A 53,740-nucleotide genomic window follows, 5' to 3' on the forward strand; every position below is an offset into this window, starting at 1 on the left:
GATGATCTGGTCGAGCCGGGCGCGGAACAGGTCATCGGTGAGCTCGCGATTGGGCGCTCTCGGTCGCATCGTCACCTCTCGTGATCCTCTCAATCGAATCACGGAAAGGCGCCGCCGGGAATCCCCAAACCGCATGCGAAATCGCAAGGTTCCGCAGGCTCAAGCCACCGAATCCTGCAAAACCGAAACCTTGCGAGAGACCGAAATCCGTCGACTATCAGCCGCTTATGCGTTCTTCACAGTCAACATTATAAAATAACATTCGATTAACCAAATTATATTTTATATCCCAATGTATAACTAATGCCATATATGATGAAATCTCCGATGAATGTTGTATCGGGAGGGATAAGAGATGAGACAGAAAACGCAATTCTTCTTTGGCGTCCTTCTCCTGGGCGCCATGCTCGCCGGCTCGGCCTTTGCGGCCGGAAACCAGATGTCGATGCCGCCACGGACCGGCGATACGTGGGCGCCTCAGTTCCTGCAGCTCGCCCAGGACGTCTGCGCCGGGGTTCCGAGCGGAGAGCTTGGCCGCTGCACGCTGGAGAATCCGCCGGAGCATCTCGACAATCTCAATTGCCCGGCCTGTTGCGCGCATCGCAACGCGCTCACCTGGGTCTCGCCGAACAACGCCGTGAACTGCCGCTGACCACCGCGGCCAAGCACGCGGCCGCTGCAGCGCGGCCCGGAGCGGGGGCGGACGCCCCCGCTCTGCGTGCAAGCAAGAAAGGCCGCGCCAGTCGAAACGGTCTTGGGTCTTTGCTTACCGGCAGCCTATTCCGCTGCTGCGCGGCCCCGATAGCCGCGCTCGATCATAAGCTCGGCGAGCAGCTTGGCCGCCGCTTCCGCGATCACCGTTCCCGGCGGGAAGATCGCCGAAGCGCCCGCCTCTTTCAGCGCTTCGTAATCCTGCGGCGGGATCACCCCGCCGACGACGATGATGATGTCGCCGGCCCCGGCCGCGTCGAGCGCCTGCCTCAGCGCCGGCACCAGCGACAAATGCCCGGCGGCGAGCGAGGAAACGCCGACGACGTGCACGTCGTTCTCCACCGCCTGGCGGGCGACTTCCTCCGGCGTGGAAAAGAGCGGGCCGACATCGACGTCGAAGCCGAGATCGGCGAAGGCCGACGCGATCACCTTCTGGCCTCGGTCGTGCCCGTCCTGGCCCATCTTGGCGACGAGGATGCGCGGGCGTCGCCCGTCCGCCTCGGCGAAGGCGGCGCTCATGGCAAGCGCTTCTTCCACCGCCTGGTTCATGGCGCCGACCTCCCGTTTATAGACGCCGGCAAGCGTCTTCACCTCCGCCACATGCCGGCCGAAAGCCTTCTCCATCGCCTCGGAGATCTCGCCCACCGTGGCGCGGGCGCGGGCTGCCTCGATGGAAAGGGCGAGAAGGTTGCCCTCGCCGCTCTCGGCCGCCTTGGTGAGGGCATGCAGCGCCGCCTCCAGCTTCGCCGGGTCGCGTTCTGTCCGAAGACGCTTCAGCTTGGCGATCTGCTCGGCCCTGACGGCGGCGATGTCGACCTTCAGGACCTCGATGTCCTGGTCGTCCTGGCTCGGGTAGATGTTGACGCCGACGACGGCCTGGCGGCCGGAATCGATGCGCGCCTGCGTCTTCGCGGCCGCTTCCTCGATGCGCATCTTCGGCAGGCCCGCCTCGATGGCCTTGGTCATGCCGCCGCGCTCTTCCACTTCCGTGATATGGGCGAGCGCCCGGCGGGCGAGGTCGTCGGTCAGCTTCTCCATCGCATAGGCGCCGCCCCAAGGGTCGATGACCCTCGTGGTGCCCGATTCCAGCGCCAGCACCAGCTGCGTATTGCGCGCGATCCGGGCGGAGAAGTCGGTCGGCAGGGCGAGCGCTTCGTCGAGCGAGTTGGTGTGCAGGCTCTGCGTGCCGCCTTGCGTGGCCGCCATCGCCTCGATGGTGGTGCGCGCCACGTTGTTGAAGACGTCCTGCGCCGTCAGCGACCAGCCGGAGGTCTGGCAATGGGTCCGCAGCGACAGGGAGCGCGGATCGGCCGGCGCAAAATTCTCCTGCATCAGCTTGGCCCAGAGGAGGCGCGCGGCTCTGAGCTTCGCCACCTCCATATAGAAATTCATGCCGATGCCGAAGAAGAAGGAGAGCCGCGGCGCGAAGCGGTCGACGTCGAGCCCCGCTTTCACCCCGGCGCGGACATATTCGATGCCGTCGGCGAGCGTGTAGGCCAGCTCCAGATCCGCCGTCGCCCCGGCTTCCTGGATGTGGTAGCCGGAAATGGAGATGGAGTTGAAGCGCGGCATGTGCTCCGCCGTATAGGCGAAGATGTCGGAGATGATCCTGAGCGAGGGCGCCGGCGGATAGATGTAGGTGTTGCGCACCATGAACTCTTTCAGGATGTCGTTCTGGATGGTGCCTGAAAGATCCTTCTGCGCCGCGCCCTGCTCCTCCGCCGCGACGATGTAGAGCGCCATCACCGGCAGGACGGCGCCGTTCATCGTCATCGACACGCTCATTTCATCGAGCGGAATGCCGGCGAAGAGCTCCTCCATGTCGAGGATGGAATCGATCGCCACCCCCGCCATGCCGACATCGCCGGCGACGCGCAGATGGTCGCTGTCGTAGCCGCGATGCGTGGCAAGGTCGAAGGCGACCGAAAGCCCCTTTTGGCCCGCGGCGAGATTGCGCCGATAAAAGGCGTTCGATTCCTTGGCCGTGGAGAAGCCCGCATATTGGCGGATCGTCCAGGGCTTCTGCACATACATGGTCGGGTAGGGGCCGCGCAGATAGGGCGCGATGCCCGGATAGGTGTCGAGAAAGTCGATGCCGGCGAGCGCTTCCGGTCCCGGCCGCGGCGCAAGGACGATGCCTTCCGGCGCGCTATGGCCTTGGCCGGCCGCGCCGTTCTCGCCGATTGCTGGCCGCTTCCAGTCTTGCTTGGAAAAATCCGGAATGCGGCTCATGCCTTCGCCCCCTCGCCGGCGCTTGTCTCGGCGGTCTCCGTCTCTCGGGCGATCTCTGCCGCGCCGAGCGGCGCCAGCCCGCTCGCCGCCTCCGCGCGCGCCGCCTCAAGGATGGCGATGTCGGGCGCCTTGGGGTTCGGATAGATCGTCGCCCCGACGAAGGGCGTCTCGCCGGCGCGCACCTTGTGAAGCATCGCCTCGCGCATCGCCTCTATCCGCCCCGCCAGCGCCCCGCAGGCAAGGCTTGCCGCCATGCCGCCCTCCTTCTCGATGGCCTGGAACTCCGCCCAGCCCTTCTCGGCGAGGGCATCGGTGAGCGCCTCCACGGCGCCGGAGCCGGCGGCCGGATCGTCGAGATGATGCACGCCGGATTCGGCCATCAACAGATGCTGGATGTTGCGCGCCAGCCGCCGCGCATGCGCCTCGGCGAGGCCGTTCGCCGCCGAGTAGGGCAGGACGGAAACGCTGTCCGCGCCTCCGGCGGCGGCTGCGAAGGCGGCGATGGTGGTGCGGATGAGATTGGTATGGGCGTCTGCCGCCATCATCATCCGCCGGGCCGTCTCGCCATGCAGGCGGAGCGGCGCCTGGCCCCCGCAGAGCTCGCATAGCCGCCGCCATAAGAGCCGCATCGCCCGGAACTTGGCGATCGTGGGAAACTGGTCGTGGCCGGCGGCGAGCGTCACCGAGATGCCGGAAAGCGCCCTTTGCGGCTCCACGCCGTCCGTCTCCAGGGCGCGCAGATAGGCAACGACGGTGGCAAGGACCGCGCCGAGCTCCTGCGCCTCGCTCGCCCCGGCCCCGTGATAGACCCGCCCGTCGGCCGTAAGGAACGGGCCGGCGAAGCCCGCCTCCGCCAGCTCCTTGAAGAGGCCGCCGAGCCCGGCGATATCCGCCTCCTCGCCGAAGCGCGCCGCATGTCCGATCGGGTCGATGCCGAAGGCGATATCGAGCCTGCCCGGCTGAAGGCCCTGCTTCGCCGCCAGCGCCGCCATTGCCCGCGCCGCCGCTCCGGCATCCTCGCCGGGCTCCAGTCGCAGCGAAATGGCTTCAAGCTCGATCTCGCTCAAGGCCGCTTCCAGTCCCGCCTGGCTGGCCGGCAGGCCGAAGCCGGCGCCCGAGGCCGCGCCTTGAAAGACCAGCGCGAGCCCGTTTGCCCCGCCGGCGAGATCGGCGAGCGCCTGCCGGTTCGCCGCTTCGGGGTTCGGGTGGTCGATACGCTGGACGATTTCCCAGGCGCCCGCGCGCGCTGCCAGTACCGGCGCATCCTTCGCCCGCGCATGGAGCGGCGCGATGACGATGCCATCGCGCGTCAAGGTGGTGAGGCTGTCGAACGGCGCCCCCTTCAGCGCCTTTTCGGCGAGCCCTCGCCAGCTCTCCTCGCTGGCGGGCGGGAAGGTGTTAAGGGATGTTCGGTCGGATGCTGCGGTCATCTTGGCTCTCTTGGCCGTTTCTACTCCCCGGCGGGCACGAGCGGCAAGGCCGCCACAGGGCGGCGCCGGTCGTTTGAGCACATGACTTTAGTAGGCCGGGCTCAATAGGTCATCTTCGCGGGCAGCGACTTCGCCGCCTCGATCCAGGCTTCGACGCGCTTTTGGCTGGGCATCAGCCGCACCAGCCGGCGCTTGTCGTTCACCTCCTGCATGCGCTTCGTCAGGTTGGCCGCGTTGCGCCGCTTCAGCTCCTTGACCGTGTCGACGCCGGCCGCCTCCAGGAGCTCCGAGTATTCCTCCGCCACGCCGCGCACGCGCATCAAATCGGCCATATTGGCCCAGCGCAGGATGAGCTTCTCCTCAATCGCGGTTTCCTGGGAGAGCTGGCGGCGGCCCTTCGGCGTACAGGCGCGCTCCAGGAGCTTTTCGGTGGTGCGGATGCGCGCCCTTTTGAGCTTTTCCTGATGCGCAGGGCCGATGCTTTCCATGGCACGGATGGAATAAGACGGCATGCCGCACCTCCCGCCAGCAATCCCCCATTAAGGCGCAAGCCGTTCGGAAATTCCAGCTTCAGACGAATTGCGACAGGCCGGGGATGCTGGCGAGAATGCGCTCCAGCCGCTCCTTGCCCGCCTTTTCCTCGCCGAAGGTCACCACCTCATAGGCGAGGATTTGCACCTGGGCGAGGTCGAGGCCGAGCCCCTGCAACTCGCCGAGGATTTCCATGACGCCGCCGCCCATCAGCCCGCCGAGGCCGCCCAGCGTGGCGGCATCGTCGTCCGCCCGCGGCCGGATGAAGGCCTCCGCCCCGTCGATTTCCTCCATGAGCGCGCGCATATCCTCCGCCGGGCCCTCCTTGGCCAGGAAGGTGAAGACGACCGTAACGGCCTGGCGCACGACATGCTCGTCGGCGCCGAGGCGCCCCGTGATGCGCTGAATGAGCTCTTCCATGCTGTCTTGCTCCCGCCGCCTTACCGTTGTGGCGACGGTCTAGGCGCGGCGACAACGCCCCGCAAGGTATTTTGCGCCAGGCCGGAGCGAAGTTTGCCCGGCCATCGCCCGGCGCTATAAGCTCTGGCGAACACAGGCAAGTGGAGGCGGGCCTTGGGCGTGCTTGCAGACGATCGCATCTTTCTCGGCGCCAGCCGCCACAAGGACGACAGCCTCAACAAGGCCGAATATCTCAATCTTGGCTACGCCAACCGCCATGGCCTCGTGACGGGGGCGACCGGCACCGGCAAGACGGTGAGCCTGCAAATCCTCGCCGAGGGCTTTTCGGCCGCCGGCGTTCCCGTCTTCGCCGCCGACATCAAGGGCGACCTGTCCGGCATCGCGCTTGCCGGCACGGCCGAGGGCAAGGAATTCCTGACGGCGCGCGCCGAGAAGATCGGCTTTGCCGAGGAATACGCCTTTCGCGACAGCCCGACGATCTTCTGGGACCTCTTCGGCGAACAGGGCCACCCCGTGCGCACCACGGTCTCCGAGATAGGCCCGCTCATCCTCTCGCGTCTTCTCGACCTCACCGACGTGCAGGAAGGCGTCCTCAACATCGCCTTCAAGATCGCCGACGAGGAAGGCCTCCTTCTCCTCGACCTGAAGGACCTGCAATCGCTGCTCGCCCATATCGCCGAGCGCTCCAAGGAGATCTCAGGGCAGTACGGCAACGTCTCGCGCGCCTCCGTCGGCGCCATCCAGCGCCAGCTTCTCGTCCTGGAGCAGCAGGGCGGGGAGGAATTCTTCGGCGAACCGGCGCTCGATATCCGCGACCTGATGCGCACCTCGCATGACGGGCGCGGCATCGTCTCCGTGCTCGCGGCCGACAAGCTGATGGCCTCGCCGAGGCTCTACGCCACCTTCCTTCTCTGGCTCCTGTCGGAGCTTTTTGAGGAGCTGCCGGAGGTCGGCGACCCGGACCGCCCGCGCCTCGTCTTCTTCTTCGACGAGGCGCATCTCCTCTTCGACGAGGCTCCGAAGGCGCTGGTCGACAAGGTGGAGCAGGTGGTCAAGCTCATCCGCTCCAAGGGGGTGGGCGTTTATTTCGTCACCCAGAACCCGCTCGACGTGCCCGACAGCGTGCTCTCTCAGCTCGGCAACCGGCTGCAGCATGCGCTGCGCGCCGATACCCCGCGCGAGGCCAAGGCGGTGAAGACGGCGGCCGAGACCTTCCGGCCGAACCCTGAGTTCGAGACCGAAGAGGTGATCACCAATCTCGGCGTCGGCGAGGCGCTGGTTTCAACGCTCGCCGAGAAGGGCGTGCCCTCGATGGTGGAGCGCACGCTGATCCGCCCGCCCTCCGGCCGGCTCGGCCCCATCACCGAGGCGGAGCGCCAGAAGGTCCTCGCGGCAAGCCCCGTTCATGGGCTTTACGATAAGCCGGTAGACCGGCAATCGGCGCATGAGATCCTGAAGGAGCGCGCTGAGGCACGCGCCGCCGCCGAGGAGGAGGCGGAGGCGGCGGCGGACGAGACGGCGGCGCGCCAAAAAGCCGGGAAGACGAGCGCAAGCTCTTCTTCGAGCAACGGCGGCGGCATCGTCGGCAGCATCATCGACGGGCTTTTCGGACGCTCCGGCCGCCGCCAGAGCGTCGTGGAGACGGCGGCCAAGCAGGCCGCCCGCACCTTCGCCGCCGAACTCTCGCGCCGGCTGACGCGCGGCGTGCTGGGCAGCGTCAAGCGGCGGTGAGGGGAGGGGCGCGCGGTCGTTCTCGGCCTTCTCCTGTCGCTGCCCTCCTCTCAATGCGGCTTCCGTGGTCCGGTAACCTGAAGAGGCCTCGATGAGAGCCCTTATTGCCTCGCTCCTCGCCCTGCTCTTTGCCGGCCCGGCCCATGCCACCTCCGGTCCCGGTTGCCTCGTCGTTGTCAACGTCGCCGCCGATGATGCGCTCAACATGCGCGCCGGGCCGTCCGCTTCCTCGCGCATCGTCGATGCGCTCGCGCCCGGCCGTCACGGCATCGTCCATCTTCACGCGCCGTGCGAGCCGGCCTCGCGTCCCTGGCCGCAGCGCTGGTGTCCGGTGACGCATTACAGCGGCGAACGCACCACCAGGGGCTGGGTGAAGGCCCGCTACGTGCGCGACAGCGACTGCCCCTGAGCCGACCAGGCAGCGCGGCTCCGCCGCAAGAACACCTGGCTCGGCCGCCTGAGCCTCAGCCTTCGCCTTCTTTGCCTGGTTCCTGCGCCAGCGCCAGGATATCGGCAAAGAGCGCGTTCCATTGCTCCTGGCTAAGGTCGATCAACCCGAAGGCCTTGAGAAGGAAGGCGCCCTCTCCCGCCAGAAAGGCCACCGCCAGCTTCCTGTCTTCGGCGCGCGCAAGGTCGAGCCCGGCAAGCCGTTCAGTGTACCAGGCGCGGCTGGCCGCCACCTGATCGGGCTTTTCCAGCAACGCCGTCATCATCACGGCCGAGCGCGAATGCTCCGCCGCATCGGCGTTCCGCGTGGCCGCCAGATGGCCGCGGATCACCGCCTGAGGGGAGGGGGCCGGGCCTGCGTATTGTCTCACCTCCTCCTCGAACGCATCGCCCCAGCGCGTGATCATCGCCCGCACGAGGTTTTCCTTCGTGCCGAAGCAATATTGCACCCCGCCTTTGGTGATCCCGGCGGCCTTCGCCACCGCTTCGAAGGTCAGTCCCGAAGCGCCGAGTTCGCCGACGATGACTTCGGCGGCGTCCAGAACCTTGTCGCGGTCTATGCTGCGAGGTCGTCCGGCCATTTTTCCCTTCAATTTCAGTATATCCGTATTTATATGGGTTGTCCGATGCGGCCAAGCTCCGCGTCACGCCGTTTTTTGAGGAATCTCATCCATGTCGCCCGGCAGCCGTTGGCTGATTCTGGCCACTGTCTCGTCTGCGCTGTTTCTCATCGTCATCGACATGACGGTCCTCTACACCGCGCTGCCCAGACTGACCTACGACCTTGCCGCCAATGCGACCGAGAAGCTTTGGATCGTCAACGCCTATCCCTTGGTGGTCGCCGGCCTGTTGCCGGGTCTTGGCACCTTGGGCGACCGGCTGGGGCACAAGCGCATGTTCGTCGCCGGCCTTTCTGTCTTCGGCCTGGCCTCGCTCTGCGCCGCGTTCTCGCCGACGCCCGAGGCGCTGATTGCGGCGCGGGTGCTGCTGGCCGTCGGCGCTGCCATGATGATGCCCGCCACGCTGTCGCTGATCCGGCTGACCTTCACGGACGAAAAGGAACGCGCCTTTGCCATCGGCATCTGGGCGGCGATCGCCTCCGGCGGCGCGGCCATCGGGCCGGTCATTGGCGGTGTTCTGCTTGAGTATTTCTGGTGGGGTTCCGTCTTCCTCATCAACGTCCCGGTCATCGCCCTGGCTCTGGCCGCGAGCGCGGTGCTTCTTGTCAACCGGCCCGGCGACCGAAGCCGGTCTTGGGATCTGCTGGGATCGGTGCAGGTGATGGTCGGCCTCATCGGTCTCGTCTTTGCGGTGAAGGAGATCGCCAAGCGCGACCCCTCCTGGTCCCTGGCGGCATTGAGCCTTGTCGTCGGCCTCCTCGCCATGACGGTTTTCGTGCGTCGCCAGATGAACAGTCGCGCTCCGCTCATCGACTTCTCGCTGTTCGCCATTCCCCGCTTTTCGGCCGGCGTGGCGACGGCGCTGGTCGCCTCGGCGGCGCTCATTGGGGTGGAGCTGGTCTTCAGTCAGCGCCTGCAATTGGTGCTCGGCCATTCGCCGCTCGAAGCGGGGCTGCTCATCCTGCCGATCCCGATCGCCGCCCTGGTGGCCGGCCCGCTCACCGGTCTGGCGCTGCCGGGCCTGGGGGCGGAGAGGGTGCTTTGGGCCTCGCTTCTTCTCACGGGCGCGGCTCTCATTGGCTATCTCGCCAGCTATCGCGGCGAGGACTGGCTTTGGCTCTCGGCGATGTCGGTCATGGGCTTTGGCGTCGGTGCGGCGATGACGGCGGCCTCCAGCGTCATCATGCTGTCGGTCTCCGAGGCGCGTGCCGGAATGGCGGCCTCGGTGGAGGAAGTGTCCTACGAGTTGGGCGGCGCGCTCGGCGTTGCCGTTTTCGGCAGCCTGATGTCGGCGCTCTACACCCGCGCGATGCTCTTGCCTGAAGATGTGGCCGCGCAGGCGCGCGACAGTCTCGACGAGGCGTTGCTTCTGGCCGAGCGGCTGGAGCCTTTGGAGGCCTGGCAACTGGCGAGCCTTGCTCGCCAGGCCTTCGAGCAAGCCTTCGTCGGCGTCATCGGCTTGGCGGCGTTCCTTCTCATCGTCGCCGGCCTCGCCATCCGGCGCAGGACCCGGTTCGCCTGATCGCTCCGGCTTCTTCGGCACAAGCTGCGCCCGCTTCCGGTCGCCGCAAGAGGCCGCCCTCCCGCCTTGCCCTGACGAAAAATCCGCTCTAACCCGCCCGCCATGGAAAAGACGCTTCACACGAGCCGCCCGCCGCGCGCCGACAAGCGGCCGGCAGAGATCACCCGTCACGGCCATACCCGCCAGGATCCCTATGCCTGGCTGCGGGCGGAGAACTGGCAGGAGGTGATGCGCGATCCCTCCAGCCTGGACGCGGATATCCGCGCCTATCTGGAGGCGGAGAACGCCTACTTCTCTGCCGCGATGGAAGACACCGAGGCGCTGCAGGAGCGGCTGTTTGCCGAGATGAAGGGGCGCATCAAGGAGGATGATTCCTCCGTGCCGGCGCCGGACGGCGCCTTCGCCTATGCCATCCGCTATGTGGAGGGCGGTCAGCATCCGCTCTTCGTGCGCAGCCCGCGCGATGGCGGCAAGGAAGAGGTGCTTCTGGACGGCAACGCGCTCGCCGAGGGCCACGCCTACTTCAAGATCGGCGGCGCCGCCCATTCGCCGGACCACCGCCGCCTCGCCTGGTCCTTCGACGACGCCGGCTCCGAATTCTACACCTTGCAGGTCAGGAACCTTGAGAGCGGCGAGGACATCGCCGACCTCATCCCCGATACCAGCGGCGGCGCCATCTGGTCCGCCGACGGCCAGCATCTGTTCTATGTGCGTCTGGACGCCAACCACCGGCCCTCGAAAGTCTTCCGCCATCGCCTCGGCAGCCCCGTTTCGGAGGACGTTCTCGTCTACGAGGAGGCCGATCCCGGTTTCTTCGTCGGCCTCGGCATGACGCGCTCCGAACGCTTCATCGTCATCGACTGCCACACCCACGAGACCTCCGAGACAAGGCTGATCCCGGCCGACCGGCCAGAGGCAGAGCCGGTCCTGGTGGAGCCGCGCCGCGAGGGGCTGGAATATTACGTCGACGAGGCGCATGGCACGCTCTTCATCCGCACCAATGCCGGCGGCGCCAAGGATTTCGCCATCGTGACGGCGCCGGTGGAGGCGCCGGGGCTTTCAAACTGGCGCGAGCTGGTGCCGCACAGGCCGGGCCGTCTCATCCTCGGCCATGCCCTTTTTGCCCGCCATCTGGTGCGCCTGGAGCGCGAGGGCGGCCTGCCGCGCATCGTCGTGCGCCGGCTTGAGGGCGAGGAGCACGAGATCGCCTTCGCCGAGGAGGCCTATGCGCTCGGCATCGACCCCGGCTACGAGTTCGACACCGACACCTTGCGCTTTTCCTATTCCTCGCTGACGACGCCCTCGCGCGTCTTCGATTACGACATGGAAAGCCGCGAGCGGCGCCTGATGAAGGAGCAGGAGGTGCCTTCCGGCCACGATCCCGCCCGCTATGTCGCCCGCCGCGTCATGGCCAGGGCGCCGGACGGGGAGGAGGTGCCGGTCTCCCTGCTCTACCGCAAGGAAACCAGGCTCGACGGCTCCGCGCCCTGCCTTCTCTACGGCTACGGCTCCTACGGCATCGCCATCCCGGCGGGCTTTTCCGTCACCCGCCTGTCGCTCGTCGATCGCGGCTTCGTCTACGCCATCGCCCATATTCGCGGCGGCAAGGACAAGGGCTTTGCCTGGTACGAGACCGGCAAGCGCGAGAAGAAGGTGAACACCTTCACGGATTTCGTGGCGGCGGCCGAGCATCTCCTCGCCGAGGGCTTCACCGCCGAGGGTCGGATCATCGCCCATGGCGGCTCGGCCGGCGGCATGCTCATGGGTGCCGTCGCCAATATGGCGCCGCAGCTTTTCGGCGGCATCATCGCCGACGTGCCCTTCGTCGACGTCCTCAACACCATGCTGGACGACACCCTGCCGCTCACCCCGCCGGAATGGCCCGAATGGGGCAACCCGGTGGAGAGCGAGGCCGACTACCGCACCATCCTCGGCTATTCGCCCTACGACAATGTGCGCCGCCAGGCCTATCCGCCGATCCTCGCCATGGCCGGGCTCACCGATCCGCGCGTCACCTATTGGGAGCCGGCCAAATGGGTGGCGCGGCTGCGCGAGATGAAGGCGGACGACAATCTCCTTCTTCTGCGCACCAACATGGACGCCGGCCATGCCGGCGCCTCCGGCCGCTTCGACGCCCTGAAGGAGGTCGCCATCGAATACGCCTTCGCGCTGAAGGTGATGGGGCTTGCACAGAAGGAGCCCTTGCCCGCCGGCTGAAGGACGCCACAATTGCCTCATGCGGCTTCTTCCGGCACTGGCGCTCATGGCGCTTCTCCTGACGACGCATGCGGCGCGCGCCCAGCCGGTCGAAGTCGATGTGGAGCTGGTTCTCGCCGCCGACGGCTCCGGCTCCATCGACGATGACGAGCTCTTCTTCCAGCGCCGAGGCTACGCCTCGGCCATCGAGAGCGAAGAGTTCTTGAAGGTCATCGAGGCCGGCCTCATCGGCGCCATCGCTATCGCCTATGTGGAATGGGGCGGGCCGGCCTCGCAGCACACCATCGTCGACTGGACGGTGATCGCTGGTGCCGCCGACGCGGCGGCCTTCGCCGCGGCGCTGCGCGCGACGCCTCGCGCCGCCACCGGCTACAATTCCATCTCAGAGGCGATCGCCTATTCCCACGCCAAGATCACCCAGAATGGCTATGAGGGGTTGAAGAAGGTGATCGACGTTTCCGGCGACGGTCCGAATATCGGCGGGCGCCCGCTGGAGTTGGCGCGCCAGGACGCGGTCGCGGCCGGCATCACCATCAACGGCCTCGTCATCAACCGCCCGGGCGGCGTCGTGCGCCGCATCGGCGCCGAGCCCCTCATCGAGCATTATCGTCGTGACGTCATCGGCGGCCCGGCGGCTTTCGTCATGTCGGTGGAGGCGCCGGAGCGTTTCGCCGAGGTCGTGCGCCGCAAGCTGGTCCTGGAAATCGCCACCCGTTGAGGGGCGCGCAGCCGCGCATCTCATTTGCGCCCCGCGCCGTTGCCAAAGGCGCCCGCGCCCTTATGTTCCGCGGAACCGGCCGCCACGCACCCGTGTTGATCCTGCGACCGGAGCCATTTCAGACAGAGGAGACATCTTCATGGCGTTCACACTGCCGGACCTTCCATATTCCTACGACGCCCTCGCCCCGCATATGTCGGCAGAAACGCTGGAATATCATCACGATAAGCACCACAAAGCGTACTGCGACACGATGAACGACATGATCAAGGGCACCGAATACGAGAACATGGACCTTGAGGAGATCGTCAAGAAGAGCCACTCCGACAATCCCAAGCTCTTCAACCAGGCGGGGCAGTTCTACAACCACATCCATTTCTGGAAGTGGATGAAGTCCGGCGGCGGCGGGCGCTCGCTCCCCGGCGGCCTGGCCAGCCAGATCGATTCCGATCTCGGCTCCTTCGACGAGTTCCGCACCAAGTTCATCGATGCCGGCAAGGGCCAGTTCGGCTCCGGTTGGGCCTGGCTCGCCATGAAGGACGGGCGCCTGACGGTGATGAACACGCCGAACGGCGAGAACCCGCTCGTCCACGGCGCGACGCCCCTCCTCGGCGTCGATGTCTGGGAGCATTCCTATTACATCGACTACCGCAACGCCCGGCCGAAATACCTGGAGGCCTTCGTCGACAACCTGGTCAACTGGGATTACGTCGCCGAGCTCTACGAAGCGGCAAAATAGGCTTTCCGGCTCTTCGAGCTTTCAAGCCCCGGCCCTCACGGCCGGGGTTTTTTCGTGTCGGGCAACGTCCTGAAAAATCCCCTAGTAGGCCTTGAAAATCGTATATGCTTTATGTATATACAGAAGCATGGGCCTAAGACTGGCTCATGCTGAGTCTCGTCGACGAAACAGAAGAAACCGATCGAAAGCGCTAAACTCGTTCCTGAATTCTGACTGTCCCAAAAACCTGACGCTCTGAAGGACGCAAAAAGCCCAGTCTGACTGAAGCTTCCTTGAACTAAGCATCCCTCACGCGACAAACCTGAAGTTGAAATCGCAAAACCTGAACAAGCAGAGTAAATGACGAGGATACTCGGCCAAAAAAACTCGCTGCTCAGGAGAGAGCGTCATGGAGTTCGAGTGGAGCGAGACGAAGCGGCAGGAGGTCATCGAGCGTAGAAAGGTCGATATCCTCTATGCCGCGTTCATCTTTGAGGGACCTGTCTTTGTATCTAAAGACGGCCGGAAGGAATATGGCGAAGATCGGTGGATTGCGGTGGGCTTGGTGGAGAACGAGTGCTTCGTCGTGGTTTATACCATCCGTGACGGCACGATCCGCCTCATCACCGCATGGAAAGGTGGTCGCCATGAAAGACGGCGATATCAGGAAAGGCTCGCTCGACAGCCTGCGGGAGATGCGTGGGCGGGGTGAACTGCATCACGACGCCGACGCACCGGAAGGTCCCGAACTGAGCGCGGAGTTTTGGCAAAAGGCTGTGCTCAAGGAACCGGAATCCAAGAAACCCATCAGCCTTCGCGTCGATCGTGATGTGCTGGATTGGTTCAAGTCTCAAGGCGAGGGATATCAGACGCGCATGAACGCTGTCCTGCGCGCCTATATGGAGAGTTTCGCGCAAAGAGATCGCTGAGGCGGGCGGGATATTCCCCAGCTGGCCCCCGGCTCTGCGTGTCGCAGTGCCTGCTCGAAAGGTCCTGCAGCCCGGCACGGGATGCCCTGTCGTCGTGCCCGGGCTCGGCCTCGGCAACCGGCGATGACGAGAGAGCGCGGTGCCGGCCGCCGAGCCCGGTTCCGGCCCTAAGGCGTGATCGCCACCTTCAAGACGCCGTCGCGCTGATTGGCAAAGAGGTCGTAGGCCTCCTCGATGTCGTTGAGCTTGAAGCGGTGGGTCACCAGCGGGCGCGTGTCGAGGCGGTCGGAGGCGATCACCTGCATCAGCCGGCGCATGCGCTCCTTGCCGCCTGGGCAGAGCGTGGTGACGATGGTCTGATCGCCGAGCCCGGCGAGGAAGCCGTCGAGCGGGATCTTGAGGTCGGCGGAATAGACGCCGAGCGAGGAGAGCGTGCCGCCCGGCCGCAGCACCCGCAGCGCCGCCTCGAAGGTCTCCTGCAGCCCCAGCGCCTCGATCGCCACGTCGACGCCGCGCCCGTCGGTGAGACGCAGGATCTCGTCCACCGGATCGACCTTGGTGAAGTCGACGATATGGTCGGCGCCCATCTTCTGGGCGATTTCCATGCGCGCCGGCACGGCTTCGACGCCGATGATGGTGGTGGCGCCCATCAGCCTGGCGCCGGCCGTGGCGCACAGCCCGATCGGGCCCTGCGCGAAGACGGCGACGATATCGCCGATTTTGACCCGCCCGCGCTCGGCCCCGGAAAAGCCCGTCGACATGATGTCCGGGCACATCAGCACCTGTTCGTCGGTAAGCCCGTCGGGGATCGGCGCCAGGTTGGTCATGGCGTCCGGCACCAGGAGGTATTCCGCCTGCGCTCCGTCGATGGTGTTGCCGAAGCGCCAGCCGCCGAGCGGCTTGAAGCCGTGCTTGGTCCCGGCCCCGTCCTGCGAATGGCAGCCGATGAGGCAGGCGGCCGAATGCCCGCTCGGGGTGATCGCCCCGGCGATGACGCGCTGGCCTTCCTCGTAGCCCTCAACGGCCGAGCCGAGCTTCTCGATGATGCCGACTGGCTCGTGGCCGATGGTCAGGCCCCGCTCCACCGGGTACTCGCCCTTCAGGATGTGGATGTCGGTGCCGCAGATCGTCGTCGTGGTGACGCGGATGAGGGCATCCAGAGGTCCGACATCGGGCACCGGCTTCTCGTCGAGAACGATGCGGTTCGGCTCCACGAAGATGGCGGCTTTCATCTTGGGCATGGGTGAGGCTCTCCTTTCGCGCTGCTCGGCCCCTGCCTCCCGTTTATGGGCAAAGGACCGGCTCGGCCTTGCGTCCGAGAAGGTGCGGGCCAGGGCGCCGAGCTTCTTTGACGCCGGTCAAGTGGAGATGACGCGCTGCCGGGAAAACGGCCGTCTCGCGAAAACGTGAAGAGTAGTCGATGCTTGCGGGTAGATGGCGCCTTGCCCGGCGAGCCTGCGGGCGTCGCCGGTCGCTCGCGGGCAAGCGCTACCTCTGCCGGCCGTGCAGACCGGCGGAAGTCGGTCGTTTCGCCCGGGTGGGTCTCGCAATAGCGCCGAACCGAGCCGCACCTATTGGTCCACGCGCCGACACTTCATCAGGCCGGGATTGACCGCCCAGGTCTGCACCTCGCTCAGCCAGCGCCGGCAGAGATATTCGCTCGGAAAGCATGCCTGCGCGCTCACCGGCCGGACCCAATCGTTGAACGGATCCTGGCTGGTGCCGGAATAGGTGCCGCGCCATGGGCCGAACCCGGCCTCGCATGGCCCGCCGCCGCGCGGCGGGGGAGGGGAGTAGACGCCGGCGAGCGCCGCGCCGCCGAGAAATGTCAGCAGGAACGTCGCGCCTATGAGGCTTTTCATCATACGATCTCCAGAAATCTCCAAGTCTCTCACAGCTGCGTGAGAAGCGCCGGACGCAGCGTTCACCGGTAGCTGGAAGGTTGCTCCTCTCTATAATAGCGCCCGTCAGATATACTTGGGAGGTACGCTTCATGTTCCGCAGCTTAACGCTTGCCCTTCTTGTCTCCTCCGCGGTCGCCGCCGGCGTCGCTTACGCCCAGGGCCCGATAGCCGGCGAAGGCGCCATCCAGTCGCGCCAGGCGATCATGAAGTCCTACGGCGCCGCCGCCAAGGTCGGAGGCGGCATGGCCAAGGGCGAAATCCCCTACAATCCCGCCGTCGGCATGTTGGTGCTGGCGACGCTGAATGCCGGCGCCAATTCCGTCGGCCATTTCTTTCCCGAGGATTCGCAGACCGGCGGCGACACCGAGGCGGCGCCGAAAATCTGGCAAGACATGCAAGGCTTCAACGAGAAGATCGACGAGTTGCAGGGCGCCACCGAGATGGCCCTCGCCAGCCAGCCGGCCGACCTTGACACCTTCAAGGCCGCTTTCGGCGATGTCGCGCAGAATTGCAAATCCTGCCACGAAGATTATCGCATCGAGAAGAACTGACCTTGGCGAAGAAGCTCCTCGCGGCGGCCGCCCTCATCGCGGTCGCCGCCGGCGCGCTGTTCTGGCTCTTGACCGCGCCACGCTCGATTTCGACGGCGGCTTTGCCGCAGCATCAACCGGACCTTGAGAACGGCGAGGCGATGTTCCAGCTCGGCGGCTGCGCCAATTGCCACGCCGTGCCCAAGGCGGAGGGCGACGAGCGGTTGAAGCTGGCCGGCGGGCTGGAGCTTGCCACCGATTTCGGCACCTTCCGCGTCCCGAACATCTCGCCCGACGAGGCCACCGGCATCGGCGGCTGGAGCGATGCCGATTTCGTCGGCGCCATGCAGCGCGGCGTCTCGCCGGACGGCGCGCATTACTACCCGGCCTTTCCCTACGCCTCCTATGCGCGCATGCGGGCGGAGGACGTCCTCGACCTGAAAGCCTATCTCGACACGCTGCCGGCCGTCTCCAACGAGGTGGCGGGGCACGACCTCGCTTTTCCCTACAATCTCCGTCGCGGGCTCGGCCTGTGGAAGCGGCTTTATCTTTCCGACGCGCCCGTCGTTTCCCTAACGGCGGACGCTGAGCGGCTTCTGCGCGGCCGCTACCTCGTGGAGGGGGCCGGCCATTGCGGGGAGTGCCACACGCCGCGCGGCACGCTCGGCGCCATGCGGGAGGATGCCTGGCTCGCCGGCGCGCCCAATCCGGAGGGCAAGGGTAGGATCCCTAACATCACCCCGCATGCCGACGGCGTGGAGTCCTGGAGCGAGGCCGATCTCGTTTATTTCTTCGAAAGCGGCTTCACGCCCGAATTCGATTCCGTCGGCGGCTCCATGGTGGCCGTGCAGGAAGAACTGGCGCGGCTTGAAAAGTCGGACCTTGAAGCCATCGCCGCCTATCTGAAGGCCGTGCCGCCGCGCCCGAGCGCCGGCAGATAAGCTCGCGCTACCTGAGCGCCCGCGCCGGCACGCCCGGCCGGCAGCCCATGGTGACGACGGGCCCGTTGGCGAAGCTGACGCCTTCGTTGATGAAGCGCCGGCATTCCCGCTCGGTGCGGAAGCAGCCTTCGGCGTAGAAGGGACGGGTTCCATCGGCATAGATCGGCTTGCGTTTCGCCGACACCCAGCCGAACCATAGCTGTTGCGGCGGATAGCGGCTCGTCAGCACCGCGCAGGTGCCCTTGCCCTTGTCGAAGGAGAAGGGCTCCGCCGCCGGCAAGGGCGTTGCCGGGACGGCGAAAAAGCTGGCGAGCAAGGCGCTCGCAAGAAGACGATGCATCGGGTCAACTCCTGTCTGCCATCAAGGGGCGGGGCCGCCCGGCAGTTCCATCAAGGCTCACGTCACCTCAGCTATGCGCCCATTCCCAATAGAGGGAGCGGGCCTTCATGCCCATCGGGCCGGGCTGCAGGTCGCGCTCTTCCAGGCGGATGACCGGCACCACCTTGGAATAATTGCCGGTGGAGAAGATTTCGTCAGCGGTGAGGAAATCTTCCACCGTCAGGCATTGCTCGCGCACCTCAATCCCCGCCTCGCGCATCAGCGCGATCACCCGCTGGCGGGTGATGCCGTTGAGGAAGGTGCGGTTGGGCGCGGGGGTGAAGACGACGCCATCCCTCGCCATGAAGACGTTGGAGGTCGCCGTCTCGGCGACATTGCCGAGCATGTCGCGCACCAGCGCGTTGTCGAAGCCGCGCGCCTTCGCCTCCAGGATGGCGCGACCGTTATTGGGGTAGAGGCAGCCCGCCTTGGCGTTGGTCGGCATGCATTCGATGGTCGGGCGGCGGAAGGGCGACAGGGTGAGCGAAAAGCCCTTCGGCTCCGGCATCGGCGTCTCGTAGAGGCAGAGGCAAAATCTCGTCGATTCGGCGAGCGCCGGCACCGACATGAAGCCGCCTTGCTCCGCCCAGTACATCGGCCGGATATAGATGGCGGCATCTTTCGGGAATTTCGCCAGCCCCTCCACGGTGAGCGCCATCATCGTCTCCACCTCGACGAGGGCATCGAGCCCGAGCGCCCGCGCCGAGGCGTTGACCCGCTCGCAATGGCGCTTCAGGTCCGGCATCACCCCCTCGAAGGCGCGCGCCCCGTCGAAGACGGAGGAACCGAGCCACATGGCGTGGCTGCGGGGCCCGAGAATCGGCACGTTGCCCTCGTGCCAGTCGCCTTCGAGCCAGGTCCAGGTTCTCGACCAATCCGTCATGATGCCCTCTCAACGGCACCTTCTTAGCTCTCCTGCTGCCCGCAGGCGAGGGGGCGAGACGCTTTGACCGCGCCTCAGCGCAACGGCGGCGTCGGGGCCGGTGGCCTCCACGGCCCGTCCTTGCTAGAGCCTTGGCGCTGAGAAAGAGGCGCAACATGGCTCCTGCGATTTTCGTCTTCGACGCCTACGGCACGCTCTTCGACGTGCATGCGGCGGTGCGCCGCCACGCCGAGGCGGTCGGTCCCGACGCCGAGCGGCTTTCCGCCCATTGGCGGGCCAAGCAGCTGGAATATTCCTGGGTGCGCTCCATGATGGGGCGCTACCTGGATTTCTGGACGCTGACGGAACAGGCGCTCGAACACGCCTTCCTCAGCTTCCCCACGGCCGATTCCTCCATGAAGCCGACGCTTCTGGAGGCCTATCGCACGCTCGACTGCTACCCGGAGGTGCCCAGAGCGCTGAAGCAGTTGAAGGCGGAGGGCAAGGCGCTCGCCATCCTCTCCAACGGTTCGCCGGGCATGCTCGCCTCCGCCGTCTCCGCCGCCGGTCTTGACGGTCTTTTCGACGAGGTCCTGTCGGTCGACGAGCTCAGGGCCTACAAGACCGACGAGCGCGTCTACGAGCTCGTCGCCACGCGCTTTCGCGTCTATCCGGAGGCCGTCTCCTTCCAATCCTCCAACCGCTGGGACATCGCCGGGGCGACGGCCTTCGGTTTCCGCACCGTGTGGATCAACCGCGCCGGCGCCGCCGACGAATATCACGACCTGCCGCCGGTGGCCGAGCTTCCCGACCTTGCCGGCCTGACGCGGCTTTGAGCGCTCTCCGATCGCGCTCGTGCCGGTATCAATGCGGCACGGCGCGAGAGAAGAGATTGATGATGAAGACGCCGGAGACGATGAGACTGAGGCCGACAAGCGCCGGCAGGTCCAGCTTCTGGCCGTACCAGAGCCAGGCGACGAGGGTGATGAGGACGATGCCGGCTCCCGACCAGATGGCGTAGACGACGCCGGTGGGCATCACCCGCAAGGTCAGCGACAGGAGCCAGAAGGCGATGGCGTAGCCGACGATGGTGAGAAGGGTGGGCGATAGGCGCGTCAGCCCGTCGGAACGGGCCAGCGCCGTCGTCGCCACGACCTCCGCCACGATGGCGGCGCCGAGGATGAACCAAATCGTCGTCGGAGCCATAGACGTCCTTTCCCTGCGATGCGTGTAACGACGCTTGCCTGCCGCCGTGGGCGATGGCCCTTCAGCGTTCGCCGGCGCTGATCCATTTCTCCACGCGCGGCGGCTGGTAGGCGATGAAGCGGTCCAGAAGCTTTTCGGGCGTGGCTTCCACCATCAGCATCTGCCGGTGCTCTGCGCGCATGAACGCCTCCGCCGCCTGATGGTCCAGGAAGGCGGCGAGACGGTCGTAGAAGCCGGCGACGTTGAGAAGGCCGACGGGCTTGGCGTGATGGCCGAGCTGGCCCCAGGTCCACACCTCGAAGAGCTCCTCCAGCGTGCCGGCGCCGCCGGGCAGGGCGATGAAGCCGGCCGCAAGGTCGCTCATCGTCGCCTTGCGCGCATGCATGGAATCCACTTCCACGAAGCGCGTCAGCCCCTCATGCGCGACTTCCTTGTCGATGAGCGCCCGCGGCATCACCCCGACGACCTCGCCGCCCGCCGCAAGCGCGGCATCGGCGAGAATGCCCATCAGCCCCACCTTCGCCCCGCCATAGACGAGGGTGACGCCGCGCCCCGCCAGTTCGCGCGCCAGGGCTCGCGCTGCGAGAGCGTAGTCGGGGCGGGCCCCCTCGTTGGAGCCGCAGAAGACGCAAATCGCCTGCATGGATGCTCGCCGCGCCCCGCCTATTCGCCGAGCGCCGTCAGGATGCGCGCCCAGGAACGGGCGCCGCCGTGAAAGCTCTTCAGGTTGTATTTCTCGTTCGGCGAATGGATGCGGTCGTCGTCGAGGGCGAAGCCGACGAGAACGGTGTCCATGCCGAGGATGCGCCGGAAGAGGGCGACGATGGGGATGGAGCCGCCCATGCCGATGAGCTTGGCCTCCTTGCCCCATTCATCCGAGAGCGCCTTGAGCGACTTCTTCACGAAGGCGCTGTCGCCGGGCTGGGTGATGGCCCTCTCGCCGCCATGGCTCTTGAAGGTGACCGTGCAATCGCCCGGAATGCGCGCCTTGACGAAGGCGTGGAAGGCCTCGCGGATCTTTTCGGGATCCTGCTCGCCGACGAGGCGGAAGGAGATTTTCGCCGAGGCCTTGGAAGGGATGACCGTCTTGCCGCCCTCGCCGGTATAGCCGCCGATGATGCCGTTGACCTCCGCCGTCGGGCGCGACCAGATCTGCTCCAGCGTGGAGTAGCCCTTCTCGCCCGCCGGGATCGACAGCCCCGCCTCGCCGAGGAAGGCCTTCTCGCTGAAGCCGAGGCTTTCCCAGGCCGCCTTCTCCTCGGCCGTCAGCTCCGGCACGCCCTCGTAGAAACCGGGGATCTGAATGCGCCCGTCCTCGTCCCTGAGATCGGCGAGCACCTTGGCCAGAACGTGGATCGGATTGCGCGCCGCGCTGCCGTAATGGCCCGAATGCAAATCGTGCGAGGGCCCTTCGATGAAGAGCTCCTCGTAGACAAGCCCGCGCAAGCGTGTGCTGATGGCCGGCGTCTCGGCGTCCCACATGGAGGTGTCGCAGACAAAGGCGACATCGGCCTTCAGCTCCTCCGCATTGGCGTTGAGGAAGGGCACCAGCGAGGGGCTGGCCGATTCCTCCTCGCCTTCCAGAAGCACGGTGATGTTGACCGGCAGGCCGCCTTCCTCCGCCATCAGGGCGCGCGCGGCCTCAAAGAAGGTCATGAACTGACCCTTGTCGTCGGAGGAGCCGCGACCGAGGATGCGCTTTTTTCCATCCTCGCCCGCCACCCTGGGCTCGAAGGGCGGATGCTCCCAAAGCTCCACCGGGTCGACCGGCTGCACGTCGTAATGGCCGTAGAAGAGGATATGCGGCTTGTCCGCCCCGGCCGCCTTGTAATGGCCGACCACCATCGGATGGCCGGTGGTGGGGCGCACGGAGGCCTCAAAGCCGATCTCGGCAAGCTGCGCGGCGCAGTATTCGGCCGCCTTCTGGCACTCCTGCGCATAGGCCGGATCGGCGGAGATGGAGGGGATGCGGATCAGCTGGAACAGGCGCTCCAGCGCCTCGCCGGAGACGGCTTCATCGATGCGGGCGAGCGTATGGTCGAGCATGTCGGGCCTTCCGATGGGGCGCGTGGCCGCGCCGGATGTCGAAGGCGTGTTAGCGGATGGAGGGGCTCTGAGGGAAGTGGGAGCGATCTGGATTTCGTGGCGGCGCCGACTTTTGCGGCCTGCGTCCCGGCTTCGCCCTGCAGCGAGCCGTCGCCGCGCTTGGCCGCTCGTGCCCGGATGTCTCGCGATGCCGCGCCACCGGCCCGCCCCCGATATCACCGGGGACGGGCTGGGAGCGTTGGCATGATCAGTAGCAGACCTTGCGCGGGCGCCAGACATAGCGGCCCTTATAGGGGTGCCACACGCGCACCTTGCGCACCTCGCAATAGCCATAGGTGGGATGGCCGTAAGTGGGGCCATGGCCGTGGGCGATGGCCGCGCCCACGCCGAGCGCCGTGGCGCCTGCGATGATGCCGAGCGCAAGACCCTTGCTGCCGCCGGCCTCAGCGGGCGTGGTGGTGGCGGAAACGGACGCGGCGGCGAGCGTGGCGACGGCGAGCCCGGTGATGGCGAACTTCTTCAGCATGGCTATCTCCTTGACGTTCGGGCGAAGCGATGACCGCCCTTGCTGGATAGGTGTTACAACACCCGCCAAAGGTTCACCGTGCTCCGCGTCACGTGCCGGAGGCGTGCGCTTTTCCCGCGCTCGGGGGCATGAGGCCCGCGCAACGAAAGAGCCCCCGGCGGCGGGCCGGGGGCTCTTTCGACGGGCTGATTCTGCGGATGGGATCAGTAGCAGAATTCGCGGCTGCGCCAGACATAGCGGCCCCGGCGCGGGCTCCAGACGCGAACATTGCGGATCTCGCAGTAACCGTAGACCGGATGGCCGTAATAGGGGCGATGCGAGTTGGCGATGGCCGCGCCCACGCCGAGCGCCGTGGCGCCGGCGATGATGCCGAGAGCGACGCCGCGCCCGCCGGCTTCGGCGGAGGTGGTGGAGGCGGTGACGGAGGCGGTCGCGATGGCGGCGACGGCGAGCCCGGTGACAGCGATCTTCTTCAGCATGACGTTCCCCTCTTTAGGTTCGGGCGAGAGGCTTTCTCGCTCTCGATGGTCAAGGGATAGACCATCGCCCCGAGGGAGGATGTGCGCTCCGTCACAGCCCGGCGCGGCGCCTACTTCTCCTTGAAGTCGAGGGCGGCGCCGTTCATGCAGTAGCGCTGGCCGGTCGGTTGGGGACCGTCGGGGAAGACATGGCCGAGATGGCCGCCGCATGTGGCGCAGCGGATCTCCGTGCGGCGCATGAAGAAGGAACGGTCCTCGTGCGCCTCCACCGCCTCTGCCGAGATCGGCTGAAAAAAGCTCGGCCAGCCGGTGCCCGAATCGAACTTCGTGTCGGAGGCGAAAAGCGGCACCCCGCAGCCGGCGCAGTGATACAGCCCGTCGCGTTTCTCAAGATGAAGCGGCGAGGTGAAGGCACGCTCCGTCCCGTGCTCGCGCAACACCTTGTACTGTTCCGGCGAAAGCGTCTCGCGCCACTCCGCTTCGGTCTTGTCGGTCTTGTCCATGTCGGCAGCTTTCTGATCCATAAAGCGCATAGCTAGCCTTGTGGGGCGCCCCGGCAAGTCCCAGCTAGGGGAGCGGTAAAGCTCACTGCTATGCCGCCGCTTGCCCCGAAATGCTTCGCCCGCTATCGGTCTGACTTTCCCGCTTTAGCCGACCCGACATATGCCCTCAGAGCAATTCGACTGGACCTTCGCCGCAATGGCCGCCCCGTTTCTGGCGGCTCTGATCGCTCCTTTCGCAAAGCGCGTGCTCGGCGCCAATGCGGGATGGCTGCTGGCACTCGCGCCGGCGGCGATGTTCCTGCATTTTCTCACCTTGCTCGTTCCGGTCGCAGACGGCCAGGTGCTGACGAACGGGCTTTCCTGGGCGCCGCAATTTGGCGTCGAGTTTTCCTATCGCCTTGACGGGCTCAGCCTTCTCTTTGCGCTTCTGATCAGCGGCATCGGCGCGCTGATCGTCGTCTATTCCGGCGCTTATCTCAAAGGTCACGAGCATCAGGGGCGCTTCTTTTCCTTCATCCTCCTGTTCATGGGGGCGATGCTCGGCCTGGTGCTGGCCGACGATCTCATCACCCTGTTCATCTATTGGGAACTGACCTCCATCACCTCCTTCCTGCTGATCGGCTTCGACCATGCGCGCGAGGCCTCGCGCCGGGCGGCCCTGCAGGCGCTGGTGGTGACGGCGGGGGGCGGATTGTGCCTGCTCGCCGGCTTTTTGATGATGATCGGGCTGCTCGGCGTCGGCTCCATGTCGGAGGCGATCGCCCTTGGCGAGAGCTTTGCGGCCGACCCGCTCTATCTGCCGATCCTCATTCTCATTCTTCTCGGCGCCTTCACCAAATCGGCCCAGTTTCCGTTCCATTCCTGGCTGGCCAACGCCATGGAGGCGCCCACCCCCGTCTCCGCCTATCTGCATTCCGCCACCATGGTGAAGGCGGGCGTCTATCTGTTGCTGCGCGTCCATCCCTTCATGGGCGGCACGGAGGCCTGGACGACGATCCTGCCGGTCTTCGGCGGCGTGACGCTCATGGCCGGCACGTTCCTTGCGCTGCGCCAGACCGATCTGAAGCTCATTCTCGCCTATACGACGATTGCCTCGCTCGGCCTTCTGGTCATGCTGGCCGGCACCAGCGTCGATACCGCCATTCTCGGCGCGCTCACCTATCTTCTCGCCCATTCGCTCTTCAAGGGCGGCCTGTTCATGGTTGCCGGCACCGTCGACCACGAAGCCGGCAGCCGCGATATCCGCCATCTCGGCGGGCTGGCCCGCGTCATGCCGGTCACCTTCCTGGCGGCGCTCGTCTGCGCCTGGTCGATGGGCGGGCTTTTCGTCACTCTCGGCTTCTTCGCCAAGGAGGCGATGTATGACGGCCTCCTGCAGGCCGGCGCTTCGGGCCAAATCCTTCTCGCCGTCGCCGTTCTCGGCAACGGGCTGATGTTCGCCGCCGCCTTCGCCGTCGCGCTCATTCCCTTTATCGGCGCTCGCCCGCAAGCGTTGGCGAAGGCCCATGAGGGGCCGGTCGGCTTGTGGCTCGGCCCCGTGCTTCTGGCGATCGCCGGCGTGACGGGCATTGTCTTCGCCAGCTGGACGCAGAACAGCCTCATCGCGCCGACGCTGATGGCCGTCGCCGGGGCCGAGCCGCCGATGAAGCTCTCCTACGGCATCTACTTCAACGAGGTTCTGGCGCTGTCCGCCGGCACCTGGCTTCTGGGTATTGCCGCCTTCCTGGCTCTGCGGCCGCTCCGCGGCGCCATAGCCGGACTCTTATCGGCCATCGGCTGGGGTCCGGATCGCGGCTTCGATCAGCTCGTGTCGGCTCTCACCAACCTTTCCGCGGCCATCACCCGTTTCATCCAGAACGGCGACCTGATGCGCTACATGACGGTGACCTTCGCCGCTTTCGCGCTGGCGCTGCTTTTGCCGCTCTTCCTCTTCGGCGAATGGCCGTCCTGGCCGGCCGCCTTTCACCTTGCCTATTACGAATGGGCGGTCGCCGGGCTTGCCGTCATCGGGCTCATCGCCGTCGTCGTGGCGCGCAACCGCCTCATCGCCATCGTCTCTCTCGGCATCCAGGGCTTTGCCGTCGCCCTCATCTTCATGCTCTTCGGCGCCCCGGACCTTTCCTTCACCCAGTTCATGGTGGAGACGCTATCCGTCGTCATCCTCGCCCTCGTCATGACGCGGCTGCGCCTGACGCCCTCCGATCAGCGTGGCACGCTCAAGCGCACCAAGGACGCGACGCTGGCGCTCGCCTGCGGGGTGGGGACGGCGGCGCTGCTTCTCGCCGTCACCGGCCTGCCGTTCGACGATCGTGTGTCGGAGTTCTTCGCCCAGTATTCTCTCACCATCGCCCATGGCCGCAACATCGTGAACGTCATCATCGTCGACTTCCGCGGCCTCGATACGTTGGGCGAGATCGGCGTCGTGCTCATTGCCGGCCTCGCCGTCCTCGCCCTTTTGCGCTTTCCCGCGCCCTGGCGGCGACGCGACGAGGATGACCCCTACGACAACACCCATAAGGAGCAGGCATGAGCACGGTCATTTTCCGCGCCATCGCGCCTTACCTGACGGCCTTGATGGTTCTGTTCTCCATCTTCGTGCTGTTGCGGGGCCACAATAATCCCGGTGGCGGCTTCATCGGCGGGCTGATTGCCGCCTCCGCCTTCGCCATTTACGGCATCGCCTATGGCGTGCCGCCGGTGCGCCGCGCCATGCGTTTCCACCCCATGCAGCTTGCCGCTTTCGGCCTCGTCCTGGCCGCCTTGGCGGGCGTGCCCTCGCTGCTCGTCTCCGTCCCGTATCTGACGGGGCTTTGGACCTATCCGACCCTCTTCGGTGTGGAGCTCGCCCTGTCGACGCCGCTGGTTTTCGACATCGGCGTCTATTGCGTCGTCGTCGGCACCATCTCCTCCATCGCTCTGTCGCTGGAGGAAAGGGAGCGCTGATGGAAGGCCCGCTCGCACTTCTCGTCGGCTGTTTCTTCGCCGCCAGCGTCTATCTGATGCTGTCCGATTCCCTGATCCGCATCCTGATCGGGGTCGTCGTCCTGTCCAACGCGGTCAATCTGCTCATCTTCGTCGCCGGACGCATCGTCAAGGAGGTGCCGCCGATCATCCCCCTCGGGGCGCAGATCCCGCCGATCGAGACGGCCAATCCCTTGCCCCAGGCGTTGATTTTGACGGCCATCGTCATCTCCTTCTCGTTCTTTGCCTTCCTGCTCGTCCTCGTCTTCCGCACCTATCAGGCGCTCGGTACCGACAAGACGGACGAGATGCATCTGGCCGAACCGCAGGGCGAGCCGATACCGCCGAGGGGCTACTGAGCGATGGCGGTTTCTGAAAAGACGGTCGACCTTTCACAGGCGATGGTGACGGCGCCGGTCGCGCCGGCCGACGCGCTCATCATCGCGCCCATCATTATCACCCTGTTCTTCGGTGGCCTGCTGCTGATGACGCGCAAGCGCGCCGCCTGGCAGGTGCCGATGGGCCTGTTTGCCCTGGTGCTTTTGCTCGCCGCCTGTGCGGGGCTTCTCGCCCGTGTCCTGACGGCGGGTCCCGTCTCCGTCACCATGGGAAGTTGGCTGCCGCCCTTCGGCATCAGCTTCACCGCCGACGCGCTCGGCGCCTCCTTCGCCTTCGTCTCCTCCCTGGTGGCGCTGGCGGTCGGGCTCTTCGCCAGCCGCGACATCGACGGGCTCGGCCAGCGCTACGGCTTCTTCGCCTTTCTGCTGTTGATGATGTGCGGCATCTGCGGAGCCTTTCTGACCGGCGATATCTTCAACCTCTATGTCTGGTTCGAGGTGATGCTGATCGCCTCCTTCGGGCTGATGGTGCTCGGCAACACCCGCACGCAGCTCGATGGCGCGGTGCGCTATGCGCTCCTCAATCTGCTTGGCGCCGCCTTCTTTCTGGCCGCTACGGGCTATCTCTACGGCAGCCTCGGCACGCTCAATATGGCCGACATTACCGAGCGGCTACGCCAGCCGACCGACGGGCTGCCGCTCAACACCATCGCCGCGCTTTTCATCCTCGGCTTCGGCATGAAGGCGGCCGCCTTTCCTCTCGCCTTCTGGCTGCCGGCTTCCTACCACACCCCTTCGCCGGCGGCCGCGGCCATCTTCGCCGGGCTTCTCACCAAGGTCGGCGCCTATGCGCTCCTGCGCACCATGGTGATGGTGATGCCGGCCGCGCATGCCGTCTACGCCGATTTCCTCACCTGGATCGCCATCGGCACCATGCTGCTGGGCTCGCTCGGCGCGCTCGCAGAATCGGATCTGCGGCGGCTTTTCGGCTATGTCGTCATCTCCGGCATCGGCATCATCTTCGCCGGCCTGGCGCTCGGCAGCGCGGGCGGGCTTTCTGGCGCCATCGTCTATGCCCTGCATTCCATGTTGGTGATGACCGGGCTCTACCTTGCGGCGGGCATCGCCGCGCGCCTTGGCGGCAGCCAGCAGCTGCGCGAACTCGGCGGCCTCTACGGCGCCAGCCCGCTCCTGGCGGGCCTTACGCTTCTGCTGATCCTTTCCGCTGCCGCGCTGCCGCCTTTCTCCGGCTTCTGGGCGAAGATTGTCGTGGTGGAGGCGGCCATGGTCGGCGGGCGCTGGTGGCTTGCCGGCATCGTCCTGGTCACGGGCCTGTTCACGGCGCTGGCCGCCGGCCGGGCCTTTGCCCATGCCTTCTGGCGCGGCGGGCCTGTCGGCACGCCGGACGGTGCGGAGAAGTCGGTGCCCGGCAAGCTTGCCGCCGCCGATCTTCCCTTGCTCCTCGGTCCCCTCGGTTTCCTGACGATGCTGACCTTGCTGATCGGCCTCTATCCTCAGCCGGTGCTGCGTCTGGCGGAGATCGGTGCCGCCGGGCTGCTCGATCCGATTCCCTATGTCAGGGCCGTTTTTGGAGCTGCGCCGTAATGTATCTCTTTCCGGTCAACATCCTTCTGGCGATCGCCTGGGCCGCCGTCACCGGCAGCTTCAGCCTGGTGAACCTGCTTTTCGGCTTCGTGCTGGGCGCATGCGTTCTTTGGATCATCCGCGAGCAGATCGGCACCCGCAGCTATCTCGGCCGCTCGCTACGTGTGGTCAGCCTCGGTTTCTTGTTCTTTTACGAGCTGGTGATGTCGGCGATACGGGTCGCTTGGCTCGTCGTGCAGCCCAAGATGCCGTTGCGGCCGGCCATCATCGCCTATCCGCTGCGTGTCAACCGCGATTTTGAGATCACGCTTTTGGCGAACTTGATCACCCTGACGCCGGGCACTCTTTCCATCGACGTCTCCCCGGACCGGCGCATTCTCTACATCCACGCCGTCGACGTGCCCGATCCCGATGAGTTGAAGCGCGAGATCGCCGAAGGCTTCGAGCGCAAGATCCTGGAGGCCTTTCGATGAGCGCGAGCCAGTTCCTCGATCTCTGTGTTGATACGGCCCTGGTCCTTCTGATCCTCGCCTTTGCGTTGATCACCCTGCGCATCGTGCTCGGCCCGTCGCTTGCCGACAGGGTTCTTGCTCTCGATATGTTGGTCACCGTCGGCATCGGTTTCATTGCCGTCATCGGCGTGAAGACGGCGTTTTATCTTTACATCGACATTGCCATCGCTCTCGGTCTTGTCGGATTTCTCACGACGATTGCCTTTGCCCGCTTTGTCATGAACCGTGGCGAAAGAAGTGAGGAAAAGATAACCGAAGCCGACCCGGAGGCGCGCCAATGACCGAGGTCATTCACGTCATCGTCGGGCTTATGCTTGTTGTAGGAAGCGTTTTTGCGCTCGTTGCGGCCGTCGGCCTCTTGCGTTTCCCGGATCTTTACACGCGCATGCATGCGGCGAGTAAGGCTGGAACCTTGGGTTCTGGTCTGTTGATTCTGGCGCTCGCCCTAGTGGCGCCTCAATTGGATGTTTTTACACGTGCTGTGGCAGGCGTTATCTTCTTTCTCTTGACCACGCCTGTCTCCGCGCATCTGTTGGCGCGCGCTGCCTATCTGGCCGGCGTAAAGCCTTGGGCGCGCACTCAGCCTGATGACTATTCCCATTCAGTTCGTGCTGCACAAAGTGATTCGTCCTCCAAAAATTCCGGCGTTAGCATTTAGCCTTGTGTTCGGGTTGCCGAGTCAACTTGAGGGGAAGGTGTAAAGCAGGGCGCGAAAAGCCTTCGCAAGCTACACCTTCTTGTTGAAAATTTGTCAACACGCGAACGTCAATAACAATATTTCATTTTTTTCTTGTTTCGTTGGCTTGTCAGCAGTAGCAAACACATGTCTAGCACTTGTCACGATACGCGTGCCAAGGAGGCTCCACGAGGAATCGATGACTGAAACTATCCAAAACGACAACCTGATCGAACTCACGGCGGACATCGTGTCGGCCTATGTGAGCAACAACACCATCGCTGCCGGCGATATCTCTGGTCTGATTGGAAATATCTATCAGGCTTTGCAGACGACGGCGGAAGGTGGTGCCGAGCCGGAGCCGGAGCCCCAGAAGCCGGCGGTGCCCGTGCGCAAGTCGATCACGCCTGACTTCATCATCTGTCTGGAGGACGGAAAGAAGTTTAAATCGCTCAAGCGTCATCTGCGCACGCATTACGATCTGTCGCCGGAAGAATATCGCGACAAATGGGGCTTGCCGGCGGATTATCCGATGGTGGCGCCGAACTATGCCAAGGCTCGTTCCGAGCTTGCCAAGCAGATGGGCCTCGGGCAGAAGCGCACCCGCCGCTAGGCTGGCAGACACGTTTTGCTTCTCTGGCGCCGGCTTCAGCGTCGGCGCTGTGCCTTCCGCATCGCTTCCAGTCGCCTGCCTTCGGCCGCCAGTGCCGTCCTCAGCGCAATATGCTTGTTGAGGTTGTAGCTGCGACAGCCGGCCCGCGCCCTTGTCCTTTCCTGGCGTAGGGCGCTCTTCAGGCGGGCGATGATCCGTTCTCCCACAATCTGCTCGGTTTCACCTGCCGATGCCGTCGGCAGGCGGATGAGACGCGGAAGATGAATGTCGCGCCGGTAGCTCAGCATGCCGGCGCGCTCCCTGCCGCATCCCGTCTCGTGGCCCGGCGAAACGCGCGGGCGCGTGCTGTCGGGGTGCGGCGCTGCCTGTTTTGCTTTCATAGGCGAAGCATCGCCGAGTTAGGCTGGGCGGGGATAAGGGCGGGCCCCTGCGGTTGGCGACGCCGGCTGAGTTAACCATTCAGAAAGGAAAACTTATCCCCGCTTGCGGCTCTTCCGATTATAGGAAATTATTCCTATAGCTTGGGGGGTGACGGAAATGCGATCTGTGGGGAGCCTGTGTGCGAGCGAGATGCCGGCTTCTGGGCATCGCCTGTCGCCGGCGAAGTGCACCATGACGGCTCCGCCATGCGGCGAGAAGGCCACGCCCTGCCGTTTGGCCGAGGCGATGATTGCCGTCACCTTCAGCGTTGCCGTCTCGGATTTGCGTCGCTCTTGCCGGGGCATTTCCCGCGTGGCGCGGGCGCGCCAGGCGGCCATGTATCTGGTGCATGTGACGCGTGGCCTGTCGCTGACGGAGCTTGGAGCCCAGTTCGGTCGCGACCGCACGACGGTGGCGCATGGCTGTGCCGTCACCGAGGAGCGGCGCGACGAGCCGCGCTTCGACCGGGCGATGGAATGTCTTGAATTCGCGCTGGCGCGCTGGATGGATGCGTTCGCAGAGGCGCCCCGGTGATGGCGGGGAAGCCGCGCAAGGCGCCATCGCTGGCACCGCTTCTGACCGCCCTCGCCGCGCATCCGCGCGCACGGCTCGTCGATGTCGACGGTCATGCCTACCGCCTCTGCCATGCCGGCCGGCTGCGCCTGGAGGTCCCGCATGCGCTCGCCCGCCGGCTCCTCGCCTCCGGTCTGCTCGACCAGGCTGCCGATGGCGGTCTTTGCGCCAACCGGCAAACGCATGCCTGGCTGAAGCGGCATGGCACGGAAGATCTCGGCTTCCTCGCGCAGCACAAAGTCCTGTCGCGGCCGCAAACGAAGACCGAGGCGCCCACGCCTATGCTCGATCTCGACGAAAGCCCGATCGGCGCGCTCGCCCGGCGAGCGGGGCCCGACGGCAATCCTTATCTCGGGCCCGCGCTGGTGGAGGCATCGGAGCGGCTTCGGCGCGATTTCGAGCGCGCCAGTCTGCAGCCGCGTGTCACCGCCAATTGGGAAGCGAGCCTGAAGGCGCGGCGTCATCCTGGCGAGCGGGGAGGACGCGAGGAGCTGAGCCAGGCGGCGCTCGATGCGCGCAAACGCTTTGAGCGCGCCATGAATGCCGTTGGCCCGGAGCTGGAAGGCGTCCTCGTCGATGTCTGCTGCTTCCTGAAGGGACTGGAGAGGGTGGAGCGGGAGCGCGGCTTTCCCGCCCGTTCCGGCAAGCTGGTCTTGAAGCTCGGCTTAATGGCGCTGGCTCGCCATTACGGTCTTGCCGAATGCGCCGAGGGGCCGCGGCGGGCGAGCATGCGCCATTGGGGCGCTGGCGATTATCGTCCGCGTCTCTAAGGCGCGGCCCTCGCGCCCGCGCGATTGGCGCCGTCAGGCGGCCAGACGCTGCTCGGCGTCGCGGCGGATGCGCGCGAGCATCGCCGACAGGCCGTTGGAGCGCTGCGCTGTCAGGTGCTCGCGCAGGCCCATTTCCTGGAAGATCTCCTCCGCGTCGATGGAGACGATCTCCGCCGGCGTATGGCCGGAATAGAGCTGCAGCAGGATGGCGATGAGGCCGCGCACGATATGCGCGTCGCTGTCGCCGCGGAAAACGAGGACCTTTTTGTCGTCGCGGCGGTCGTTCTCGCTGATCAGCCACACCTGGCTGGCGCAACCGCGCACCTTGTTGGCTTCGCTGCGCTCCTCCTCCGCCATCTCAGGAAGGGCGCGGCCGAGCTCGATCACGTATCGGTAGCGGTCCTCCCAATCGTCCAGGAGGGCGAAGTCGTCGATGATGTCCTGAATGCTCATACTTGTCTGCTCGCCTCGTGACCGGAAGATAATCGGTTCGGCGCGCGGCACAAGCATGCTGGCGGAAGCGGCCGCCGAAATCGGCGCTTACAGGAGCTGCGGGCGCGGTGCCGGCAGCTCGGTCGGCGACGGCGTCGAAACCGGAAGCGGCCTTCCGGCCGAGGCCTCTTGGGGGCCGATATCGCCGCTCTGCGCGGCCGCCTCCGGCCCGGGCGTGGTCCACGGCACGGCAAGGTCAGCCTCGCTCAAGGTGCCGGTGTCAATCTGCTCCGGATCCGTGCCCGCGAACGCGGCGGCGGCGAGGTCGCGGCCGGTGGCGAACTTCTTGCCCAGAAGCGTCAGCGTGTCACGGCTGGTCTCGCAGGCATGCGGATGGCGATCGCACACGCTGGTGACGTCATGGGCCAGCACGCGGAAGGCGGCAGCCGATTCCATCAGGCTGACGCGCGGCGGCGGACCGCCCTCCGAGGAAGGCGGCAAGATGAGCACGAGCGCCGTCAACCAGAAGATTGAGCGAAACACGAACATAAGCCTTGCCCTGTTGCGGGGATTCTCCGATCCCTCGTCGGGAGAAATGCATGTCGGCCGCCAAAATCGCGTTCATCCGATCGCTACAATTCGAACTAAATGCGTTGCATCATCCCCAAGCGGCCGATTTGGGGCGCAGGGGGCGGTTCCGCTTGGCCGCATGGTTAACATCGCCCTTCCGCCGGCGATCGGCGGCAGGCGCGCCGCCGCGGTTCAATTTTCCTTAAGCGAGTGCCTGCAAATTGAAGAAGAGAGCGCCGCGCTAGGCGGAATCTGCACAAAGGAAAGCCCGGTTTGAAAGCAAGGGCCGCAACACGATTGAGGGGCTTAGCTGCCCAGGCCAGGTTCCTGGCCTCGCAGCGCGCCCGGTCGTCGCGGGGAGGTTAGGATGCCGCGCCGCGAGCCTTCTCCATCTTTGGCGTCGCGCCTGGGGCGCGCGGCCGGCCGGCTCGCGCTGCGACACGCGCCGGCCGGTTTCGTCGCGATCGCCGGCCTTGCCGTGGTGCTGAACGCTCTGTTGATGCAGCCGGGCGAGCATCCCGCGCCGCTGATTGCCACGCGCGCGCAAAGCGACAGCGCCAAGGGCGACGCCCTGATGTCCGAGGCGCAGATGCCGGCCGACGTGCCGCGCCACCGTCCCGAACCGGTCGCCCCCGAACGTGTGGCCTCCGAACGTGTGGCCCCCGAACGTGTGGCCCCCGAACGTGTGGCGATGCGCCCGCCCGCCCCAGATCCGGTCGTCTTCGCCGTGCAACGGGCTTTGACGGAGGCCGCCTATGGCCCGATCGAGGTCGACGGCTTGAAGGGTCGGCAGACGACGGAGGCGCTGCGCCATTTCCAGCTCGACCAGGGGCTGGCGGTCAATGGCGAGATCGACCGGCCGACCTTGGAGCGGCTGGCGACGATCGGCGCCATGCCGACCGATCCGTAGGATCGCGGCCCCATGCGGCTGCGCACGGATATCTGGGTTTCCGCTCTCATCCGCCGGGCTTCGGCGGCCGGCGCCTATGTCACCGTCGCCCGCAAGGGCGCGCCGGAGGCGGGCGCCATCTTTCTCCTGGTGGACCGGCTGAGCGGCGAGCAGGACCTCTACGGCCCGGCGCCGCAAAGCGCCTTCCTGGACGCGGAGCGCGCCGGCGACCGCCTCTTTGCGCCGTTGCTCAAGGCAGAGAGACGCGAAAAGATAGAGGAGCGTCTTGTCAGCGAGATCCGTTTCGATCCCGACCTCTGGCTGGTGGAGATTGAGGATCGGGCGGGCCGGCCCTTCGTGGCGTTGGCGCGCGAGGAAAGTTGAGCCGCTCGCCATGTGCGCGCGCACACATTGTCCCCGTTGAGGAGTTGTTAACCACAATAAGGCGACATTGACCGCACCGGACCACGGACGGCCTTTTTGAGGAGAAATGGCATGGCCGAGATCCTGAACTTTCCAGCGCAAGCCAATACCGGCCGCAGCCGCGACGTGGCGGGCCCCTGTCAGATCCTGCTCTTCACCGGCGTCAGGGTGGAGTATAGGGAGGGTGCGGGGGACGTCGATCTTGGCCGGCGCGTGCCGCATGGGCGCCGCCCCGGCCGCCGCGTCAATTAGCTACAGAGACGGGATGACCTCAGAAAGGCGCTAGCCGGCTGGTTGGATCGGAGCCGGCGCGCATTCGGCCTGTTCCAGATGCTCGGCCGCGATCTGCCGCTCGCGCGGCGTCGGCGCGTAGAAGCGCACCAGCGCGATGAGGTCGGGCTGCGGGGCCTCCACCACGATCGTTTCTTCAAGCTCCGCAGCGGCGCTTTCCTTCAGGATGGTGTTCTGGATCGGATTGACCACCAGCATGTCGAGCTGTCCCTCGATGGCCGTGCGGTCGTTGACGCTGAACAGCACCGTGCCGCGCTTCAGATAAAGGGCGAGCGACCAGAAGCTGTTCGGGCCGGAAAAGGACAGGCTCGCCGGCGCCTCGGTGAGCGACAGGCGGCAGGCGCCGTGTACGAAGAGCGGGTCGAGCCCGGCGATGGCGGGGCCCTTGCCGTCCGGCGCCAGCAGCGTGAAGCCGTCCTGCCCGGTGGCGTTGGCGATCCGCCACCACCCGTCGCTGGTCGTCATGCGCGGCACCATGAAGACGACGACGATATGCACCGCCGCCGCCAGGAGCACGACACCCAGCGCCCAGGCGAGAAGGCTGCCGAGCGTGCCCCAGGAGAGGAATGGCCGGCTTGTCCGCAGCTCGTCGGCGATGCTCACGGGCATGCCTCCTTGTTGATGCTGGGCACGGAAAAGTCTGTCAGCACCGTCACGGTGCGCGCCGTGGTATCGTAGAGCCGGGCGGCGAGCCGGATGCTGGCGCTGCCTTCGGTGGAGAGCCAGTTGCCCGGCTGCGGGGAGGGGGCGAGCGCGACGGTGAAGCTGCCGTCGGCGTTACGCACGATCTGGTCGCTGCCGATCGCGCGGGCGCCGCGGCTCGGCGGCGGCAGGTTGGCGCCCTGGTCGCTTTCCACCGTCAGCGTCCACAGCCGCGCCGCCGGAAGCTGGCCGGTCACCGTGTAGCGGCATCGCCCGGAAAGGGCGCCTCCGGCATCGTCGGTGCGCGCCAAGAGCTTCAGCCCTTCGCTGGAGCCGAGCGCAAGCTCGCCGGTACGCGCCAGCATGGCGCGCGAATACGGATCCTCGTCTGGCGTGCCGGCGCGCGGCCATCCCTTCCAGGCGCCGGTCTGGATGGTGTCGACGGGCGCCAGGTCGCGCAGCGTCACATAGGTGCTGGCGATGCCGACGATGACGCCGAGGACGGCGCCGAAGAGGATGGCCAAGAGGCGCAAGGTCTTGCCGCTCCTATTGCGTGGCCAGACGGCTCTCGGAGACGACCGAGGCTTCACGCTTCAAGCTCGAGGCGGCGTGATCGGCGCTCTTGGCGCGCTGCTCCACGCGGTCCAAAAGGCTCTCCGTCTCCGGGGCGAGCCGGCCGGAGCCGGCGATCAGGTCCTCGCCCTCCGCAAGCCCCTCCGCGATCGGCACTTCCTCGTCCGGTATCGCCGGCAGCGGAATGCCGGGCAGCGGCTTGCGCTCGATATTGGCCTCCGCCACGCGCATGTATTTCTGCCAGGTCATGGCCGGCAGGTTGCCGCCGGTGAGGCGTCGCGTGCTGGTGAAATTGTCGTTGCCGAGCCACACCGCGGTGGAGAAGTTGCCGGTATAGCCGACGAACCAGGCGTCGCGGTAAGCCTGGGTGGTGCCGGTCTTGCCGGCGACGCTGACGCCTGGGATGCGTGCCCGCCGGCCGGTTCCGTTCTCGGCGACGTTGTGCATCATCTGCACCATGTTGAGCGCCACTTCCTCGTCGAGCACGCGCTCTGGCGGTCCGTTGGCGCGGTTGAAATCCCAGATCGGCTCGCCCTCGTTGCTCAGGATGCGGGTGACGCCATGCGGGCGGACCTTGTAGCCGCCCGAGGCGAAGGCGGCGTATCCGGTCGCCTGGTCGAGCACGGTGACCTCCGAAGTGCCGAGCGGCAGGGAGCGGGTGACGCGGATCGGTGTTTGCACGCCGAGCCGCGCGGCCATGTCGGCGATCGGCTGGCGGCCGAAGCCGATGGAAAGGCGCACCGGGATGGTGTTGATCGACTTGGTGAGCGCCGTCATCAGCGTGACCCGGCCGCGATAGCGGCGCGAATAGTTCTGCGGCGACCAATTGCCGATGGAGACGGGCGCGTCGACGACGATGCTGGCCGGCGTATAGCCGTTCTCCAGCGCCACCGCATAGGTGTAGGGTTTGAAGGAAGAGCCGGGCTGGCGCAGCGCGTTGGTGGCGCGGTTGAAGGTGGAGACGCCATAGTCGCGCCCGCCCACCATGGCGCGCACCGCGCCGGACATGTCCATGGATACGAGCGCGGCCTGCTTGACGCCGTAGGCGGTGCCGGATTCGCGCAAGCTGGATTCCACGGCCAGCTCGGCGGCGCGCTGCAGGCGCATATCGAGCGTGGTGCGCGCCACCAGGTTGCGCTCGCCGGTCGGCACCAGTCGCTTGACCTGCTGGAAGGCCCAGTCGAGGAAATAGTCCGGCGAGGCGGTGGCCGCGCGCGAGATGGGCGTTGCCGGATGCCGTCTTGCGCCGATCACCTGGCCCTCGGTCATGAAGCCGCCCTGCACCAGGTTGGTCAGCACCACATTGGCCCGCGCCCGCGCCGCCGGCAGGTTGATATGCGGCGCATAGCGCGTCGGCGCCTTGAACAGGCCGGCGAGCATCGCCGATTCCTCCAGCCTCAGATCGGTGACCGGCTTGCCGAAATAGAACTGCGAGGCGGCACCGACGCCGAAGGCGCCGCCGCCCATATAGGCGCGGTCCAGATAGAGCTTCAGGATTTCGCGCTTGGTCAGGTTCGCCTCCAGCCACATGGCGAGGTAGGCTTCCTTGATCTTGCGCTCCAAGGTGCGTTCGTTGGAAAGGAAGAGGTTCTTGGCCAGCTGCTGGGTGATGGAGGAGCCGCCCTGCACCACGCCGCCCGCCTTGGCGTTTTCCACAAGGGCGCGGAACGTGCCGACGACGTCGATGCCGAAATGCTCAAAGAAGCGCCGGTCCTCGGTCGCCAGCACCGCCTGAATGAGGTGATCGGGCAATTGGTCGAGGCCGAACTGCACCTCCTGCAAGACGCCGCGCTTGCCGATCTCGTTGCCGTAGCGGTCGAGGAAGGTGACGGAGTAATCCGCCTGCGAGCGCCAGTTCTTCGTCACCGCGTCGAAGGCGGGAACGGCGAGCGCGACGAGCAGCAGCGCTCCGGCCACGCCGAGGGTGAAACCTTCCGACAGAAGCTCGAAAAAGGGCCGCTTCCAGCCCGTCGCATGGAAACGGCGGAAGAACAGGGTGATCCGCTCCCAGGCCATGCCCGAACTCTGGCCGAGCTCGAAGAAGAAGGTGTCGATCGCCGAATCGACCTCCAGCGCCCGGAAGAGGCGCCACGATTTCTTCTTGCTGGAAAACGGGTCGCGCATGGACAGGAATGTCGTAGCCAGCCGTCGCGGCGGCTTCCTCGCCTCTGTTCTAGCACGATTTGTGTATTTGATAAGGGTGCGGACTTCTCATGCGCCGGCGGGCATGCTCAAGGTTCTGGCGATGAATGGAAAGATGACCGGCCGGAAAGCCTTCTGGCGAGACAAGCGGCTCGAGGAGCTGAGCGCCGAGGAATGGGAGGCGCTTTGCGACGGCTGCGGTCGCTGCTGCCTCAACAAGCTGGAGGATTTCGACACCGGCGAGATCTCCTGGACCAATATCGCCTGCCGGCTCTACGACGAGACGGAATGTCGTTGCCTGGACTATGCCAACCGGGCGCGCGAGATGCCCGATTGCGTGCCGCTCACGCCACAAAATGTGCGCGAGATCGACTGGCTGCCGCCGAGCTGCGCCTACCGCCTCGTCGCGGAGGGCCGCGATCTCTACTGGTGGCACCATCTCCTCTCCGGCTCGCGCCAGACCGTGCACGAGGCCGGCATCTCCACCCGCGGGCGCACCGTCTCCGAATGCGACGTGGAGGTGACGGATTGGGAGGACTTTCTCGTCGACTGGCCGACCGCCGAGCCGGCCGAGTAGCGCCTCCGCCTGATCGCGGGAGGCTTCAGCTGGCGGCGGCGAGCGGGAAGGCGCGCGTCACGTCCTTCTCGTCCTCCTGCGCGGTGCGCGGCCTCAGCTCCGCCAGCGGGATGGAAAGCGCGTAGGAGAAGCCGTTGGCGCCCAATTCGCGGCGCATCTTGGCGCGCAGGGTCTGCGGCACGGCGAATTCCAGAAGCTTGGTGCCGAAGCCGGCCTCAGCTCGGCTGTCGGCGGCCGTGGCGGAAGTGGAGACGGCCTCGCCCTGCCGGTTCGGCGCCTTCCCCCGCGCCACCTCTTCGCACCAGTGAAGCTGCACGGCAGGGCCGTCCTTGGCGGCTCCCTCCGTGCCGGCCTCCTCGACGCGCCAGCTCACCGTGACCTTCCCATCCGCTTTGGAAAGGGCGCCGTATTTCACCGCGTTGGTGGCCAATTCGTGCACCGCGAGCCCGATCTGCTGCGCCGCCTCCGGGCGGATGCGCAAGGACGGTCCGTCGATGCGGATGCGCTCGCCGAAGGCGGCGCGATAATGCTCAAGCTGGCTCTCGATGAGAGCGGACAGCTCCACTTCTTCGCGCTCGCCGCGCGCCACCGCGTCGAGCGCTGCGGCGAGCGAGGAAAGGCGCCCGGAAAGTTTGCTCAGGAACTCGGTCTTGTCGCTGGAGGAAGCGGCGGTCTGCGAGGCCAGGCTCTGCACCACCGTCATCAGGTTCTTGGAGCGGTGCACGACCTCGCGTGTCAGAACCTCCAGCCGCTGATTGGCCTCTTCCAGTTCGGCCGTGCGCTCCGCCACCCGCGCTTCCAGCTCCTGGCGCGCCTTGCCGAGCTCCGCCAGCGTCTCGCGATGGGCGGCAATTTCCGCCTCCAGCCTGTCGTTGCTCTCTTGCAGCTGGGCCGGGCTCGGCAGGGCGGCGAGCTTTGGAATGAGCAGGAAGACGACGAGGGCGGTCGTCACCGAGACGAGAGCCGTCAGCGCTTTGACGATGCCTTGAAGCTCGTAGACGGGATACCAGAGCGTGACGAGCCCGAAGAGATGGGTGAGGCCGCATAAGAGAATGAAGGCGGCGAAGAGGATGGGCAGATAGTTGAGGCGTATGTCGGGCCGCCGCCGCAGGAAAAGCAGAATGCCGGCTGGAATCGCCGCATAGGCAAGGAAGATGAAAAGGTCGGCGATGGCGTGGAGGCTGACCAGCCACGGATTCCATAAAAGGCAATAGCCATGCGCCATGAAAGACGCCGCATTCACGATGTCGAGCATCTCGTTGTGTCGGTCTTCTTGAAGGTAAGCGTATCGACCGCGACCCTTAGCAGAAAGCGGCCGCTTCCCCGGGATTATTTGCTTTGCCGGAGAAGGTTATGCCGCCCGGCCCATCGGCTGGCGGCGGTGCGCCCGTCTGCAGGTGGCCCGCAAAGAAAGGGCTTGCAACAAGCTTGCCCACGCGCGAAGGGGCTTTGCCCTTTTCCCGCCCTTTTGCCGCGCCATGGGCGCTTTTCCGTGACGCACCCTACGGCTAGGGATGCGGCCGCAATCTACCGCCAACAGAGCGATCGAGTGAAAACGTGGCCCGCGCGCCGAATGCAGTCGATTTCTGGCGCGGCTTCGCGCTGGTCTCCATCTTCGTCAACCACGTCCCCGGCAACATCTACGGGGCGCTGACGCATCGCAACGTCTCGTTCTCCGATTCGGCCGATCTCTTCGTCTTCCTGGCCGGCTGGGCGCTGCGCATCGTCACCGACCGGGCCGGCTGCGAAGCCGGGAGCTTCCAGCCCTTGGCGTTGCGGCTTCTCGCCCGCTCGTGGAAGATTTATGCCGCCCAGCTCGTCAGCGTGTTTCTGGCGATCGCCATCCTGGCCGCCGCGGCGCTTCTGACCCATGACGTCAATTATCTGACCTGGAACAGCGCCCGGCCGATTTTCGAGGCGCCGGTGACGGCCCATATCGGCCTCGTTCTCCTCACCTACCATCTCAATCTCTTCGACATTCTGCCGCTCTACGTCGTGCTGACATTGATGGCGATTCCCTTCGCCTTGCTCGACCGCCGGGCGCCGGCGCTGGTCCTGCCGCTTTCTTTGGCGATCTATGCCGCGACGCTTCTATCGGGCTGGCAGCTGCGGACCTGGCCTTACGAGGGGACCTGGCTGTTCAATCCGTTTTCCTGGCAGCTCATCTTCATTCTCGGCTTCGTGCTCGGCGGCGAGAATGGTGTCGGCGGCTGGGCAAGGCGCCATCTGGTCGCCATCCGCCGGGTGGCGCTGCCGGCATTGCTTGTCTTCGCGGCGGTACAGATCTGGCAGCTGTGGCCGGCCTTTGACGACCTGCCGGCGCCGAAGCTGCTCTTCTCGCTGGACCGGACCTTCGCCGCACCCCTGCGCATCGTCCAGCTTCTGGCGCTGATCGCCGTCTTTTCGGCGGTCTTTCCGTTCATCGCCCGCCATGCCGGAGGTCTCGTCGGCTTCCTGTCGCGGCTTGGCCGCAACTCGCTCTACGTCTTTTGCGTCGGCTCCATCCTGAGCCTCCTTGGCCTTATCGTCCGCGTCGAGATGGGGGGCGGCGTGGTGCTCGACACGGCGACGGTGGCGCTCGGCATCGCCGCGCTTTGGCTCACCGCCTGGCTCGCCGAGACGCCGCGCCGCAGCCAGAGGCCGAACGCGGCGACGGAGCGCGTCTGAGGTGAGCCCGCAAGGCCTCAGCTCGCCGCCGCCATCTCCTCGCCCGGCTCATTCTGGCTGAGCGGCAGGAACAGCGTCACGCGCGTGCCCACGCCCTCGCTCGATTCGATCTGCATCTCGCCCTGATGCAGCTGGACGAGCGACTGGGTGATGGCGAGGCCGAGCCCGGAGCCCTTATGGTCGCGGGTGAGCTGGCTCTGCACCTGCTCGAAGGGCCGTCCGAGCCGCTCCAGCGCCTTCTTGGCGATGCCGACGCCGGTGTCTTCCACGATGATGATGGCCTGCTCGCCCTGGCGCCTGGCCAGCACCTTCACCGAGCCCTTCGCCGGGGTGAACTTCACCGCGTTGGAAAGCAGATTGAGGAGCACCTGGCGCAGCGCTTTGCGGTCGCCCTGGAGCGCTAGTCCTTCCTCCACCTCGTGCGTCAGCGAAAGCTCCGCCTCACCCGCCTCCTGGCGGTAGCTCGCCACCACCTCCTCAGTCAGATTGTTCAGCTCCACCTCGCCCATCTCCAGGCGCATCCGCCCCGATTCCAGTCGGGCCATGTCGAGGATGTCGGAGATGATGGACAGAAGGTAGTGGCCGCTATCGAGGATGTCGCTGCAATACTCCTCGTATTTGTCGTCGCCGAGCGGGCCGAAGGCGCCCGATTGCATCATCTCCGAGAAGCCGATGATGGCGTTGAGCGGGGTTCTGAGCTCGTGGCTGACATTGGCCATGAATTCCGATTTGACGCGCGACAGCTCCTCCGCGTGCTCCTTCTCCTGCGCGTATTTCTCGGCCAGCTCCACAAGCTGCTGCGTCTGCGCCTCCAGTTGCTGGCGCGAGCGGCGCAGATCGGCGACGGTCGCCGTCAAGGTGCGCTCGTTCTCCATCAGCTGCGCCTCGTGCTGCTTCAGCGCCGTGATGTCGGTGCCGACGGAGACGAAGCCGCCATCCCTGGTGCGGCGCTCGTTGATCTGCAGCCAGCGCCCGTCCTCGATCCGCGCCTCCACCGAGCGCCCGCCCGGCTGCGGGCTTTCCGAAGCCGGCAGCAGCGAGGCGAATTGCGGGCGCCGGCCGGAGCCCATCACGTCGACATAGGCGGTGCCGGGCCGCACCAGATTGTCTGGCAGGCGGTAGAGCTCCTGATACTTGCTGTTGCACAGGACGAGCCGGTTGGAGGCGTCCCACAGCACGAAGGCTTCCGAGATCGCGTCGATGGCGTCGCGCAGGCGAAGATCGGCCGTGCGCGAGGCCTCCGCGGCGAGCTTGCTTTCGGTGACGTCGACGGCAATGCCGATCCAGTGCGGCTGGCCGTCCGTGTCGCGCACCACCTCGCCGCGGGCGCGCACCCAGATCCATTTCTCCTCTTCGTGGCGCATGCGGAACTCGCGGTCGATCTGCGCCCCCTCCGCTTCGATCAGCGCGTTGGCGAGTTCGATGAGATCGCCGTCATCGGGATGGATGCGTTCCGCAACGTCGCCGGCCGACAGAAGCCCGCTCTTCGGCGGCAGGCCGAGAAGGTCGTACATCGACGGCGACCAGAAGATCGCCCCGCGCGAAAGGTCCCAGTCCCACAAGCCCGAACGGCCGCGCATCAACGCCATATGCACGCGGCTTTGCGTCTCCGAATAGATGCAGTCGGCCTCTTCCGCGCGCGCCGTCTGCGCCTGATAGGCAAAGCCGAGGATGACGAGGATGAGGCTGGTGCCGACGAAGACGGTGACTTCGCGCGACAGACGCGCGCGCCAGGAGGCGTAGGCGGCCGAGAGCGGCTGATAGATCGCCACGGAGCCGACCGCCTCGCCGATATGATGCACCGTGGCGATGACGTCGGTGCCGCTGGGCAGGCGGATATCGAGAACGCCGGCCCTGGCGCCCAGCGTCGTCAGCGGCTGGCCGGGGCCGAGGAAATCCTCCAGCGTCCGGCCGGCGAGGCCGGTTCCGTAGGGCGCGCTCGCCACGATCTTCCCTGAAGGGTCGGCGAGCAGAACGATGCGACCCTCGCCGGTGGCGCCTTCCGGCACGGCGTTGGCGAGGATGCCGTGATAGGTCTCCGACATGGCGGCGGCCGGCATCTGCGCGCGCATCTCCTTCAGATTGTTGGCGACCGCGTTGGCGAGCAGAGCCACCTCGCCGTGCACGCGTCTTTCCAGCTCGCTGTGCGCATCGCTGAGGACGACGGCGCGCATCAGCCCGAGCGCCAGGATGAACAGCACGATGAGGAAGGGGATGAGCCGCCGGATCAGCGGCTCCGCCTGCACCAGGCGCGCATAGGCAGGGTGGATGAACAGGCGCGCATGGCCCGCAAGCGCTTGCCGGTCCAGCCGCCTCAGATGTGGCAGACGCCGGACTGCGGACGCAAGGGCTTCCGGAGCCCGCGCCATTGCCTACCTCCAGTGATAAGGGGGCCCGCACCCCCGAATCAGCTCATTTGAATCTTCTGGAATCCGAATGTCCAGACCTCTCGCGGCATCGCCGGGCGCCTGTGCGCCGGCTCAGGCGAGGGTGCGCAGGATGATGTCGGAGACGTCGGTGGAGAGATCCGGCTGCGCCGCCAGGTCCTTCAGCGCCGTCTCCGCCTCCGCCCAGCGCCTGGGACTGAACAGGCGGTAGCTGCGGAAGCAGGTGGCGAGCCGCGAGGCGACGGACGGGTTGGTGGCGTCCAGGCGCAAAACGGCATCGGCGAGGAAGCGATAGCCCGCCCCGTCCGGCCTGTGGAAGCCGGTAAGGTTGGCCCCGCCGAAGGCCCGCACCAGCGCGTAGACCCGGTTCGGCGTCTTCCAGGAGAAAGCCGGATGCCGCGTCAGCTCTTCAACCAGGTCCAGCGTGTCGTGGCCGGGCCGGGTCGCCTGCACGGAGAACCATTTGTCGAGGACGAGCGGATTGTCGCGGTAGCGCTCGAAGAAGTCGGCGAGCGCCTCCTCGGCACCGCTCAGTCGATGATGCACGATGAGATGCAGCGCCGCGACGCGCACGGTGAGGTTTTCCGCCGTGCGCAAGGCCTCCATGAGGAACGCGCCGTCCCCGCTGGAGGCGACGCGGTAGCGCCAGGCGGCATGGGTGAGGGAGCGCCGGCCGGCATTCATGGCGTCCGGCGAATAACCCGGGTCGGGGGGAGAGCGCCGTGCCGCCTCCGATATGCGTTCGCCGGCAAGGTCGCCGATGTCCGCCGTCAGGGCGTCGCGCACCTCGTGCAGCGCGTCCGGATCGACATCCTTGCCGATGAGCTCCGCCATCTCCGCTTCCGAGGGCAGGGAGAGGGCGAGCGCGCGAAAGGCCGGATCGAAATCCTCGTTCTCCGCCAATTCGCCGAACGCGGCGGCAAGGCGCGGGTCGAAGTCGGCCTCGTGACCCTGATGATGCAGGGCGTAGCCCTCCGCGATGGCGCGGCGCGAAAGATCCTGCAGCGCCTCCCAGCGGTTGAAGGCATCGCTGTCCTGGCGGGCGAGGAAGAAAAGCTCCTCTTCCGAAAGGTCGCTCTCAACCCGCACCGGCGCGGAGAAGCCGCGCAGGAGCGAAGGTACCGCGCCCGCTTTGAGGCCGGTGAAGGTGAGCTCCAGCTCGTCCTCCCCGAGAAGGATGAGCCCCCGTTCCAGGGCGGCGCCTTGGTCGGCCAGCTTTTCCGCCCCCTTAGCCTCCGCGAAAGACAGGTCCTGCCCGTCCGGGCCGACGAGGCCGAAGGCGAGCGGGATGAGCTGCGCCCGCTTGGGCTTGCCGTCCGGCGTCTCTGGCAGTTCCTGCTTCAGGTGCAGGCTCAAAGTGCCGGCCTTCGCGTCGTGGGCGTGGCGCACCGCGACTTTCGGCGTGCCCGCCTGATGATACCAAAGGGCGAACTGCGAGAGATCGGCGCCGGTGGCATCGGCGAATGCGGCGAGGAAGTCCTCGATGGTGACGGCGCCGCCGTCATGGCGGGCGAAATAAAGGTCCATGCCGGCGCCAAAGCCTTCCTCGCCCAGCACCGTCTTCAGCATGCGGCAGATTTCGGCGCCCTTCACATAGACGGTCGCGGTGTAGAAGTTGTTGATCTCGCGATAGGCGGTCGGGCGCACCGGATGGGCGAGGGGGCCGGCATCCTCCGGGAACTGCGCCTGGCGCAAGCCGATGACGTCGCCGATCCGCTTCACCGGCCGCGAGCGCATATCGGCGGAAAATTCCTGGTCGCGGAAGACGGTGAGGCCTTCCTTCAGGCACAGCTGGAACCAGTCGCGGCAGGTGATGCGGTTGCCGGTCCAATTGTGGAAGTATTCGTGGGCGATGACGCCTTCCACATGCGCATAGTCGCTGTCGGTGCCGGTCTCCGCGTCGACCAGCACGTATTTGTCGTTGAAGACGTTGAGGCCCTTGTTCTCCATCGCGCCCATGTTGAAGTCGGAGACGGCGACGATGTTGAAGACGTCGAGGTCGTATTCGCGCCCGTAAACCTCCTCGTCCCAGCGCATGGAGCGCTTCAGCGCGTCCATGGCGTAGTGGCAGCGCTCCTCCTTGCCGTGCTCGCAGTAGATGGCGAGACGCACGCGCCGGCCGGACTGCGTGACGAAGATATCGTGAATGGCGCCGAGATCGCCGGCGACGAGGGCGAAGAGATAGGAGGGTTTGGGAAAGGGGTCGTGCCAGATGGCGTAATGCCGGTCGGTGCCGGCAAGCGGACCGCTTTCGGTGAGGTTGCCGTTGGAAAGCAGCACCGGCACCTCGGCGGCGGACGCCTCGATGCGCACCGTATAGACGGCGAGCACGTCCGGCCGGTCGTAGAAATAGGTGATGCGCCGGAAACCCTCTGCCTCGCATTGCGTCGTGTAGATGCCGGAGGAGCGGTAAAGCCCCATCAGCGCCGTATTGGCGTCCGCATCAACCTCCGTCACCGTCTCCAGGCAAAACGGCTCGGCCGGCGGATGCAGGACGGTGAGGCGGTCGGGCGTTGCCTCGTATTCGGTATCGGCAAGGCGCCGGCCGTCGATCGCGACGGAGACAAGCTTCAGCCCGTCGCCGTCGAGGCTGAGGGGAGGGGGCGGACCGCCTGCCTCGCGCTGTCGCAGGTTGAGGCTGGCGGCGACGCGCGTCCTTCTCGGCGCCAGGGAGAAATCGAGCGCGACGGCGTCGATGACGTAGTCGGTCGGGCGGTAATCTTCCAGCCGCACGAGCGGGGCCGCGTTTTTTTGCATGCTGCTTTCCTCGCGCCTGCGCCCGCATTTAGAGATGAATGACGGGTGTGGGAAGTCGTTTTGCCGAGTGAAGGCTTTCTGACGCGGCGCCATGTCTTACGCAAGGGCAGGCTCTATCCTTATCCTTTCGGCCCGGCATTGACGCGCCTTTGAGAGCCGGGCAAGCGGGGACGATGAACGAGACGAAGCCGACCATCCTCTCCCGACGCATCCTCTATGAGGGCTGGAACCGTCTTCACGAGGTGGTCGTGTCGGGCCGCACCGGCGAGCACAAGCGCGAGATCGTCGATCACGGCGATGCGGCCAGTATCCTGCCCTATGACCCTGAGCGCCGGACTTGCCTGCTGGTGCGCCAGCTTCGCGCCCCCCTCCTGGTGCGTGGCGGAGGGGATGACGGCTGGCTCCTGGAGGCCTGCGCCGGCATCATAGACCCTGGCGAGACGCCGCAAGAGGCGGCTTTGCGTGAGGCGCGCGAAGAACTCGGCCTCGCCCTCTCGGCGGCCGAGCCGGTCGCAAGCGTCTACGCCGCTCCCGGCTGCCTGAAGGAGCTTTCGCATCTCTTTCTGGCGCCCTACCGCCCGGCGGACCGGGCCGGGGAAGGCGGCGGCAACCACCATGAGGGCGAGGAGATCGAGGTGATCGAGCTTTGCCTTCACGAGCTTTATGCCATGGTCGGCGAGGCAAGGATCGCCGACGCCAAGACGCTGATCCTCGTCCAGACGCTGATGCTGCGCGGAATCTGACGCTCTGTTTCTATGGCGTCTTAGGTTTCGCTCGGCAACCAAATTCCCCCTAGCGGCGTTATACTTGCCGACCGCCCCTGAGGGGGCGCCAAATACGGGAGAATTCGTCATGCTCGGTTGGGCGCTGACCTTTCTGGTCATAGCCTTGATTGCGGCTATTCTTGGTTTTGGTGGCATTGCGGGTACGGCCGTTGGCATCGCCAAGATCATTTTCTTTGTCGCGATCGCCCTCTTCCTGATCTCGGCCGTCTTCGGCGCCGTGCGCGGCCGCCGGGTCTAGCCGGTCAGGATATGTGCAGATCAACGGCCGCCGGCGTCGCCGGCGGCCTTTTCTATGGTCTGCGGTTTTCGCTTTCGCTATGCCCGGGCCCGACCCGGGCATCCGTGCCATTGCCGCTAAGATTTGCTTCGGCGCCGAGGGGTGGGCCGCCGGATCAAGTCCGGCGATGACGACAGAGAGCGAATTTGACCTCGGGCCATGTCACAGCCCGGCGACGACGAGATAGCGTGTCTGCCTACTCAGCCGCCTCGGCGGTCTCCGCCCGCCGCACCCTCGCCGCGCAGAACTTGAACTCCGGGATCTTCCCGAACGGATCGAGCTGCGGGTTGGTCAGAACGTTCGCCGGCGCCTCGTAAAAGCAGAAGGGGATGAACACCATGCCCGGCGGCACGTCGCGGTCGGCGCGCAGCGTCAGCGAAATGTCGCCGCGGCGCGTCTCCACCACGATGGCGTCTCCGGGGACAAGCCCCATGCGCGTCGCCTCGCGCGGATTGAGCGAGGCGACGGCGACCGGCTCCAGCGCGTTCAGCGCATCGGCGCGGCGCGTCATGGCGCCGGTATGCCAATGCTCCAGCATGCGGCCCGTCGTCAGCACCATCGGATAGGCCTCGTCCGGAAGCTCGTCCGGCGGCGTCAGGTCGGCCGGCACGAGCCGCGCCCGCCCGTCCTTGGTCGGGAAGCCGGAGGAAAAGACGATTTCATTGCCGGGCTTGTCATCAGCATCGGCCGGATAGGTGACGGAGCCTTCCCGCTCCAGCCGCTCCCAGGAAATGTGGTCGAGCGAGCGCATATGCGAGCGCATCTCCTCATAGACCTCCGGGACGCCGCAATACGACCAGCCAAGGCCGATGCGGTTGGCGATCTCCGCGATCAGCTCCCAATCCTGGCGCGCTTCGCCCGGCAGGGGCAGCACCGGCCGGCCGATCTGCACCTGACGGTTGGTGTTGGTGTAGGTGCCGAGCTTTTCGGCATGGCTGGAGGCCGGCAGCACCACATCGGCGTGGAAGGCGGTCTCTGTCAGGAAGATATCCTGCACGACGAGATGGTCGAGCTTGGCGAGCGCGGCGCGGGCATGGTGCTGGTCGGGATCGGACATGGCCGGGTTCTCGCCGAGGATGTACATGGCCCGGATTTCGCCCGCATGGATGGCGTCGACGATTTCCACCACGGTCAGGCCGCGCTCGGGGTCCAGGCTGCGCCCCCAGGCATCCTCGAAATGGCCGCGTATATCCGGATCCTCGACCGAGAGGTAATCGGGATAGACCATCGGGATGAGGCCGGAATCGGAGGCGCCCTGGACGTTGTTCTGCCCGCGCAGGGGATGCAGGCCGGTGCCCGGCCGGCCGATATGGCCGGTGGTCAGCGCCAAGGCGATGAGGCAGCGCGAATTGTCGGTGCCGTGGACATGCTGCGAGATGCCCATGCCCCAGAAGATGATGGAGCGCTCCGAGGTCGCGTAGAGGCGCGCGACCTCGCGGATCGTCTCCGCCGCGACGCCGCAGATCGGCGCCATCTCTTCCGGCGAGAAATCCTTCACCTTCTCTTTGAGCGCGGCAAAGCCGTCGACATGCGCCTGGATATACTGCTCGTCGTAGAGCCTTTCCGCCACGATGACATGCAGCATGGCGTTCAACAGCGCCACGTCGGTGCCCGGCTTGAAGCGCAGGGAGTGCGTGGCATGCCGCATCAGCTCCTGGCCGCGCGGATCGATGACGACAAGCTTGGCGCCCCTTTTCGCCGCCTGCTTGAAATAGGTGGCGGCGACCGGGTGGTTCTGGCTCGGCCTCGCGCCGATGACGATGATGCAATCGGCCTCGTCCACGGCGGTGAAGGGCGCGGAGACACCCCCCGAGCCGATGCCCTCCATCAGCGCGGCGACGGAGGAGGCGTGGCAGAGCCTGGTGCAATGGTCGACATTGTTCGTGCCGAAGCCCTGGCGGATGAGCTTTTGGAAGAGATAGGCCTCCTCGTTGGAGCCCTTGGCCGAGCCGAAGCCGGCGATCGCCTTGCCGCCGTCTTCCGCATGGATGCGTTTCAGGCCTGTTGCCGCCAGCTCCAGCGCCTCCTCCCAGGAGGCTTCACGAAATATCTCTGAAGGGTCGGCCGGATCGAGCATCATGTCGCCGCGCTTGGGCGCGTCGTCGCGGCGGATGAGCGGCTTCCTCAGCCGGTGCGGATGGGCGATGTAATCGTAGCCGAAGCGGCCCTTGACGCAGAGCCGGTTCTCGTTCGCCGGTCCGCCGCGCCCGTCGACCTGGACGATCTTGTCGTCCTTGACGTGAACGCGCGTCTGGCAGCCGACGCCGCAATAGGGGCAGACGCTGTCGACGCTGCGCTCCGCCCAGACGGTGCGGCTGCGCGCCGCCTCGTCCATCAGCGACTTTTCGTAGAGCGCGCCCGTCGGGCAGGCCTGCACGCATTCCCCGCAGGTCACGCAGGTGGAGGCGCCCATCGGGTCGTCGAAATCGAAGACCGGCCGTTCCTCATGGCCGCGGAAGGCCATGCCGATGACGTCGTTGACCTGCACCTCGCGGCAGGCGCGCACGCATAGATTGCATTCGATGCAGGCGTCGAGATTAACAGCGATGGCGACGTTGCTGGCATCGTGCAGCGCCTCGCGGTGAAGGTGCCCGTTGCCCTGCGCCGCGGCTTCCGCATCGTCCTCATCTGTGAATTTGGAGGGAAGGCGCGAAGCGGCAATCCCCATCCGCTCCGTCCATTGCCAGAAGGGCGCGTCGGGGTCCGGATGGCCTTCTCGCGCCGGCTGGTCGGCGAGAAGGAGTTCAAAGACCATCCGCCGCGCCTTTTCGGCCCGCTCGCCGGCCGACGTCACCACCATGCCCTCGCTCGGGGCGCGGATGCAGGAGGCGGCGAGCACCCTTTCGCCCTCCACCTCCACCATGCAGGCGCGGCAATTGCCGTCCGGCCGGTAGCCGGGCTGGTCGAGATGGCAAAGATGGGGAATGCGCGTGCCGTGCCGCTTGGCCACCTGCCAGATGGTCTCGCCGGGCCGGGCCGTGACCTCTTTGCCGTCGAGGGTGAAGGTGATGTCGGTCATGCGCGCATCTCCCGGATGCCGTCGAGGACGAGCTTGCCGCCGAGCGCCCCGAAGACGAGGCCGAAAAGCCCCTCCACAAGGCGCGCGAAGCGCCCATAGGCGCGCATGGCGAGCCCGGTGGAGAACAGGAAGGCGTAGGCGCCGTAGATGAGCGCCGCGGTGAGGAAGGCGAGCGGCCCGAAGGCGAAGACCTCGAGCGCCGAAAGCCCGGCGCCGAAAAGGAAGGTGCCGACGGCCGTCCACATCAGCGCGGCTTTGGGATTGGTCAGCACCACGAGGAGACCCCGCCGCAAGGCCGCCGCCGGCGCCATCGGCGCCTGGCTGACGCGAATGGCGCCCATCTTGCCGGTGAGCGCCGCCTTCACCGCCTTGACGCCGAGATAAAGAAGATAGGCCCCGCCGATGAGCTTCATCGCCGTCATGAAGGAGGGATAGAGCGCCAGCACGGCGGCGAGCCCGAAGGCGACGGCCGAGGACCAGACGAGCACGCCGCAGGCGACGCCGAGCACCGTCATCAGCGCCGAGCGCCGCCCCTGGCCGAGCGCCACGCCGGCGACGGCGAGCATGTTCGGCCCCGGCGCGGCCTGGGCGAGGATGACGCCGGCGAGCGTGGCGAGATAGGCGCTGAGCATCAGATGTCCTCCCTGAAAAAGGTCAGGAGATGATTGACCGGGTTCGGCGCCGCCTGGCCGAGCCCGCAGATGGAAGCGTCGCGCATCACCGCCTCAAGGTCGCGCAGCACCTCCTCTTCCAGCGGTCCGTCCTTCAGAAGCTGGACGAGCTTTTCGGTGCCGGAGCGGCAGGGCGTGCACTGGCCGCAGCTTTCATGGGCGAAGAAGCGCATCAGGTTGAGCGCGACCTCGCGGATATTGTCCTCTTGCGACAGGACCACGATGGCGTGCGAGCCGATGAAGCCCTTGGCGCTGTCGAACTTGCCGAAATCGAGTGGCGTATCGGCCATGTTCGCCGGAAAGATGCCGCCCGAGGCGCCGCCCGGCAGAAAGGCCTTCAGTTCATGGCCTTCCGCCATGCCGCCGCAATGCTCGGCGACAAGCTCGGTGAGCGTGATGCCGGCCGGGGCGACCTTGACGCCCGGCTCCGCCACCCGGCCGGAGACGGAATAGGAGCGCAGGCCCTTGGAGCCGTTGCGCCCCTGCTCGGCGAACCAGTCGCCGCCCTTCTCGATGATGTCGCGCACCCACCACAGCGTTTCCACATTGTGGTTCAGCGTCGGGCGGGCAAAGAGGCCCTTTTCCGCGATATAGGGGGGGCGGTGGCGGGGCAGGCCGCGCTTGCCCTCGATGGATTCCAGCATCGCCGATTCCTCGCCGCAGACATAGGCGCCGGCGCCGCGGCGAAGCTCCAGGAAGCCGGGTTCGGCGATGCCGGCTTCCTCCAGCGCGGCGATCTCGCGGGCGAGGATTTCAAGCACCCCCGGATATTCGTCGCGCATATAGATATAGACGCGCTCCGCCTCCACGGCCCAGGCGGCGATGAGAGCCCCTTCCAGCATCCGGTGCGGGTCGGTTTCCAGGTAATGGCGGTCCTTGAAGGTGCCGGGCTCGCCCTCGTCGCCGTTGACGGTGACGTAGCGCGGGCGGGGGAAGGAGCGCACGATCGTCGATTTGCGGCCCGCCGGAAAGCCGGCCCCGCCGAGGCCGCGCAGCCCGGCCTCCTCAAGAACGTCGGAAAGCTCGACCGGCTTCCATTGCCCGGCCCGGCAGGCGGCGAGCAGGGAATAGCCGCCCGCCTCCCGGTAGGCCGTGAGCGGAACATAATCGGCGATCTCGGGACTGAGCTCGCCCGCGGTGAGAAGGCTGCCGATCGTCGGCGCATCGGCATGGCCGAGCGAGCGCCGGCCGAGGAGCGCCGCCGGCGCCTCCGCGCAGCGTCCCATGCACGGTGCGCGCACGACGCGCAGCCTGGCGGGATCGGCCCGCGCCTGCGCCGCCGCGATCAGCCCTTCGGCGCCCGCCAGCATGCAGGAGATGGAATCGCAGATGCGCAAGGTGACGGGCGGCGGCGGCGCCTCGCCCTCCTTCACGATGTCGAAATGGTAATAAAAGCTCGCCACCTCGTAGATTTCGGCCTGCGACAGGCGCATCAGTTGGGCGAGCGCCCTCAGATGCCGCGCCGAAAGATGGCCGTAGCGGTCCTGGATGAGGTGCAGGAACTCAATGAGAAGATCGCGTCGCTTCTCCCCCTCGCCGATAAGCGCCTCCATCTCGGCGAGCGCCGTCTCGTCGAGCTGGCGGCCTTTCGGCTCGGCGTATTTGCGGCGTCTGCCGCCGCTTGGCGCATCCATCCCACACCCTTCGCTTTGCGTGCTTGTTGTCGGCCGCTAAGCGACCGTTTGTCCTCTTGTAGCTGTCCCGCCCCCTTCAGGCCAAGGTGCCGGCCGTGATTTCGCAAGGCTGTTCTCATCGCGTCGCCATCGGACGCGCGCCGAACGATTGGCCTGCCAGGCAAGTCTCGCTAGAAGGGCCGCGAACCGTTGCAGGAGAGCAAAATGGCCGAGGCCGGCAAGGCACGCATCATCGACGGCAAGGCGGTGGCCGGCACCGTCATCGACACGGTGAAGAAGGGGCGTGAGGCGCTTCTTGCCGCCGGCGCCGACAATCCCGGTCTTGCCGTCGTCATCGTCGGCGAGGATCCGGCGAGTAAGGTCTATGTCCGCAACAAGGGCCTCAAAGCGGAGGAATGCGGCTTCCGCTCCGATACCCACCGCCTGCCGGCGGAAACTAGCGAGGAGGACCTTCTCGCCCTCATCGCCGAGCTCAACGCCGACCCGCTTATCCACGGCATTCTCGCCCAATTGCCCCTGCCGGCCCACATTTCGGAACGGGCCGTCATCAACGCCATCGACCCGGCCAAGGATGTCGACGGGCTCTCGCCGGTCAATCTCGGCCGCCTCGTCTCCGGCGCGCGGGCCGAAGCGCTCGTCTCCTGCACCCCGGCCGGCTGCCTGGTGATGGCCAAATCCGCCCTCGGCGAGAACCTTTCCGGCCTGGAAGCGGTCGTCGTCGGCCGCTCCAACATCGTCGGCAAGCCGGTCGCGCATTTGCTTCTTGCCGAGAACTGCACCGTCACCATCGCCCATTCCAGGACGCGCGATTTGCCCGATGTCTGCCGCCGCGCCGATATCCTTCTTGCCGCCGTCGGCCGGCCGCAGATGATTACGGGCGACTGGGTGAAGCCTGGCGCCACCATCATCGATGTCGGCATCAACCGCATCCCCG

General features: G+C 66.2%; 57 protein-coding genes (1 of these 57 cut by a window edge). 30 read left to right on the top strand and 27 right to left on the bottom strand.

From position 1 onward, the window contains the following. Nucleotides 1-355: 355 nt before the first annotated feature. Nucleotides 356-652 (top strand): hypothetical protein, encoded by a 297-nt coding sequence (locus Q331_RS0113900; RefSeq protein WP_026381180.1) that lies wholly within the window; start codon nt 356-358, stop codon nt 650-652. A gap of 125 nt (nt 653-777) precedes the next feature. On the opposite strand, the gene scpA is transcribed toward Q331_RS0113900, so the two are convergent. From scpA to Q331_RS0113920, 4 genes are all read right to left on the bottom strand, one after another. Then, entirely contained in the window at nt 778-2,943 is a 2,166-nt protein-coding gene (gene scpA, locus Q331_RS0113905; RefSeq protein WP_026381181.1) for a methylmalonyl-CoA mutase, read from the bottom strand. Beyond that, on the bottom strand, nt 2,940-4,373 hold the full coding sequence (locus Q331_RS21715; RefSeq protein ID WP_051631177.1) for a methylmalonyl-CoA mutase family protein: 1,434 nt from the start codon (nt 4,371-4,373) through the stop codon (nt 2,940-2,942). The genes scpA and Q331_RS21715 overlap by 4 nt, the downstream gene beginning before the upstream one ends. A gap of 101 nt (nt 4,374-4,474) precedes the next feature. Continuing rightward, nucleotides 4,475-4,885 carry a DUF4332 domain-containing protein gene (locus Q331_RS0113915; protein WP_026381182.1) on the bottom strand — a complete coding sequence of 137 codons (411 nt, stop codon included), beginning with the start codon at nt 4,883-4,885 and terminating at the stop codon, nt 4,475-4,477. Nucleotides 4,886-4,943: 58 nt separating this feature from the next. Continuing rightward, the gene (locus Q331_RS0113920) at nt 4,944-5,324 is read right to left on the bottom strand and encodes a hypothetical protein (protein ID WP_026381183.1); all 381 of its coding nucleotides are present in this window, start codon (nt 5,322-5,324) and stop codon (nt 4,944-4,946) included. Nucleotides 5,325-5,483: 159 nt separating this feature from the next. On the opposite strand from Q331_RS0113920, the gene Q331_RS0113925 reads away from it, so the two are divergent. Then, nucleotides 5,484-7,055 carry a helicase HerA-like domain-containing protein gene (locus tag Q331_RS0113925; RefSeq protein ID WP_026381184.1) on the top strand — a complete coding sequence of 524 codons (1,572 nt, stop codon included), beginning with the start codon at nt 5,484-5,486 and terminating at the stop codon, nt 7,053-7,055. 91 nt (nt 7,056-7,146) lie between these two features. After that, on the top strand, nt 7,147-7,464 hold the full coding sequence (locus Q331_RS0113930; RefSeq protein WP_026381185.1) for an SH3 domain-containing protein: 318 nt from the start codon (nt 7,147-7,149) through the stop codon (nt 7,462-7,464). A 55-nt stretch (nt 7,465-7,519) separates the two neighbouring features. Here Q331_RS0113930 and Q331_RS0113935 read toward each other — a convergent pair whose 3' ends face one another. Continuing rightward, entirely contained in the window at nt 7,520-8,083 is a 564-nt protein-coding gene (locus tag Q331_RS0113935) for a TetR/AcrR family transcriptional regulator (protein ID WP_026381186.1), read from the bottom strand. 91 nt (nt 8,084-8,174) lie between these two features. Between Q331_RS0113935 and Q331_RS0113940 the strand changes: the two genes are divergently transcribed. From Q331_RS0113940 to Q331_RS0113965, 6 genes are all read left to right on the top strand, one after another. Further along, a complete protein-coding gene (locus tag Q331_RS0113940) occupies nt 8,175-9,644 on the top strand; it encodes an MFS transporter (RefSeq protein WP_026381187.1) in 1,470 nt (489 codons plus the stop codon). A 102-nt stretch (nt 9,645-9,746) separates the two neighbouring features. Further along, nucleotides 9,747-11,861: a S9 family peptidase gene (locus Q331_RS0113945; protein WP_026381188.1), complete on the top strand. Its 2,115-nt coding sequence runs from the start codon at nt 9,747-9,749 to the stop codon at nt 11,859-11,861. Between the two features lie 19 nt (nt 11,862-11,880). After that, a complete protein-coding gene (locus tag Q331_RS21720) occupies nt 11,881-12,579 on the top strand; it encodes a DUF1194 domain-containing protein (protein WP_034492294.1) in 699 nt (232 codons plus the stop codon). 139 nt (nt 12,580-12,718) lie between these two features. Continuing rightward, complete coding sequence (locus Q331_RS0113955; protein ID WP_026381189.1) at nt 12,719-13,318, top strand: superoxide dismutase; 600 nt, start codon at nt 12,719-12,721, stop codon at nt 13,316-13,318. A gap of 388 nt (nt 13,319-13,706) precedes the next feature. After that, on the top strand, nt 13,707-14,009 hold the full coding sequence (locus tag Q331_RS0113960) for a BrnT family toxin (RefSeq protein WP_026381190.1): 303 nt from the start codon (nt 13,707-13,709) through the stop codon (nt 14,007-14,009). Further along, nucleotides 13,945-14,226, top strand: a complete 282-nt coding sequence (locus Q331_RS0113965; RefSeq protein ID WP_034492297.1) for a BrnA antitoxin family protein — start codon at nt 13,945-13,947, stop codon at nt 14,224-14,226. Before Q331_RS0113960 ends, Q331_RS0113965 begins: the two co-directional genes overlap by 65 nt. Nucleotides 14,227-14,393: 167 nt before the next feature. Here Q331_RS0113965 and Q331_RS0113970 read toward each other — a convergent pair whose 3' ends face one another. Together Q331_RS0113970 and Q331_RS0113975 are read right to left on the bottom strand one after the other, a co-directional pair. Beyond that, nucleotides 14,394-15,467 carry an NAD(P)-dependent alcohol dehydrogenase gene (locus Q331_RS0113970; RefSeq protein WP_026381192.1) on the bottom strand — a complete coding sequence of 358 codons (1,074 nt, stop codon included), beginning with the start codon at nt 15,465-15,467 and terminating at the stop codon, nt 14,394-14,396. 330 nt (nt 15,468-15,797) lie between these two features. Then, complete coding sequence (locus tag Q331_RS0113975) at nt 15,798-16,088, bottom strand: hypothetical protein (RefSeq protein ID WP_156953357.1); 291 nt, start codon at nt 16,086-16,088, stop codon at nt 15,798-15,800. 131 nt (nt 16,089-16,219) lie between these two features. Here Q331_RS0113975 and Q331_RS0113980 point away from each other — a divergent pair, with 131 nt between their 5' ends. Together Q331_RS0113980 and Q331_RS0113985 are read left to right on the top strand one after the other, a co-directional pair. Next, nucleotides 16,220-16,681, top strand: coding sequence for a c-type cytochrome (locus Q331_RS0113980; protein WP_026381194.1), 462 nt, complete (start codon nt 16,220-16,222; stop codon nt 16,679-16,681). Between the two features lie 2 nt (nt 16,682-16,683). Beyond that, nucleotides 16,684-17,601, top strand: coding sequence for a c-type cytochrome (locus Q331_RS0113985; RefSeq protein ID WP_026381195.1), 918 nt, complete (start codon nt 16,684-16,686; stop codon nt 17,599-17,601). Between the two features lie 7 nt (nt 17,602-17,608). On the opposite strand, the gene Q331_RS0113990 is transcribed toward Q331_RS0113985, so the two are convergent. Then, nucleotides 17,609-17,941, bottom strand: a complete 333-nt coding sequence (locus tag Q331_RS0113990) for a hypothetical protein (protein WP_026381196.1) — start codon at nt 17,939-17,941, stop codon at nt 17,609-17,611. Between the two features lie 67 nt (nt 17,942-18,008). Beyond that, nucleotides 18,009-18,863, bottom strand: coding sequence for a branched-chain amino acid aminotransferase (locus Q331_RS0113995; RefSeq protein WP_026381197.1), 855 nt, complete (start codon nt 18,861-18,863; stop codon nt 18,009-18,011). Between the two features lie 155 nt (nt 18,864-19,018). On the opposite strand from Q331_RS0113995, the gene Q331_RS0114000 reads away from it, so the two are divergent. Next, on the top strand, nt 19,019-19,678 hold the full coding sequence (locus Q331_RS0114000; RefSeq protein WP_026381198.1) for a haloacid dehalogenase type II: 660 nt from the start codon (nt 19,019-19,021) through the stop codon (nt 19,676-19,678). 28 nt (nt 19,679-19,706) lie between these two features. On the opposite strand, the gene Q331_RS0114005 is transcribed toward Q331_RS0114000, so the two are convergent. The 6 genes from Q331_RS0114005 to msrB form a co-directional block, all read right to left on the bottom strand. Continuing rightward, on the bottom strand, nt 19,707-20,048 hold the full coding sequence (locus Q331_RS0114005) for an SMR family transporter (protein WP_026381199.1): 342 nt from the start codon (nt 20,046-20,048) through the stop codon (nt 19,707-19,709). A 61-nt stretch (nt 20,049-20,109) separates the two neighbouring features. After that, the gene (locus Q331_RS0114010) at nt 20,110-20,691 is read right to left on the bottom strand and encodes an LOG family protein (protein WP_026381200.1); all 582 of its coding nucleotides are present in this window, start codon (nt 20,689-20,691) and stop codon (nt 20,110-20,112) included. A gap of 20 nt (nt 20,692-20,711) precedes the next feature. Then, a complete protein-coding gene (locus Q331_RS0114015) occupies nt 20,712-22,094 on the bottom strand; it encodes a dipeptidase (RefSeq protein ID WP_026381201.1) in 1,383 nt (460 codons plus the stop codon). A 247-nt stretch (nt 22,095-22,341) separates the two neighbouring features. After that, complete coding sequence (locus tag Q331_RS0114020) at nt 22,342-22,620, bottom strand: hypothetical protein (RefSeq protein ID WP_026381202.1); 279 nt, start codon at nt 22,618-22,620, stop codon at nt 22,342-22,344. 203 nt (nt 22,621-22,823) lie between these two features. Then, nucleotides 22,824-23,099, bottom strand: a complete 276-nt coding sequence (locus Q331_RS0114025; protein WP_026381203.1) for a hypothetical protein — start codon at nt 23,097-23,099, stop codon at nt 22,824-22,826. Nucleotides 23,100-23,209: 110 nt separating this feature from the next. Then, nucleotides 23,210-23,623 carry a peptide-methionine (R)-S-oxide reductase MsrB gene (gene msrB, locus Q331_RS0114030; protein WP_034492319.1) on the bottom strand — a complete coding sequence of 138 codons (414 nt, stop codon included), beginning with the start codon at nt 23,621-23,623 and terminating at the stop codon, nt 23,210-23,212. A 139-nt stretch (nt 23,624-23,762) separates the two neighbouring features. On the opposite strand from msrB, the gene Q331_RS21725 reads away from it, so the two are divergent. From Q331_RS21725 to Q331_RS0114065, 8 genes are all read left to right on the top strand, one after another. Further along, entirely contained in the window at nt 23,763-26,132 is a 2,370-nt protein-coding gene (locus tag Q331_RS21725; RefSeq protein WP_034492302.1) for a putative monovalent cation/H+ antiporter subunit A, read from the top strand. After that, entirely contained in the window at nt 26,129-26,545 is a 417-nt protein-coding gene (locus Q331_RS0114040; RefSeq protein ID WP_026381205.1) for a Na+/H+ antiporter subunit B, read from the top strand. The genes Q331_RS21725 and Q331_RS0114040 overlap by 4 nt, the downstream gene beginning before the upstream one ends. Next, nucleotides 26,545-26,922, top strand: a complete 378-nt coding sequence (locus Q331_RS0114045; protein ID WP_026381206.1) for a Na+/H+ antiporter subunit C — start codon at nt 26,545-26,547, stop codon at nt 26,920-26,922. The genes Q331_RS0114040 and Q331_RS0114045 overlap by 1 nt, the downstream gene beginning before the upstream one ends. A 3-nt stretch (nt 26,923-26,925) precedes the next feature. Then, nucleotides 26,926-28,506, top strand: a complete 1,581-nt coding sequence (locus Q331_RS0114050) for a Na+/H+ antiporter subunit D (protein ID WP_026381207.1) — start codon at nt 26,926-26,928, stop codon at nt 28,504-28,506. Continuing rightward, complete coding sequence (locus Q331_RS0114055; protein ID WP_026381208.1) at nt 28,506-28,979, top strand: Na+/H+ antiporter subunit E; 474 nt, start codon at nt 28,506-28,508, stop codon at nt 28,977-28,979. Before Q331_RS0114050 ends, Q331_RS0114055 begins: the two co-directional genes overlap by 1 nt. Continuing rightward, nucleotides 28,976-29,299, top strand: coding sequence for a cation:proton antiporter (locus Q331_RS0114060; protein WP_026381209.1), 324 nt, complete (start codon nt 28,976-28,978; stop codon nt 29,297-29,299). Before Q331_RS0114055 ends, Q331_RS0114060 begins: the two co-directional genes overlap by 4 nt. Then, nucleotides 29,296-29,676, top strand: coding sequence for a monovalent cation/H(+) antiporter subunit G (gene mnhG, locus Q331_RS21730; RefSeq protein WP_034492304.1), 381 nt, complete (start codon nt 29,296-29,298; stop codon nt 29,674-29,676). The genes Q331_RS0114060 and mnhG overlap by 4 nt, the downstream gene beginning before the upstream one ends. Nucleotides 29,677-29,893: 217 nt before the next feature. After that, nucleotides 29,894-30,307 (top strand): MucR family transcriptional regulator, encoded by a 414-nt coding sequence (locus Q331_RS0114065; protein WP_026381210.1) that lies wholly within the window; start codon nt 29,894-29,896, stop codon nt 30,305-30,307. Between the two features lie 35 nt (nt 30,308-30,342). Here Q331_RS0114065 and Q331_RS21735 read toward each other — a convergent pair whose 3' ends face one another. Beyond that, entirely contained in the window at nt 30,343-30,594 is a 252-nt protein-coding gene (locus Q331_RS21735; RefSeq protein WP_034492307.1) for a DUF6477 family protein, read from the bottom strand. Between the two features lie 325 nt (nt 30,595-30,919). Here Q331_RS21735 and Q331_RS21740 point away from each other — a divergent pair, with 325 nt between their 5' ends. Together Q331_RS21740 and Q331_RS23480 are read left to right on the top strand one after the other, a co-directional pair. After that, nucleotides 30,920-31,261: a helix-turn-helix domain-containing protein gene (locus Q331_RS21740; RefSeq protein ID WP_245615659.1), complete on the top strand. Its 342-nt coding sequence runs from the start codon at nt 30,920-30,922 to the stop codon at nt 31,259-31,261. Then, a complete protein-coding gene (locus Q331_RS23480; RefSeq protein ID WP_084175064.1) occupies nt 31,261-32,070 on the top strand; it encodes a DUF6456 domain-containing protein in 810 nt (269 codons plus the stop codon). The genes Q331_RS21740 and Q331_RS23480 overlap by 1 nt, the downstream gene beginning before the upstream one ends. Nucleotides 32,071-32,103: 33 nt before the next feature. Here the strand turns inward: Q331_RS23480 and Q331_RS0114085 are convergent, their stop codons facing one another. After that, nucleotides 32,104-32,523 carry a SufE family protein gene (locus Q331_RS0114085; protein ID WP_026381212.1) on the bottom strand — a complete coding sequence of 140 codons (420 nt, stop codon included), beginning with the start codon at nt 32,521-32,523 and terminating at the stop codon, nt 32,104-32,106. 87 nt (nt 32,524-32,610) lie between these two features. Further along, entirely contained in the window at nt 32,611-33,045 is a 435-nt protein-coding gene (locus tag Q331_RS0114090) for a DUF5330 domain-containing protein (protein WP_169738514.1), read from the bottom strand. 394 nt (nt 33,046-33,439) lie between these two features. Between Q331_RS0114090 and Q331_RS0114095 the strand changes: the two genes are divergently transcribed. From Q331_RS0114095 to Q331_RS0114105, 3 genes are all read left to right on the top strand, one after another. Then, the gene (locus tag Q331_RS0114095; RefSeq protein WP_084175065.1) at nt 33,440-33,982 is read left to right on the top strand and encodes a peptidoglycan-binding domain-containing protein; all 543 of its coding nucleotides are present in this window, start codon (nt 33,440-33,442) and stop codon (nt 33,980-33,982) included. Between the two features lie 12 nt (nt 33,983-33,994). Beyond that, nucleotides 33,995-34,345 carry a DUF1491 family protein gene (locus tag Q331_RS0114100; RefSeq protein ID WP_026381215.1) on the top strand — a complete coding sequence of 117 codons (351 nt, stop codon included), beginning with the start codon at nt 33,995-33,997 and terminating at the stop codon, nt 34,343-34,345. Between the two features lie 111 nt (nt 34,346-34,456). Next, nucleotides 34,457-34,636, top strand: a complete 180-nt coding sequence (locus Q331_RS0114105; protein WP_026381216.1) for a hypothetical protein — start codon at nt 34,457-34,459, stop codon at nt 34,634-34,636. A 30-nt stretch (nt 34,637-34,666) separates the two neighbouring features. Here the strand turns inward: Q331_RS0114105 and Q331_RS0114110 are convergent, their stop codons facing one another. The 3 genes from Q331_RS0114110 to Q331_RS21750 are packed head-to-tail and all read right to left on the bottom strand — an operon-like array spanning nt 34,667 to nt 38,014. Next, nucleotides 34,667-35,278 (bottom strand): DUF1254 domain-containing protein, encoded by a 612-nt coding sequence (locus Q331_RS0114110; protein WP_156953361.1) that lies wholly within the window; start codon nt 35,276-35,278, stop codon nt 34,667-34,669. Beyond that, nucleotides 35,275-35,850, bottom strand: a complete 576-nt coding sequence (locus Q331_RS0114115; RefSeq protein WP_026381218.1) for a DUF1214 domain-containing protein — start codon at nt 35,848-35,850, stop codon at nt 35,275-35,277. The genes Q331_RS0114110 and Q331_RS0114115 overlap by 4 nt, the downstream gene beginning before the upstream one ends. A gap of 13 nt (nt 35,851-35,863) precedes the next feature. Further along, nucleotides 35,864-38,014 carry a transglycosylase domain-containing protein gene (locus tag Q331_RS21750; RefSeq protein WP_051631179.1) on the bottom strand — a complete coding sequence of 717 codons (2,151 nt, stop codon included), beginning with the start codon at nt 38,012-38,014 and terminating at the stop codon, nt 35,864-35,866. A 133-nt stretch (nt 38,015-38,147) separates the two neighbouring features. Here Q331_RS21750 and Q331_RS0114125 point away from each other — a divergent pair, with 133 nt between their 5' ends. Then, nucleotides 38,148-38,609 (top strand): YcgN family cysteine cluster protein, encoded by a 462-nt coding sequence (locus Q331_RS0114125; protein WP_034492326.1) that lies wholly within the window; start codon nt 38,148-38,150, stop codon nt 38,607-38,609. 25 nt (nt 38,610-38,634) lie between these two features. On the opposite strand, the gene Q331_RS23125 is transcribed toward Q331_RS0114125, so the two are convergent. Then, nucleotides 38,635-39,864: a sensor histidine kinase gene (locus tag Q331_RS23125; protein WP_051631180.1), complete on the bottom strand. Its 1,230-nt coding sequence runs from the start codon at nt 39,862-39,864 to the stop codon at nt 38,635-38,637. 302 nt (nt 39,865-40,166) lie between these two features. Between Q331_RS23125 and Q331_RS0114135 the strand changes: the two genes are divergently transcribed. Continuing rightward, the gene (locus Q331_RS0114135; RefSeq protein ID WP_026381220.1) at nt 40,167-41,276 is read left to right on the top strand and encodes an OpgC family protein; all 1,110 of its coding nucleotides are present in this window, start codon (nt 40,167-40,169) and stop codon (nt 41,274-41,276) included. A 17-nt stretch (nt 41,277-41,293) separates the two neighbouring features. Here Q331_RS0114135 and Q331_RS0114140 read toward each other — a convergent pair whose 3' ends face one another. Continuing rightward, nucleotides 41,294-43,645 carry a PAS domain-containing sensor histidine kinase gene (locus Q331_RS0114140; protein WP_026381221.1) on the bottom strand — a complete coding sequence of 784 codons (2,352 nt, stop codon included), beginning with the start codon at nt 43,643-43,645 and terminating at the stop codon, nt 41,294-41,296. Between the two features lie 111 nt (nt 43,646-43,756). Beyond that, a complete protein-coding gene (gene pepN, locus Q331_RS0114145; protein ID WP_026381222.1) occupies nt 43,757-46,420 on the bottom strand; it encodes an aminopeptidase N in 2,664 nt (887 codons plus the stop codon). 173 nt (nt 46,421-46,593) lie between these two features. On the opposite strand from pepN, the gene Q331_RS0114150 reads away from it, so the two are divergent. Both Q331_RS0114150 and Q331_RS23485 read left to right on the top strand, forming a co-directional pair. Beyond that, complete coding sequence (locus Q331_RS0114150) at nt 46,594-47,163, top strand: NUDIX domain-containing protein (RefSeq protein ID WP_034492310.1); 570 nt, start codon at nt 46,594-46,596, stop codon at nt 47,161-47,163. A gap of 109 nt (nt 47,164-47,272) precedes the next feature. Continuing rightward, a complete protein-coding gene (locus Q331_RS23485) occupies nt 47,273-47,443 on the top strand; it encodes a DUF1328 domain-containing protein (RefSeq protein ID WP_026381224.1) in 171 nt (56 codons plus the stop codon). Between the two features lie 235 nt (nt 47,444-47,678). On the opposite strand, the gene fdhF is transcribed toward Q331_RS23485, so the two are convergent. The 3 genes from fdhF to Q331_RS0114170 are packed head-to-tail and all read right to left on the bottom strand — an operon-like array spanning nt 47,679 to nt 52,806. Continuing rightward, nucleotides 47,679-50,501: a formate dehydrogenase subunit alpha gene (gene fdhF / locus Q331_RS0114160; protein WP_026381225.1), complete on the bottom strand. Its 2,823-nt coding sequence runs from the start codon at nt 50,499-50,501 to the stop codon at nt 47,679-47,681. Beyond that, complete coding sequence (locus Q331_RS0114165; RefSeq protein WP_026381226.1) at nt 50,498-51,133, bottom strand: LysE family translocator; 636 nt, start codon at nt 51,131-51,133, stop codon at nt 50,498-50,500. Before Q331_RS0114165 ends, fdhF begins: the two co-directional genes overlap by 4 nt. Next, complete coding sequence (locus Q331_RS0114170) at nt 51,133-52,806, bottom strand: NADH-ubiquinone oxidoreductase-F iron-sulfur binding region domain-containing protein (RefSeq protein ID WP_026381227.1); 1,674 nt, start codon at nt 52,804-52,806, stop codon at nt 51,133-51,135. Before Q331_RS0114170 ends, Q331_RS0114165 begins: the two co-directional genes overlap by 1 nt. Before the next feature lie 204 nt (nt 52,807-53,010). On the opposite strand from Q331_RS0114170, the gene folD reads away from it, so the two are divergent. Continuing rightward, nucleotides 53,011-53,740 carry the 5' portion of a bifunctional methylenetetrahydrofolate dehydrogenase/methenyltetrahydrofolate cyclohydrolase FolD gene (folD, locus tag Q331_RS0114175; protein ID WP_034492313.1) on the top strand. It continues 197 nt past the right edge of the window, so only the first 730 of its 927 coding nucleotides appear in the window; it begins with the start codon at nt 53,011-53,013; its stop codon lies off the right edge, out of view.

This window comes from Afifella pfennigii DSM 17143 (genome assembly GCF_000688515.1).
Classification (GTDB): domain Bacteria; phylum Pseudomonadota; class Alphaproteobacteria; order Rhizobiales; family Afifellaceae; genus Afifella; species Afifella pfennigii.

Excerpts from the sequence above, each read along its gene's own strand:
- Q331_RS0113900 (WP_026381180.1), top strand. The coding sequence starts at position 356 with ATGAGACAGAAAACGCAATTCTTCTTTGGCGTCCTTCTCCTGGGCGCC.
- scpA (WP_026381181.1), bottom strand. The coding sequence starts at position 2,943 with ATGAGCCGCATTCCGGATTTTTCCAAGCAAGACTGGAAGCGGCCAGCA.
- Q331_RS21715 (WP_051631177.1), bottom strand. The coding sequence starts at position 4,373 with ATGACCGCAGCATCCGACCGAACATCCCTTAACACCTTCCCGCCCGCC.
- Q331_RS0113915 (WP_026381182.1), bottom strand. The coding sequence starts at position 4,885 with ATGCCGTCTTATTCCATCCGTGCCATGGAAAGCATCGGCCCTGCGCAT.
- Q331_RS0113920 (WP_026381183.1), bottom strand. The coding sequence starts at position 5,324 with ATGGAAGAGCTCATTCAGCGCATCACGGGGCGCCTCGGCGCCGACGAG.
- Q331_RS0113930 (WP_026381185.1), top strand. The coding sequence starts at position 7,147 with ATGAGAGCCCTTATTGCCTCGCTCCTCGCCCTGCTCTTTGCCGGCCCG.
- Q331_RS0113935 (WP_026381186.1), bottom strand. The coding sequence starts at position 8,083 with ATGGCCGGACGACCTCGCAGCATAGACCGCGACAAGGTTCTGGACGCC.
- Q331_RS0113940 (WP_026381187.1), top strand. The coding sequence starts at position 8,175 with ATGTCGCCCGGCAGCCGTTGGCTGATTCTGGCCACTGTCTCGTCTGCG.
- Q331_RS0113945 (WP_026381188.1), top strand. The coding sequence starts at position 9,747 with ATGGAAAAGACGCTTCACACGAGCCGCCCGCCGCGCGCCGACAAGCGG.
- Q331_RS21720 (WP_034492294.1), top strand. The coding sequence starts at position 11,881 with ATGCGGCTTCTTCCGGCACTGGCGCTCATGGCGCTTCTCCTGACGACG.
- Q331_RS0113955 (WP_026381189.1), top strand. The coding sequence starts at position 12,719 with ATGGCGTTCACACTGCCGGACCTTCCATATTCCTACGACGCCCTCGCC.
- Q331_RS0113960 (WP_026381190.1), top strand. The coding sequence starts at position 13,707 with ATGGAGTTCGAGTGGAGCGAGACGAAGCGGCAGGAGGTCATCGAGCGT.
- Q331_RS0113965 (WP_034492297.1), top strand. The coding sequence starts at position 13,945 with ATGAAAGACGGCGATATCAGGAAAGGCTCGCTCGACAGCCTGCGGGAG.
- Q331_RS0113970 (WP_026381192.1), bottom strand. The coding sequence starts at position 15,467 with ATGCCCAAGATGAAAGCCGCCATCTTCGTGGAGCCGAACCGCATCGTT.
- Q331_RS0113975 (WP_156953357.1), bottom strand. The coding sequence starts at position 16,088 with ATGAAAAGCCTCATAGGCGCGACGTTCCTGCTGACATTTCTCGGCGGC.
- Q331_RS0113980 (WP_026381194.1), top strand. The coding sequence starts at position 16,220 with ATGTTCCGCAGCTTAACGCTTGCCCTTCTTGTCTCCTCCGCGGTCGCC.
- Q331_RS0113990 (WP_026381196.1), bottom strand. The coding sequence starts at position 17,941 with ATGCATCGTCTTCTTGCGAGCGCCTTGCTCGCCAGCTTTTTCGCCGTC.
- Q331_RS0113995 (WP_026381197.1), bottom strand. The coding sequence starts at position 18,863 with ATGACGGATTGGTCGAGAACCTGGACCTGGCTCGAAGGCGACTGGCAC.
- Q331_RS0114000 (WP_026381198.1), top strand. The coding sequence starts at position 19,019 with ATGGCTCCTGCGATTTTCGTCTTCGACGCCTACGGCACGCTCTTCGAC.
- Q331_RS0114005 (WP_026381199.1), bottom strand. The coding sequence starts at position 20,048 with ATGGCTCCGACGACGATTTGGTTCATCCTCGGCGCCGCCATCGTGGCG.
- Q331_RS0114010 (WP_026381200.1), bottom strand. The coding sequence starts at position 20,691 with ATGCAGGCGATTTGCGTCTTCTGCGGCTCCAACGAGGGGGCCCGCCCC.
- Q331_RS0114015 (WP_026381201.1), bottom strand. The coding sequence starts at position 22,094 with ATGCTCGACCATACGCTCGCCCGCATCGATGAAGCCGTCTCCGGCGAG.
- Q331_RS0114020 (WP_026381202.1), bottom strand. The coding sequence starts at position 22,620 with ATGCTGAAGAAGTTCGCCATCACCGGGCTCGCCGTCGCCACGCTCGCC.
- Q331_RS0114025 (WP_026381203.1), bottom strand. The coding sequence starts at position 23,099 with ATGCTGAAGAAGATCGCTGTCACCGGGCTCGCCGTCGCCGCCATCGCG.
- msrB (WP_034492319.1), bottom strand. The coding sequence starts at position 23,623 with ATGGATCAGAAAGCTGCCGACATGGACAAGACCGACAAGACCGAAGCG.
- Q331_RS21725 (WP_034492302.1), top strand. The coding sequence starts at position 23,763 with ATGCCCTCAGAGCAATTCGACTGGACCTTCGCCGCAATGGCCGCCCCG.
- Q331_RS0114040 (WP_026381205.1), top strand. The coding sequence starts at position 26,129 with ATGAGCACGGTCATTTTCCGCGCCATCGCGCCTTACCTGACGGCCTTG.
- Q331_RS0114045 (WP_026381206.1), top strand. The coding sequence starts at position 26,545 with ATGGAAGGCCCGCTCGCACTTCTCGTCGGCTGTTTCTTCGCCGCCAGC.
- Q331_RS0114050 (WP_026381207.1), top strand. The coding sequence starts at position 26,926 with ATGGCGGTTTCTGAAAAGACGGTCGACCTTTCACAGGCGATGGTGACG.
- Q331_RS0114055 (WP_026381208.1), top strand. The coding sequence starts at position 28,506 with ATGTATCTCTTTCCGGTCAACATCCTTCTGGCGATCGCCTGGGCCGCC.
- Q331_RS0114060 (WP_026381209.1), top strand. The coding sequence starts at position 28,976 with ATGAGCGCGAGCCAGTTCCTCGATCTCTGTGTTGATACGGCCCTGGTC.
- mnhG (WP_034492304.1), top strand. The coding sequence starts at position 29,296 with ATGACCGAGGTCATTCACGTCATCGTCGGGCTTATGCTTGTTGTAGGA.
- Q331_RS0114065 (WP_026381210.1), top strand. The coding sequence starts at position 29,894 with ATGACTGAAACTATCCAAAACGACAACCTGATCGAACTCACGGCGGAC.
- Q331_RS21735 (WP_034492307.1), bottom strand. The coding sequence starts at position 30,594 with ATGCTGAGCTACCGGCGCGACATTCATCTTCCGCGTCTCATCCGCCTG.
- Q331_RS21740 (WP_245615659.1), top strand. The coding sequence starts at position 30,920 with ATGACGGCTCCGCCATGCGGCGAGAAGGCCACGCCCTGCCGTTTGGCC.
- Q331_RS23480 (WP_084175064.1), top strand. The coding sequence starts at position 31,261 with ATGGCGGGGAAGCCGCGCAAGGCGCCATCGCTGGCACCGCTTCTGACC.
- Q331_RS0114085 (WP_026381212.1), bottom strand. The coding sequence starts at position 32,523 with ATGAGCATTCAGGACATCATCGACGACTTCGCCCTCCTGGACGATTGG.
- Q331_RS0114095 (WP_084175065.1), top strand. The coding sequence starts at position 33,440 with ATGCCGCGCCGCGAGCCTTCTCCATCTTTGGCGTCGCGCCTGGGGCGC.
- Q331_RS0114100 (WP_026381215.1), top strand. The coding sequence starts at position 33,995 with ATGCGGCTGCGCACGGATATCTGGGTTTCCGCTCTCATCCGCCGGGCT.
- Q331_RS0114105 (WP_026381216.1), top strand. The coding sequence starts at position 34,457 with ATGGCCGAGATCCTGAACTTTCCAGCGCAAGCCAATACCGGCCGCAGC.
- Q331_RS21750 (WP_051631179.1), bottom strand. The coding sequence starts at position 38,014 with ATGCGCGACCCGTTTTCCAGCAAGAAGAAATCGTGGCGCCTCTTCCGG.
- Q331_RS0114125 (WP_034492326.1), top strand. The coding sequence starts at position 38,148 with ATGACCGGCCGGAAAGCCTTCTGGCGAGACAAGCGGCTCGAGGAGCTG.
- Q331_RS23125 (WP_051631180.1), bottom strand. The coding sequence starts at position 39,864 with ATGCTCGACATCGTGAATGCGGCGTCTTTCATGGCGCATGGCTATTGC.
- Q331_RS0114140 (WP_026381221.1), bottom strand. The coding sequence starts at position 43,645 with ATGGCGCGGGCTCCGGAAGCCCTTGCGTCCGCAGTCCGGCGTCTGCCA.
- pepN (WP_026381222.1), bottom strand. The coding sequence starts at position 46,420 with ATGCAAAAAAACGCGGCCCCGCTCGTGCGGCTGGAAGATTACCGCCCG.
- Q331_RS0114150 (WP_034492310.1), top strand. The coding sequence starts at position 46,594 with ATGAACGAGACGAAGCCGACCATCCTCTCCCGACGCATCCTCTATGAG.
- Q331_RS23485 (WP_026381224.1), top strand. The coding sequence starts at position 47,273 with ATGCTCGGTTGGGCGCTGACCTTTCTGGTCATAGCCTTGATTGCGGCT.
- fdhF (WP_026381225.1), bottom strand. The coding sequence starts at position 50,501 with ATGACCGACATCACCTTCACCCTCGACGGCAAAGAGGTCACGGCCCGG.
- Q331_RS0114165 (WP_026381226.1), bottom strand. The coding sequence starts at position 51,133 with ATGCTCAGCGCCTATCTCGCCACGCTCGCCGGCGTCATCCTCGCCCAG.
- Q331_RS0114170 (WP_026381227.1), bottom strand. The coding sequence starts at position 52,806 with ATGGATGCGCCAAGCGGCGGCAGACGCCGCAAATACGCCGAGCCGAAA.